This is a genomic window from Corynebacterium sp. 20-84 (assembly GCF_053479455.1).
Genome location: NZ_JBRBCB010000001.1, coordinates 1 through 56,628 on the forward strand (window position 1 = coordinate 1; position 56,628 = coordinate 56,628).

Genomic DNA, 56,628 nt, shown 5'->3' on the forward strand with positions numbered 1-56,628 from the left:
TGAGCCAGGATCAAACTCTCCACAAAAAATCAGTAAAAGAACTGAGCCGTGAAAAGCCCAAAACCCAACCAAAACAAACCACACCACACAACAAAGCGTGGCCTGGCAATCCAAAAATTACTAAACAAACCCAACAAAGGGTCCATCAAACATTGCTGCCCCTCCGACGAGGAGAAAAGACAACAACAAAAAATCCAATCAGCCATGCGACCAACCAGACGAACAACACCCCATCAATGGTTCAGGCATCATCCGACCAGCACACACCACAAAAAGGCATGAAACAGTCACACAAACCAACCAAACAAAATCATTGGCACACTATCGAGTTCTCACACAACACACGCACACCCAAACACACCCCACAACCAAGGAGGCCTGTTCAAAGCGGCTTGACCGACCCTACACACACCCACACAACAAACAAAATCGCCTGCCATGCGAATCAAATGAAAGGATCTACCAGCGATTGTTTTCCTACCGCCATCTCACCAGAATCACTATCCGGCGGGGCGTTGTCGGTCACGCTGACTCACATAAAGCTACACACACCCAACCAACAACACAAACCAGCAGGTCAAGCCGACTTTCTACGCCTTATCCTTGGCATGGTTAGGGTTGATCAATCCCATGAGATACCCGGCCTGAATCACAATGCCGACAGACGCGAGGATTCCCGCTGTCACCAGCGCAAAAATGACTCCGCCGTCGAGGAAGCTTTGAGTATCCGATGCGTCATTTGCGATGAAGAACATCATGTAGCCGGGCACCATGCCTAATTCCGTGCGCCAGATCTTTACCGCGGCACCGATGATGGCACTGGCAAGACCGCCGATACCGATGGTGATCACTGCGACCCAGGAGAATTCGGACGGAGAGACCAAGCCCGCCAAACCGATATACGTCGCGGCGGAGACCAGCGCAGCCGCCCATGACAACGCCAGCCAGCGCCGGCGCGGCACGCCGTAGCTTGCACCTGTTGTCGGACCGGGGATACCGAGCCCTTGCATACAGTAAACCGAGTACCAGACCATGATCGGTAGGCCACCGAAGAGCTGCCCGAAGGTGTCGTTGCCGATGAAGTCCGACAGATACAGGAAGATGCAGTGCGCAACGGCGACACCGAGTGCCCACAGCAGCTGCGGCTTGAAGATCAATTCGAATTCGAAGCTGCCACGACCGATGTGCGAATCTGCCTCCCGGTCGCTATCGACCGCATTGCCGGCCGTGTACTGCGAACCGAAGAGCAGTCCCGACACCAACGCCACGAGTGCACCCGCGATGCCAACCCAGTCCGGGCGCGCGAACAATGCGATGGTTGCGCTGAACAACACTGAGGGCACGACAGCCATCGCAGTCAATTTCATTGTGCGCGACTTCGGCATTCCGTACGCCGTGTACGCGGATTCCTCCAACGACAATGTCCCGATCATGAACACTGTCAGCATCATTGGGCCGAAGATGACAGCAGTAGGCGAATCACGAACGGCGTAAAGCAGCCCGAAAGCGATCGCCGCCAATATCGGGATCATCCAGATCAAGCGCGCCAGCGGCGCTGCGACGAATTGGTGGCGAAAATATCCAAGCAGACTCGTGTTCATCTAGGACACCTCCAGGTAGTGCTCGATGAGGTCGTCGAAAGTCGCGGCGCGTGCGTGGCGCGGGGCGTCGCTAATCGGTACAAGTTCCGGGCCCGCGACAGCGAATTCATCGGCATCCTCAGGGGCACATCGCTTGAGCACGATCCCATCGCGCCCCAGAATCACCGCATCATCCAGGACTTTTGCAGCGTCATCGATGTGGTGCGTGGCCATCACGATCGTGCGCCCGGAATCTGCCTGGGCCAGAAGATGCCGGTAGAACACCCCGGTGTTGTGGGTGTCGAGGCCGACATAGGGTTCGTCGAGAAGCAAAAGCTCCGTGCCCGAGGCGAGCCCGATGATGATGGCGACCATGGCGCGCTGGCCACGCGAGAGTTTGTCGTAGCGGGTGCTCAGGGCACCGCCCATGTCGAAGTCGGCGACGAGCTCGTCGGCAAACGCTTGATTCCAGGTGCGGTAGCGCAAGCGCGCACCTTTGATCACGTCTTTGCCGGACCACGTGCCCGGGTACGCGGTATCTACGCCGGTCAGGCACGTGTTATCCATGACGCGGGCATTGTCGAAGGGGCGCTGCCCGAAGACCTCTACTGTGCCCGCTTCGGGCTTGAGCTGACCGCCGATGATCTGCAGAAGGGTGGATTTACCCACGCCGTTGCGGCCGAGCAGACCGTGAATGCCTGGACCGAAGTCCAGGTCAACACCCTGCAGGACGTCTTTTTTGCCGAAGCTATGGGCCAGGCCCGATACGTGAATTGTCATTTGTACATTCCTCTGCTTTCTGCGACGCGGTCGATGAGATCGTGGAGTTCAGTGCGGGCATAACCAAGGCGCAAGGCTTCGTCGATAAGCGGTGCGGCGTACGCGCCCGCGAAATCCTCGCGGCGCTTGCCGATGATCCGTTCGCGCGCGCCCTCCGTAACGAACATGCCGATGCCGCGGCGCTTCTCCAGAACTCCCGCTTCGGCCAGCAATGTGAGCCCCTTACGTGCGGTAGCGGGATTAATGCTGTGAAATGCGGCGAGCTCATTTGTCGATGGGGCGCGATCCCCCGGCTCGAGTTCGCCTTCCATGATCTGGTCTTGAATTAGTCGTGCGATCTGAAGGAACAGCGGTTCTGTGTCATTACCCACCCTCAGCCTCACTTACGCTGGTTGGTTGGTTAGTTGCCTAACTAACCGTATAACCAATGGGACCGATCGTCAATATCGCACGCTGGGCTGGATATAACCTGTCTATGCACTGCCGATATCGCTGGTCAACGCGGAATCTCAGCGAGAGCGACACAAAACAGGCAGACTGGGGAGACAACAAACTTTAGTTAGATGAATAGATACGGATTTAGGAGCCATGCTTGAACGCACACTCGTCTTTGTTGACACGTCTTACCTGCTCGCGAGCTTTTATAACTCGTGGGAAACAGGAGCGCGATCGCAATTAGAAATCGACTTGCCTGAGGTGGTGAACAACCTCTCGGGCATGATCACTCAGCAACTAAACCAACCGATTCACCGTCAGTTCTGGTACGACGGCATCCCCGATTCTGGCCCGCACCGCTACCAACGCGCGCTGCGCACGTGCGACGGCGTCCAGCTGCGCACCGGCCAACTGATCGAGTGGGGCGAACGCCGCACGCAGAAGGGCGTGGACACCCGTCTCGTCGCCGACATTGTGGTCAACGCGATGCGCGGCCAGTGCACCGACTTCGTCCTGGTCAGCGGCGATGCCGACATGATTCCGGGCGTTGAGGAAGCCACTAACGCCGGCATTCGGGTCCATCTCTACGGGTTCGGTTGGGATTCCATGTCGTCGGCCCTGCGCCACGCATGCGATTCGACCACGATCCTCGACCCACGTGAGGATTTCGCCGAGGCTATGCAGCTGCAAGTCCTCGAAGGCCCACTCCCGCCGACGATCCGGGAGCGCCCGATGGATGACGCTGGCGAAGAAGATGACGAAGGCATGTGCAATGTGCCGCGCCCCGACGGCGAGCAGCCACTGTCCGAGTCAGCCGTCAGCGGCGAGGCCGAAGCGCTTATCGACGGCGCTGCTTCCCCGACCGACGCGCCCGACGAACAGTCTGCGGAGGCCGGAAAGCACCAAACCGACGACGCTCCTGAAGAGCCGGCCGGTAGCGCGGAACCCACGGCTGACGCTGACCTCGATGATGAGCCCGACGAATCGGAGACTGCCGAGCCATCAGCGACGAAACGTCCCGGACCGCCTTCACCTGCACAATTGGCAGCAGCCAGCCCACGGAATATGCCGAAGCCGTCGATGATGGCTCCGCGGCGCAAGCTGCGCTCGCGCTATGTGCCGCTTCCGGAAGAGGTGTGGACGTCGTCTGGGTTCCAGACCCCATTCGACGTGGGCCAGCAGTACGCTACCTGGTGGTATGACAATGCCGCCTCCTCCGAACAGCGCGATAAAGCGCACATGCTCTCGGGCGGCGGCCTGCCTCCGGAGATCGACCGCCCGCTACTGCAATTCGCCTGCGAGACTCTTCACGAGTACACGCTCAGCGAGCACCAGCGCGTCAACCTCCGCGATGGTTTCCACTCCGGGATCCGCGGAGTACTGATCAATATCCGCCGGACGACCCAGAGTTAAAACCCGGGGGCGACGAGCCCTAGGACTGCGGGGACTCCCCGTCGAAACGGTCGAGGCTCTCCTCGCTCGGCTCGCCGTCCTCCTCCTTCGCGGACTCCTGGTCGGCGCTTTCATCCGCACCGGTGGAGTTTGCCGCGCTGCCAGCGGTCAGTTCGCCGGCCTTTTCCTCGTCCATGGATGCGCGGATCTCGGCGAGCTTCGAGCTGGCAGCGACGTCTGTCTGACCGGACTCGATCTCAGCCATCACGCCGTCAACACCCGACTCGGCGAGCTCCTGCTGCCCCAGTGCGGTGGCGTAGCGGCGCTCGATCTTGTCGCGCACGCCGTCCAGCGTCGGCACCGAATCGTCCTCGCGGAACTGGCCGATGGTGTCCATCGTCTGGGCGGTGTGCTCCTGCATCTTCGCCTGATCAACCTGGGAACGCAGTCGGTTGACCTCGTTCATCTGCTCCTGCAGGCGCGCCTCCGACTGCTTCTGTTGCTGCTCGGCCTGAGCGGCAGCCTGCTCAGCGGCGGAGTACTGGGTGGACAGGTCCTGCAGCTCCTGCTCGACCGTCACCAGCTGCGCGGCAAGCGTCTCGGCGGTGGTGTTGAACTGCGATGCCTTGGTGGTATCGCCTTCAGCCGTCGCTTGGTCCGCCATCTTCAGCGCGGTGCGGGTCTTGTCCTGCAGCTCGTCCTGCTTTTCGCGCTTGCGGCTGATGGCCATTTCGAGCTGCTTCTTTGAACCGATGATCTCCGCCGCCTGACGGGTGATCGCGTTGTGCTGGTCCTTCGCCGCAGCTGCGGCCTGCTCAATCTGGACCTTCGGATCTGCGTTTTCGTCGATCTTCGAGTCGAACGACTGCATGAGGTACTTCCAGCCCTTGCTGAACGGGTTAGCCATGAAAGAGGGTCCTTTACTTCCGTAGATAATTCGTCGAGCTTTCGTTTCCCGAGTCTACGTGCCTTGCCCGGCGACCGCCCTGCCTCAGCCTGCCCCCAGGTCCGCTCCGCCCAGGCGGACCCGCAAATGTTAACCCCAGAACTTAGTTTCTCCTGGTGGACAAAAACCGCTCCGAAAAAGCGTCCTGGGAGAACTAAGGTTTGGGGTTCACATCTAGAAAAACAGCCGCAATCGGCCCGCTCCGAACAGACCGATCCCCCGGCACCACACTGTGAAAGGGGGCGCCGGGGGATCTGCCCAGAAAGCGACGCGTGTTTAGTTCTCGCCCTGCTGGTCGTTCTGCTGCGCGATGTCGCGGTGGACTTCATCCATATCGATGTTGCGGATCTGCTCGATGAGCTCCTCGAGCTCACCGGGGCGAAGCGCACCGACCTGCTCGCCGAGGTGGATGCCTTCGCGGAAGACGATCAGGGTCGGAATAGACACGACCTGCAGAGCTGCGGTCAGGCCCGGGTTGGCTTCGGTATCGAGCTTGGCGAAGGTGATGTCGGAGTGCTTTTCCGAGGCCTTCTCAAAGATCGGGGAGAAGGCCTTGCACGGCCCGCACCAGTCAGCCCATGCCTCCACGATGACAATGTCGTTGTTCTCGATGGTCTGGGTGAACGTGTCCTCGGTTACATTGACGGTACTCACTGTTCATCTCCTATCAGTGCTTTAGTAATCTCATTCGTAAGGAGTTCCCCGTTCATGCGGGGTCTATGTTGGTCCAACCCTATCAACGTCGGTTTCATTCCCTTGCTGGAATGAGCAGTAGTTTAAGGAGAGCACGTGACGAAGAACTACCGGTTCGAAGGCCCTACGGACGAGACCTCCGTAGCGAAGTTGAAGGACGAGGTGAGTCAGGTGCTGGGAACCCAGGGCGTGAAAATCGAGGTGGACGAAGGCATCCTGCGCGTCCGCGGCGAGAACTTCACAGATGAGGCGATCTCGCTCGCCGTCGAATACGCGGGCTTTTCGCTTATCGACGAATAAAAACCCGCACCCCCACCTAGCTCATAGGAAGGTGATGACTATGACAGATCAGACCGATTCCACTCAGTTCACCGTCGAGGGAATGACCTGCGCCCACTGTGAGGCGAGCGTGGTCGAAGAAATCAGCGAGATCGACGGTGTCACCAGCGTGACAGCGGACCACAAGTCCGGTTCCGTCACGGTCACTGGCGACGGTTTCACCCGCGAGCAAGTCGCTGCCGCCGTGGAAGAGGCTGGTTACTCGCTGGTCTAAATTTTTTGGCCGATTTTCCAACGGGTCCGTGTGTGTTTGTGAGGATTCCTGCCGATCAGGAATCTCCGGGCCCGTTTCGGTGTTTACGGGAGTAGTGGCTTTTTCAACTCTCGCATCTGCAGAAAGGATGACTGCACGGTGGGCACCCCGGCACGTTCCCAGCTCTTAGCACCAGATTCAACTCAGCTCGAGCACCTCGACCTGGGCGTGACGGGAATGACGTGCACCTCGTGCTCGTCGCGTGTGCAGCGGAAGTTGAACAAGGTCGATGGTGTACAGGCGAACGTGAATTTCTCCACCGAAACCGCGTCGGTGGACTTCGACCCCGGCAAGACTGACCGGGCCTCGCTGATCCAGGTGGTCCGCGACGCCGGTTACGATGCGTTCGCGATGTCGGCTACCGAGCCCGGCGCGGAAGAGACCTCCGGCAGCTCCGCAAACAGCGCCGATTCCATGAACAGCATCGACTTGGCCCGCGAGAACGAGGCCGCCGAGCTGAAGCGGACAGTGATCTGGTCGGCGCTGCTGGCCGTCCCGATCATGCTGGTCTCCATGATCCCGGCCCTCCAGTTCACCTATTGGCAGTGGGCGGTCTTTACCCTGACCACGCTGGTGTTTGTCGTGGCGGGCGCCCCCTTCCACCGCGCGACCTGGACGAACCTGCGCCACGGCGCAGTCACGATGGACACCTTGATCAGTCTGGGCACCACCGCCGCCTACCTCTGGTCGGTGTGGGCGCTTTTCCTCGGCAATGCCGGCGAGCCGGGCATCACAATGGAGATGCACATCTTCTCCCGGGCAGGCTCCGGGTCGCACGGGATGGACGAGATCTACCTCGAGACTGTCGCCGTGGTGATCACATTCCTACTGTTGGGTAGATGGTTCGAGGTCAAGGCAAAGGGCAGGTCCTCGGAAGCCCTGCGCGACCTGGCAACGATGGGCGCGAAAGACGCAGCTGTCATCCGCGACGGACAGGAAATCCGTGTTCCGGTTTCGCAGCTGGCTGAGGGCGACCAGTTCGTGGTGCGCCCGGGCGAGAAGATCGCCACGGACGGCACAGTGATCGCGGGTCACTCGGCGGTAGACAATTCGATGCTCACCGGCGAATCCGTCCCGGTGGAGGTCACTGAGGGTGACACCGTCACCGGCGCGACGGTGAACCAGACCGGCCGGCTCGTCGTCGAGGCGACCCGCGTCGGCGCGGAGACCACCCTGTCCCGCATGAGCGAGCTGGTGCGGCAGGCGCAGGCGGGGCAGGCGCCCGTCGAGAAGCTTGTGGACCGCATCTCGCGCGTCTTCGTCCCTGCCATCATCGTTATCGCACTGGTCACACTGACGGTGCACCTGCTGCTGGGGCACCCGTCCCCGCAGGCGTTCTCCGCGGCCGTGGCGGTGCTGATCATTGCGTGCCCGTGCGCGCTTGGGCTGGCCACACCGACGGCGATTCTCGTCGGCACCGGCCGCGGCGCGCAGATGGGCCTGTTGATCAAGGGCCCGGAGATCCTCGAATCGACTCGCCGCGTGGACACGATCGTGCTGGACAAGACCGGCACAGTCACTACCGGCGAGATGACGGTGTCCAACGTTGACCCGGCGGAGGGATTCACCGCCGACGAGCTACTCGCGCTCGCCGCAGCCGTCGAGTCCAGCTCCGAGCACCCCATCGCGCGGGCGATCGTCGCTGCGAGCGCCGACCTGCAGATTCCGGAAGCCACAGACTTCAGCAGCACACCAGGTCAGGGCGTAAGCGCGGTTATTAGCGGCTCCCCTGTCACCGTCTCGCGCGGCACCGGTGAGAGTGCCCGGGCACTGGAGAAGGACGGTGCCACCGCGGTGTCCGTGACAGTCGACGGCGCCGATGCCGGCGTGATCGCGGTGCGCGACACGGTTAAGGAATCCTCCGCTCAGGCGATCACGGAGCTGCGCGAACTTGGGCTCACCCCGCACTTGCTCACCGGCGATAATCCTGGTGCCGCCCAAGCAGCGGCCGAGGCTGTCGGAATCGACGCTGACAATGTGACGGCATCGGTGATGCCGGAGGAGAAGGTGGATGTCGTCGATAAGCTGCGCGCTGAAGGCAAGGTCGTAGCGATGGTCGGCGACGGCGTGAACGACGCTGCCGCCCTGGCCACCGCGGACTTGGGCCTGGCCATGGGATCGGGCACGGACGTCGCGATCGAGGCTGCCGACATCACCTTGATGGGCGACGACCTTCGGTCCGCCGCTGACGCGATCCGGCTCTCGCGCGCGACGCTGCGCACGATCAAGGGCAACTTGTTCTGGGCGTTCGCGTACAACGTGATCCTCGTGCCCGTCGCCGCGTTCGGAGTGCTCAATCCCATGCTGGCGGGCATCGCGATGGCGTTTTCCTCAGTATTCGTCGTCTCGAACTCGTTGCGGCTGAACCGCTTCTGAATAGATATACCCGAAAGACTTCGATGCGCTAACCAGCGGTGATTATGATTTCCGTGCATGAGTACTACTGCCCGCACGGACGCTCTCTCCCGTAACGATCGCCTTGACCGTCTTCCCGTGACTGCCAAGCACAAACGTCTCCTTGTCGGATCAGGCATTGGGTGGGCGCTCGATGCGATGGATGTCGGGCTCGTGTCCTTCATCATCGCTGCCCTGGCCGTGCACTGGGACCTGGACAAATCCACCACATCGTGGATCGCGTCGATCGGCTTCATCGGGATGGCCATCGGCGCTTCTTTAGGCGGGCTCCTCGCTGACAAGATCGGTCGCCGCCAAGTTTTCGCCGCGACACTGTTGCTCTACGGCCTGGCCACCGGCGCGTCAGCTCTGGCGTGGTCCGTGGGCGCTCTCATGGTCTTCCGCTTTCTCGTCGGTCTCGGACTCGGCGCGGAACTCCCCGTCGCTTCTACTTTGATCAGCGAGTTTTCTCCGCGCAAGGTTCGCGGACGCATGGTCGTCCTGCTGGAGGCATTCTGGGCGGTCGGGTGGATCATGGCCGCCGTGATCGGCACATTTGTCGTCTCCCAAGGCGACAACGGGTGGCGCTGGGGTTTCGCGCTCGGCGCAGTCCCCGCTCTTTATGCCATCTACGTGCGCCTCGGCCTGCCCGAATCGGTGCGGTACCTCGAATCAGTCGGCCGCCACGAAGAAGCTGAGGCCATCGTCCGCTCCTTCGAACAGGACGCTGACCCTGCTGCGATCGACCACTCCCCCGCCCCAGCTGCCAGTCCCGAGGACACGAGCGGCGGCATCTGGGGGCCGGCACTGCGCCGCCGGACCGCCGCATTTTGGGCCGTCTGGTTCGGCGTCTCTTTGTCGTACTACGGCGCGTTCATTTGGATTCCGTCCCTGCTGGTTGATCAAGGGTTCACGCTGGTGCGATCTTTCACGTTCACGCTGATCATCACCGTCGCGCAGTTGCCGGGCTACGCCGCGGCCGCCTGGCTAATTGAGGTATGGGGACGCCGCATCACTCTGTCTGCTTTTCTCGCTGGATCCGCACTCGCCGCGGTACTCTACGGCTTCGCCGCCGCGCCGTGGCAGATCATCGCGGCAGGCTGCCTGCTGTCATTTTTCAACCTCGGCGCCTGGGGCGCGCTGTATGCCATTGGCCCGGAGCTCTACCCCACCTCCGTCCGCGCAACCGGCACAGGCGCCGGCGCTGCTTTCGGTCGCATCGGCTCCATCATCGCGCCGCTCATCGTCCCGCCCGTTCTCGCGTTCGGCGGCCCGTCTGCGGTGTTCGGTATCTTCGCCGGCGCTTTCGCCCTTGCCTGCGTCGCCGCGTTCACGTTGCCGGAGCAGCGCGGGAAAGCATTGGGATAAAGCGCTAGCCCTGCATCGGCCCTAACCGCGGGCCATGTTGACGAAGCGCGAGTAATGCAGCTGGTGCGCAACCGCGATCGTGTCGATCGGACCTCCGCGGTGCTTCGCGATGATGATGTCCGCCTCACCTGCGCGCTCATTATCGCGGTCCTGCGAATCCGGACGGTACAGCAGCATGACGATGTCGGCGTCCTGCTCCAACGAACCCGACTCACGCAGGTCCGCCAACTGCGGGCGCTTATCGGTGCGGGCCTCCGGGCCACGGTTCAGCTGTGAGATCGCGATGACCGGGACCTCGAGCTCCTTCGCCAGCAGCTTGAGCTGACGAGAGAATTCCGAGACCTCCTGCTGACGGGATTCGACCTTGCGGCCGGAGCTCATCAGCTGCATGTAGTCGAGCACCACGAGGTCCAGCCCATGCTGCTGCTTCAGACGACGCGCCTTCGAGCGGATCTCCATCATGGTCAGATTGGGCGAGTCGTCGACGAAAATCGGCGCGGCCTGAATCTCGCGGAGACGCTGAGTGAGCTTCTCCCAGTCGGATTCTTCCATCTGGCCCGAGCGCATCGCCGCCAGCTTGATCTCCGTCTCAGCCGAAAGCAGACGCATGACGATCTCGGAAGCGCTCATCTCCAACGAGAAGATCACCGACGTCAGGCCGTTGTGGATCGAGCACGACCGCACGAAATCCATGGCCAGCGTCGACTTACCCACGCCCGGACGCGCTGCGACGATGATCATCTGCCCTGGGTGCAACCCATTAGTCAGGCGGTCCAGATCAATAAAGCCCGTGGGCACGCCGGCGGCGAGACCGCCGTCCTTCTCGTAGGCCGCCAACTCATCCACTGTCGGCTTGAGCAGGTCAGCCAGCGCGCGGTAGTCCTCCCCCGTCTTCTGCTGAGCAACGGCGAAGACCTCCTGCTGGGCACGGTCCACGAGATTTTCAATCTCCATACCCTCCGCACCGTCGTAACCGAGTTGAGCCACACGAGTACCGGCATCGACCAACTGGCGCAGGGTGGACTTCTCCCCCACAATGTCCGCGTAATACCGCGCGTTGGCCGAAGTGGGAACCTCGGAGATCAGCGTGTGCAGGTACGGGGCGCCACCGGCACGCTCCAGCTGATTCAGGCGGTCGAGGCGGCCGCTGACGATCAGCACGTCCACCTCGGAGCCCTGCGAGTACAAATCCAGGATGGCCTGGTAAATCAGCTGGTGCGCCGGGAAGTAGAAATCCTCCACCCGGAGGAGCTCAATGACGTCGATCACCGTGTTGGGGCTGAGCAGCATGGCGCCGAGCACGCCCTGTTCCGCCTTTCGGTCATGCGGGGGCTGGCGGTACTCGGTCAAATCATCGCGGTCCTGAGTGAAGCCTTTTCCACGGCCATAACGCGAAGATCCACTCGAGCGCCCAGAATCACCCCGGTAGTCCTCGGGCGGACCATCAGTCGGCTCCGGCGGCAGAGGAACCGCCTCATCGGCGAAGCTGTCGCCACCGGCCTGGTTGTCCTGCGCAGAATTTCCGCCGGCAGTACCGGCTGTCCCCGATGCCATATTTTCCCGCTCCTTCACGTTGTCAGCTCGTGTGAAATGTTACCCGCCGGGGTGAACCAGACCCTCCTCGCGCAACCCTTTGACCCCCATCGAAACCGAGTTATCCACAGCCCCCTGTGAATAATCAACGCAAATCGCACGATCCATTCCACACCCCACCACCAATGCCTGTGGATAACTTGTGGATAACTCCCCGCCCTATCCCCACCGGACACAAAACACCCATTACAGACCATTATTATTCACATCGGTCAAGTATCGTTAGCGGTGAATAACTTCACAACCAGCAGGTTTGACAAGCGCAAAATAACCCCTAATAAATGCCCGAACCGTTGCATATCAGGCGGCCGAGCGGCCATTGAACTGGAGTTTTCCACCGGTTATCCACAAGCACCTGTGCGCAACCGCAGGTCAGCGCGCAGACGACGGCGCCAACCCGAAAACCACACAAAAAGAGCGTGGGCCCCACTCCTCACAAGTGGGACCCACGCTCAAAGCTGTTGTCATTGGATCGCGTCAGACGCGATCGCCGTTAAGCGCGAAAACTAGGCGCTCACGACCTCGAAGTTCACCTTGCCCTCCACGTCATCGTGGAGTCGGACCTTGACCTGGTAGCCGCCAGTGCTGGTCACAAGACCCTTCGGCATGTTGATGCGGCGCTTGTCCAAGTTCGGACCGCCTGCTGCTGCAACGGCATCAGCGATGTCGGCCGGCTTGACCGAACCGAAGATCTTGCCGTTCTCAGCGGTGCGCACCTTGACGGTCACGCCCTGCAGCTGGTCGAGCTGGTCACGCAGCTCCTTCGCGTGATCCAGGTCGCGCACCTCGCGTTCCTGCTGGGTGCGCTTGATGTCCTCAATCTGCTTCTCTGCGCCACGGGTGGCCACGATAGCCAGGCCGCGCGGAAGCAGAAGGTTACGTCCGTAGCCGTCCTTGACCTCGACAATGTCGCCGGGTTCACCAAGGTTCTCAACGGCAGCGGTGAGGATCAGTTTCATAATCCTGACCTTTCCTTCTGAAAGTTGATGGTGTGTTTGTCGATGTGTTTTAGAACGGGGGCTCGTCGTCCATGCCGCCGAAACCGCCGGCAGGAGGTGCAGAGTTCCACGGGTCGTTTGCGGGCTGGCTGTTCTGCTGGCCGCCCTGGTTGGACGGGCCAGACTGGCCACCACCCTGGTTGCCTCCGCCACCGAATCCACCGGTGGACTGGCCGCCCTGGTTGCCGCCGAAGCCGCCACCAGATCGACCGGAGTTCCCGTCACGGGAGTTCCGGGTCACGTTGGCGCTGGCGTATTTCAGGGAGGGACCGACCTCGTCGGCCTCAACCTCGAATACCGTGCGGTTTTCACCTTCACGGTTCTGGTAGGAGCGCTGCTTCAGGCGGCCATTGACAATGACGCGCATGCCCTTCGACAGCGACTCCGCAACGTTTTCCGCGGCCTCACGCCACACGTTGCAGGTCAGGAACAAAGCTTCGCCGTCTTCCCACTGGCCGGAATCACGGTTGTACACGCGCGGGGTGGATGCGATGCGGAAATTCGCCACCGCAAGCCCCGTCGGGGTGAATCGCAGTTCCGGGTCAGCAACGAGGTTGCCTACGACAGTGATTGGGGTATCGCCTTGTGCCATCTTTTCGTCCTTACCTTTTCGACCTTTTGAACAGTGTGCTGTATCGACGTTTATTTGCCGTGTGCAAGCTAGTCTATAGCCCGCACCGAACACAGCCCGTGCGCTGGGGTTTTCACCTTCACGCGCCGTTCTAAAAGTTCAGCGCTTACTTGTTGTCGGTGCGCAGAACCTTGGTGCGGATGACAGTGTCGTTCAGGTTAAGACGACGGTCGAGCTCCTGGACGGTCTCGGACTCGCAGTCCAGGGTGACTACTGCGTAGACGCCCTCTTCCTTCTTGTCGATGGGGTATGCAAGACGGCGCTTGCCCCACACATCGACGTTCTCCACCGTGCCGTTATCCTTGCGGACAATCTCGAGGAATTTGTCCAGGGACGGGGCAACAGTGCGTTCATCCTGACTCGGGTCGAGAATGATCATTACTTCGTAGTGACGCACGGACCTCATCACCTCCTATGGTCGTTTCAATGGTTTCGGCCACCGCCCCTTATGGCGATGGCAGGAGGGTCGTTGCGTCAAGCAACCCGTCCAGCGTACCCCAGTGATCGACCATGGAGAAAATCACGCTTCTTCTGGTCGGCTAGTCGTCTCGGCCCACTTCGCGGACCAATCCGTCTGGGTCAATATCGATGTCGATCTCGCCGACCTCGATCTCCCAGTACCCGTCGTCGTCCCATTCAGTCTCAACGCCGGCGCCGTCTTTTTTCGCCTCGGCAAGCACGCGCTCCACGTCAGCTTCGGACACACCGTCCTCGGCCATCTCAGCCTCCGCTTCGCTCGTGTATCCCGTCACCGCGTCCGGTAGCTCACCCTGAGCGGATCCTGCGGCGGGAGCCTGATCATCGTTGTCGTCGGTTGTGTCGTCAGCCTGGTCGTCCCCATCGTCATCGGTCTTGTCATCATCCGTGACAGCGGTGGTCGTGGCCTCTTCGGCAACTGCGGTTTCACTCGGCGCCTGGTCGGTTGCGGTTTCCGCATCTTCATCAGAAGTGCTGCTGCAAGCGACCATGGAGAGGGAGAGAGCAGGTACGGCGATCAACGTCGTTAGTTTCTTAATGCTCATGATTCCCACCGTACGGATTCGCTGGAATCAATCCACGATCTCGGCGTATGCACTGGGCACCGCGTGAATATAGCCCACGGCTTAGTGTCCCGCGTTCGGGGCGGCGACAAACACGGCGAGAAAGACGGGGACGAAGGTCATGAAAATGAATGCGGCTAAGCCGAGGCCGACGGAAAGCGCGGCCGGCTTATTTTTCACGACTGTCCAGTAGCAGGCAGTGAAGAGACCGAATGCGATGAAGATGGAGCAGATTCCGAGGATTGTGGTCGCGGTGAGACCCATGTGCGTTTCGCCTCCTCCCAATCATCCGGGGTGGTCATCAGCGGATCGCAGCCGTAGTGCGCGTCGCGGACTTTGTCGCGGCGGCGGGCGTACATCTGCTGGACGACGAGCACCATGATGGCGATGATGAACGCATCGCGCGCAATCACGACGATATTGAGGACGCTGCCGGGCAGACCGAGGTTGTCGGTGCCCATCATGTGCCACATCAGGATCGGCCAGACCATCATGTCCACGGTCATCCAAGACAGCAGGAGGCGCCAGTGGGGGAGAGCGAGCACTGCGGGCACGACGAACCACAGGGAGTACTGGGGGCTCCACACCTTGTTGAACAGCAGGAAGAAGCCGACGATGAGGACCACCAGTTCAGCGATGCGCGGTTCCTGCGGGGCTTTCAACCCAGCGATCAGCACGAACAGGCAGCCGAGGAGGAAGAGCACGAGGGTCACCGCGTTCAGAATGACGGGCGCGCCCTCACCGGAGTCGAAACCGCCCCAGCCAGTCATGCGGGAGATCACGGCGTAGATCGTGGTCCATTCCCAGCCGCGGTCAGTATTGAGCCGCTGGAATTCGTGCCAGGAATCGTAATTGTGCAGCATGAGCGGCACATTCACCGCTAGCCACGTAGCCACGGCGCCGACCGTGAGCTTCACCCACGGCATGAGATCGCGGCGGCGCAGGAACACGACGAGGTACGCGCCGAGCAGGAAAATCGGCCACATTTTGAACGCAGCGCCCGCACCAATGAGAACGCCAGCCAGCCAGAAACGCTTATTGCGCGCGGCGAGCATCGCGCCGACCGCGAAGGCGATCGAAGGAATGTCCCAGTTGGTGAATGCATGCATGATGAGCAGGGGAGAGGCCACCACGAGGATCGTGTCCCAGATGCGGTTGCCGGCCAGCTCCGCGACCATGCGCGCAGTGGCCACCCAGATCACGGCCATCACGAAAGCTGTCAGGTAGAAGTACCAGCCAGCATCGGGCAAGAGCTTATCGACGACCGGGTACGTCGTCCTAGCGATCCACCCCATCAGCCCCTGGAACAGGCCGCCCAGAACCGGGTACTCCATATACCGGGTCAGGTCGCCTTCCACCCATGAGTAGTCGTAGACGAAGCCGGGCTGGTCGAGCCCGCGCCCGCCGTACAGGGGAACGATGTCGTTGTAGCAGAACGAGGTGTAGTGGCGGTTGCCGTCCCAGTTGAGCTGCATGGAGCCGTCGACAAGCTTGCCCCGCGCGCAATTGGATTTGAACAGGGCCCCGAGCGCGAGGAAGGTCCACGCGACAGCGATGATGGCTCGAAGGGGAGTCCACCAGCGGCCGCGGCCGATCTGAGCGAAGCGGCCCATCGGCCCGCCGAGCGCGCGCACCACGCCAGCCGCCACGGGCTCAGTGGTGCCCGGCTGGACGCGGTCGGCCGGGTCGGGCCACCGCACGCCGTTGTGCTGGGGCAGGTCCTGATTCGTGGTCACGCTATCCAACCAGGTCTTCGATCAAACCGCCGATGTCCACTTGCGGTTGCCGCTGAGCTGGCGGTGCTGGCGCGGGAGCCGGGGCCGGCGCTGGCGGTGCGGGAGCAGGAGCGGGAGCATCCGGAGCCGGTGCCGGTTCATTCGGGTTCTCGGCCTCCGGCGTCTCCGACGGAACTGCCCCGCCCGTGCCGTAATCGTAGGTCGGGGAGCTCGGTGTCGTGCTACCACCGTACTTGCCGCCCGAGTAGGGGTTGATGCCCCAGTTGATCGGCTTCGCCTGCGGGAACTGTTCGTAGTCCTGGCCTTCGAGGACGCCGTCGAGGACGCCCTTCCAAATCGCGCCCGGTGACATCGAACCGTACATATTGCCGCCCCACTGGTTGAAGATGGGGGAGGTGTTATCGGCGGTGCCCACCCACACAGCGACGGAGAGCTGCGGCGTGCCGCCGATCATCCAGGCATCCTTGTTATTTCCGGTGTCGCCCATCTGAGCGGTACCTGTCTTAGCGATGGACGGGCGCCCGCCAGCCAGCGTCTTATTCGACCAGCCGGCGATCGGCTGCATCGCCTCGACGACGTTGTCGGCGACCTGGCTGTTCACGCGGCGCTCCTTGTACTCCGGGTCGAATTCATAGAGCACCTCGCCGTCGGCGGAGGTGACGCGCTGGACGAAGTGCGGCGGGTGCCACACGCCGCGGTTGATCAGCGTGGCCACGCCGGTGGCCATGTCGAGGACACGGGACTGGTACTGGCCCAGGATGATGCCGTCGTACGGGGCCTCGCCGTTCTCGGTCAGCGTGTGCGGAATATTCGGCAGCTCGCGGGCGACGCCGAGGGCGTGGGCCATGTCGGCGGTGTCCATCGGGCCATCGTCCAGATCGGACTGCATGCGGATGAACGAGGTGTTGTAGGAGTTCTTCAGCGCCTCCGCCAAGGTGGTCACGCCGCCGTTGACGCCGGAGTCGTTGCCGATGGTGCGGTTGCCCACCGTCACCGGAGCCGAGTCGTAGTACGCCGACAGCGGGATGCCCTGCTGGAGGGCGGCCGCCAGACCGAAGATCTTGAAGACGGAACCAGTCTGCAGGCCGGCGTTGGCGTAGTCCCAGCCACTGGGGTCGTCGCCACCGTAGTAGCCCTTGATCGCGCCGGTGGCCGGGTCCATGGCCACGACACCGGTGCGCGCGTCCTCCTGCAGCAGCGAGAGCTGTTCCTCAGAAGTCTTGAGCACCTGGTCCTGCGTGCGCTGGTCGATGGTGGTGGTGATTTGCAGGCCGCGGTTGGTCACGTCGGCCTCGGTGATGCCCACCTGTTCCAGCTCTGCCATGACCTGGTTCTTGATCAGGCCGTTGGGGCCGGTGGCTTCGGTGTAGGCGGAGTAGGTCTGCGGGTCGCGCGTGTCCGGGAATTTCGCGCCGGCGCGTTCCTCAGGGGTGATCGAGCCCATGTCGACCATGCCGTCGAGCACGTAATTCCAGCGGTTCATGGAGTCCTGCTCGTTATTCCACGGATCGAGCTGGTTAGGCAGCTGAATGAGCCCTGCGAGCACGGCGCCTTCCTCGACGGTGAGCTCGGAGGCGGGCTTGCTGAAGTAGGCGTTGGCAGCCGCTTGAATGCCGTAGGCGTTGCGGCCGAAGTAGATGGTGTTGAGGTAGCCGGCGAGGATTTCTTCCTTCGACCAATGGCGGGTCATCTTGATCGAGTAGACCAGCTCATTGAACTTGCGCTTGTACGAGCGCTCGTTGCCCACGATGGTGTTCTTCACGTACTGCTGCGTGATCGTGGAACCGCCGCCGGCGGAAGCGTCGCCGGTGATCTGACCGAGCACAGCACGACCGAAACCGGTGAAGGAGAATCCGGAGTTCTCCCAGAAGTCGCGGTCCTCAGCGGCCAGGACGGCGTCCTGGACATGCTTTGGCACCTCGTCGAGCGGGATCTGCTCACGGTTGCCCTCGGCGGGAACGATGCGGGCCAGCTGCGTCGTGCCGTCGTTGGCGAAGATGGTCGACACCTGGGCCGTTTCAATCTCGCCCGGGTGCGGCAGGTCTGCCTGGGTGTATTTCACGCCGAAGATAGACAGCGGCACCGCCATGATGAGCACGAGCGCCAACACGAAAGCCGCGAGCCATTGGCCCTTGCGGCTCTTTTTCTTCTTTTTCTTTGCAGCACTCTTGCCAGACGAGGCCGACGCTTTTTTAGCCTTGTCTTCTGCCGACTTAGCGGATGCTTTCACGGTCGAGCCAGAACCCGACCCAGCACCAGCCTTCGTGGTTTTCTCGCTGCGCTTTGGCCCGGTACGGCCCTGCGTGCTCTTCTTCGCGGTGTCGCGGCGCGCTGCGTCCGACTTCTTCTTGCCGGAGTCGCTGCCGGACTCTTTATCTCGGTCTCGTGCCAATTGAAGTATCCTGCCTACTCGATTCCTCTACGACAGAGTACTTCCTTCGTCGCCGAATGACGGAACCGGAACGGCTTCGGCGGTGCTCAAAAGATGGTTCCAACGGCAATGCCCGCACACTTCGACGGTGTGGACGGTGAAGGGACCGCCGGTCTCGTCGATAAGCTCCGCGATTTCTGCTTCGCTGCGCGCGGACCCGGAACGGCGCCCTAGATTGTCTCCGTAGACCCACAAGACAGTGCGCATTGTTTTCTCGCAAATGGGGCAGGGCCGGTCAGAATCGACTCCGTGGTGCTCGCCGGCGGCGCGGAGGAGGAAATCCGCATCACAAAGTTCATCCCGGCTCTTCTTTCCTATGCGAAATTCACGCAGCGCAGAGCGCCTTTCCCATTCGTGGGAAACGATATGAACCAATTTGAACATTGCTACCAGCGTACTCTTCACGAGGCGGTTGATAGACCCACCCGATGGTTCGGTGCAAGAAAATGTGCTTCGGCTTCTTAATTTCGGTGTTGAGCACCTACACTAGGTGGCATGCCAATAAACCCTGTCGAGGACGCATACTCCGTCGCCAAAGAAATCCGTCCCTTCCTCACGAAGCTCTACGTCGCTTATTTCCGCATTACCGAGGCATCCGACATTACCGGCCCGCAGCTCTCCATCATGGAGCGTCTCATCGAGACCGGCCCGATGCGCATTAGCCAACTCGCACAAGAGGAGGGCATCCGCATGCCCACCGCCTCGAACACGCTGCACCAGCTGGAGCAGCGCGATCTCGTGCGCCGCGTCCGCGACGAGACGGACCGTCGCGGAGTGAAGGTGGAGATCACGGATAAGGGCATCAAGGAACACAACCGCGTCGCCGACGAGCGCACGCGCTACGTCGCCGAGATGATATCGACCCTCGACCCAGAGTCCTTGGAACAGCTCAAGGCAGCTACTCCGGCTCTCGCCGAGCTCGCGCGCACGTACAACACGGGCAACCTCCACTAGCGCGAACCCTTGCTCGCAGCAGGGGTGAATTGTCTGCACAGTGGGGGGACATATAAAGTTAAGGCGTTGTTGGTCTTACATTAACGCCTGCGCTACATGGACATTTACCCCCTCACTCCTGAGCTCCTCCCGCACCTCGGTGAGGAGCGTCCTTTGCGCATCCTCGTCGGCTGGGACCAGCCGGGGGAAGAGGCCATCGAATTCGCGGCCTGGCTCGCGCGCACCACGAAATGCACGATCCGCGTCATCAGCACTGCCCCGCGCCCGTGGTCGTCGCTGCGAGGCAAGAACAGCAAGAAATACAAGAAGTGGCGCAAGCACACTGAAGACAAGCGCGTCGGCGATATCCGGCACGCACTCAAACAGCAGGTTCCGCGCGAAGCCTGGGACGATCAGTGGGCAGTCTTCCGGGACGGAAGTCCCCGCCACGAGCTGATCTCCGCGGAAGCGAAGAGTTTCAAGGCCGATCTCATCTTGCTCGGCTCGAAGTCGAAGGCGAAGAAGGGCCGTTTCTTGGCCACGTCTACCGCGGACGCAATGATGCATTATTCGCCGATCTCGGTCGGTCTCGCACCGCGCGCTGTCAAACTCTCGAAAAAGGGCATTACCCGCGTCAATTACGCATTCCTCGACGAGCACAAGGACGCGTCTGCCCGCGGCATCAAGGTCGCGGCGTCGGTAGCCATGCTCCTCGACGTCGACCTGCGCATCATGGCATTCTCCCCGCGCCAGACATACAAGCACGAAGCGGAATTCACCGCGCACGCACCGCTTATCGACGAATGGAATGAATCCTCCCTCGCCCTGCTCGACCGCGCCCGCGACTGTGTCAGTGACACTGCCACACAGCTCGGCATTCCGGAGCCGAAGAATTTTGAGGTGGACACCTCCGTCAGCGCCGGCGACGGATGGAAAGCCGTGGTGAATTCCCAAAAGTGGAAGAAGGGCGACATTCTCTTCCTCGACTCCCAGCCCACCGAGCGGGCACGTGTGCTGACCAATCCGCGCACAGAGGACTTCCTCACCCACGCCCCCGTGCCCGTGGTCATTTTCCCGTGATTTTCTCGGGACTACACTGACGGGCATGTCCACCAGCACACCGCGACCTCACGAGAATCCGCACGCCGGTCTGCGCCGGGACACTCCAGAGCACCCGGAGAACGACCTTCACGGGGCAGCCGACTACTACAACAAGGTGCGGCCGGAACCGCGCGATTTCGACGAGCTCGCCGACCAACCGGACCCGGCCGAGTTGAACGAACGCAACCGTGCTTCCACGCGCCAGGCAATCGTCTTCGCCGTGGCCACAGTGCTGGGCACACTGCTCTTCGGCGGTGCGCTCGCCCTCGTGGCGCGCCTTGCCGGCGGCCCGCTGTGCGAAGCAGGGGAGGCGACGTGGCTGTGCAGTTCCGGCTGGCGCACCGCGTGGGCGGTTCTCTCCTCGATCCCGCCGGTCGTGGCCCTGCTGGCGTGCGCCGTGATCATGGTGCGCAAGCTCAACCGCTATGAGCGGTGGGTGCCGTGGATGGGCGTGTTCTGGATCCCGATCGTGCCCTTCACGATGGCGTGGCTGATCCTCACCGTCGGCATTCTCGCCCAAGACAGTGTCGGCTAAAACTCCCTAACTGCACGCCGGGCAGTACGGATTCTTCTCCCGGCACGTCTCGCAGCTGACGTACTGCTGCCTGCAATGCGGCTCATTCGCGCAGTTGTAGTGCTGGTTCGACGCTTCGCCGCAGTGTGCGCAGTGGCCGACTTGGACGAAATCCTCGTCGTCCTCTGGACCGAATTCGGTGTGCATGCGCTTATCGAAGACATACAGCGAGCCTTCCCACAGGCCCTGGTTACCGAATTTCTCGCCGTAGCGGACGATGCCGCCGTCGATCTGGTAGACCTCCTCGAAACCGCGGTTGATCATCAGCGAGGAGAGGATCTCGCAGCGAATGCCGCCGGTGCAGTAGGAAATGACCGGCTTATCTTTCATCCAGTCGTATTTTCCGGACTCGAGCTCCGCAATGAAATCGTGGGTGGTATTCACATCCGGCACGACGGCATTTTTGAATTTGCCGATCTCGGCTTCGTACGCGTTGCGCCCGTCAAAGAAGACCACGTCGTCGCGGGAGGCCGCCAACTCGTTGACCTGCTCCGGTGAGAGGTGGGTGCCGCCGCCGACGACGCCGCGGTCGTCGACACGCAATTCTTCCGGCGTGCCGAAGGAGACGATCTCGTCGCGCACCTTCACGCTGAGTTTCGGGAAGTCCTCTGCCCCGCCTTCGGACCACTTGAACTCGATGCCGCGGAAGTACTCTTTCGTTTTGCGCACGTAGGTCTTGCAGGCGTCCATGTCACCGCCGACGGTGCCGTTGATGCCGTCGGGGGAGATGATGATGCGGCCGTTGAGCCCCAGCCCCTCGCACAGGTCGCGCTGCCACAAACGGATCGCTTCGGGGTCCGGGATCGGGCGGAACTGGTAGTAGAGCAGGATTTTGCTGGGCATGATGCCCCAGTCTACCGCCGGTGGTACAGCGCCTTGCGCCAGTACTGCGGCTCCGTGGTGGCCAGCACACCCAGGTTGCGGAAAATTCCCTCGTCCACCGAACCCAGAATCGTGGTGATGTGCGCGTCGCAGCCGCGCAAGGACTGGAGCTGCTCCAGGGCGAGGCGAGCATTCTCGTCGGAATTCGCCGACGCGGACAGGGCGATGAGCACCTCGTCGGTGTGCAGGCGGGGGTTGCGCGAACCCAAGTAGCGGGTCTTCAGCGTCTGGATCGGCTCAATGGAATCGGGGGAGAGTAGGTGCACTTCATCGTCGATTCCCGCGAGCTTCTTCAAGGCGTTGAGCAGCACAGCCGCCGACGGCCCCAACAGGTCCGAGGTCTTGCCCGTGACGATCTCACCGTCGGGCAGCTCGAGCGCCGCACCCGGATTGCCCGTCTTTTCCGCCACAGCGAGCGCCGGGGCGACCACCGGACGGTCAGCGACGGAGATTCCCGCCTTGCGCATGACATTCGCCGCGCGGTCGGGGACCGCCGGATCGACATCGCCCCTGCGCGCATCCACTTGCGCAGCCAAGAAGCGCCGGATGATCTCCTGGTTCGCCGCGTACCGGCACGCCTCATCGTCGGAAATGCAGTGGCCGGCCATATTCACGCCCATGTCAGTGGGGGATTGGTACGGCTCAGTTCCCGTCGCCTCGCGCAACAGGGCCTTGAGCAACGGGAAGACCTCGATATCGCGGTTGTAGGACGAGACCTGCTCGCCATAAGCCGCCAGGTGGTATTGGTCGATGACATTGATATCGTCCAAATCCACCGTCGCCGCCTCGTACGCCAGGTTCACCGGGTGGGACAGCGGCAGGTTCCAGATCGGGAACGTCTCGAATTTGGCGTAGCCAGCTGCAATTCCACGCTGATTATCCAGGTAGACCTGGCTGAGACACGTCGCCAGCTTGCCGGAGCCCGGACCCGGCGCGGTCATCACCACGACATCGCGGGACGTCTCTACGTAGTCGTTGCGGCCAAAGCCGTCCTCGGAGACGATCCGCGAAATATCGTTCGGATATCCCGGAATGATGTGGTGCAGGCTCACTGTCACACCGAGGCGTTCCAGCTTGTCCCGGAATGCATCTGCCTGCTCAGTTCCGCTCTCGTACTGCGTGATCACCACATTGTCGACGAGGAATCCGCGTTCACGGAAGACGTCGATAAGCCTCAAAACCTCGTCTTCGTACGTGATGCCCAGATCCGCGCGGACTTTCTGCCGCACGAGGTCGCCCGCACCGACGCACACGATGATCTCGATCTCGTCCTTGATGCGCTCGAGCATCGCGATCTTATTGTCGGGCGTGAAGCCGGGCAGCACGCGGGAGGCATGGTGGTCGTCGAAAAGCTTGCCGCCCATCTCGAGGTAGAGCTTCCCGCCGATTGCTTTTCGACGCTCCGAGATGTGCTCCGACTGCATGTCGATGTATTTCTCGCGGTCGAAACCGATTTGGTACACCATCTTCCCGGCTATCTCCTTCGCGTAGATCCCTAGCGAGAATACGCTCGCAGGCCTGCATAGGTGAAGCGCACCACGCCCAAGCGGGCATGATGCGCTTCTACGTGCAGCGGTTCGTGCTGTTAAGCGATGCCGTTAGCTGCTTTGAACTCGCGGCGCTTCGCGTGCAGGATCGGCTCGGTGTAACCGGACGGGGACTCAGTGCCCTTGAGGATGAGGTCCTTTGCCGCCTGGAAGCCGATAGATGCGTCGTAATCCTTCGCCATCGGACGGTAGTTCGGGTCGCCGGCGTTCTGCTCGTCGACCTTGACTGCCATGCGCTCGAGCGAGTCGAGCACCTGCTCTTCGGTGACGACACCGTGCAGGATCCAGTTGGCCAGGATCTGGGAGGAAATGCGCAGCGTCGCGCGGTCCTCCATCAGGTCGACATCGTGGATGTCCGGCACCTTGGAGCAACCGACACCCTGCTCGACCCAGCGGACCACGTAGCCCAAGATCGACTGGCAGTTGTTGTCCAGCTCTTCCGCCTTTTCCTCGTCGGACCAGTTGTCGCCCGCGGTGTTGACCGGGACGGTGAGCAGGTCCTTCAAAGAATCTCGGCGGCCAGCTGCCCGCAGCTCGTCTTGCACCTCGTGGACATCCACCTGGTGGTAGTGCGTCACGTGCAGGGTCGCTCCGGTCGGGGAGGGGACCCATGCCGTGTTGGCGCCTTCGCGCGGCTGGCCGATCTTCTTCTCCAGCATCTTGGCCATGTGCTCGGTCTCAGCCCACATGCCCTTACCGATCTGGGCGCGACCCGGAAGGTCGTGCGCGAGACCTGCGTCGACATTGTGATTCTCGTAGGCCTGCTTCCACGGCGCAGTCTGCATGTCTGCCTTGCGCACCATCGGGCCGGCGTGCATAGAGGTGTGGATCTCGTCGCCCGTGCGGTCGAGGAAGCCGGTGTTGATGAACACGAGGCGATCGGCGGCCTCCATGATGCAAGCATCCAGGTTGACGGAGGTGCGGAGCTCCTCGTCCATGACACCGACCTTCACCGTGTTCTTCGGCAGGCCGAGGATCTCCTCGACGCGGTCGAAGATCTCGTTGGTGAATGCAACCTCGTCTGGGCCATGCTGCTTCGGCTTCACCACGTAGACAGAGCCAACGCGGGAGTTGCGGTGCGGATTGTCCTCGCGCAGCCCCGGGATGGCTGCTGCGACAGTGATCAGGCCGTCAAGCAAACCCTCCGGCACCTCCTCACCGTCGAGCAGGATCGCCGGGTTGGTCATCAGGTGACCGACATTGCGGCACAGCATCATGACGCGGCCGTGCAGGGCTTCCTCGGCACCGTCCTTGGTCGTGTACGTCAGGTCATCGACCTGGGTGCGCTCGAAGGACTTATCGCCCTTCTGCACAGTCTCGGAGATGTCGCCCTTATTCAGGCCGAACCAGGTGGCGTACGCGGCGGCCTTGTCCGTGCCGTCGACAGCCGCTGCGGAGTCCTCGAAGTCCATGATCGCGGAGACCGCAGACTCGAGCAGGACGTCAGCAACACCAGCGCGGTCGATCTTGCCCACCGGGTGCTCACGGTCGATCTGGATGATCAGGTGCAGGTTGTTGTTGCGCAGCACGATGCCGGACGGATCGTTCTTCTCACCCTGGTAACCGAGGTAAGCCTCCGGGTTCTTCAGCGCGACCTCATTGCCCTCGGCGGTGACCTTCAGGGCGCCGTCTTCGGTGACCTCGTAAGAGTCGACATCGGCGTGGGATGCGCCCTCGAGCGGGACAGCCTCATCGAGGAATGTGCGCGCCCACTCGATCACGCGCTCGCCGCGGACCGGGTTGTAGCCCTTGCCCGGCTCAGCGCCACCGTCGGTCGGGATGACATCGGTGCCGTACAGCGCGTCGTACAGCGAGCCGTAACGAGCATTCGCGGCGTTGATGGCGAAACGGGCGTTGGTGATGGGCACCACCAGCTGCGGGCCGGCGACGTTGGCGAATTCCTCGTCGACGTTCTCCGTGCGGATCGCGCCGTCCGTCGGCTGATCCACCAGGTAACCGATGGAACGCAGGTACTCCTCGTGCTGTGCCGGATCCGGCTGGCCCGGGTTGTTGCGGTAGTGCTCGTCCAGCTGCTGCTGCAGTTCGTCGCGGCGTGCGAGCAGCGCCTTGTTCTTCGGGGCCAGGTCCGCGAAGAACTTCGCAGCGTCGGCCCAGAACTTCTCGGCGTCGATGTTGATCTCCGGCAGAAGCTGCTCCGTCACAAAATCGTAGAGCGGGCGTTCGACCTGAAGACCAGCTGCTTCAACACGCTCGGTGCGGTCCTCAAATTGCGGCGTAGTCATCGAATGAGATCCTTTCAGCCAGTTGAAATGTTTGGCACAAGTCTAAAGGTGCCTTAGTGCGCCCGACACCACATTGACTCCGCGGTGTTAGGTGAGCATTGTCCTCAAGATTAAGTGATTGTTGTCACCGACGGTTAACTTTCTATTTCGATGACCCTATAACTACCCCCGAAATTGTGAATCCAGATGCCCGGCCATGTCCGCTCGGCTGGACGCATGGTTTTGAATTCAACCGATCATTCATGCAGCACTGAGTGCTTTTCCTTTTCGGTCCCCTGTCCCATTTGGGGGGATTTTCGCCATGCGTGAGGCTCATGTCCTCTAGTCAACTCACCCCCTCCAAAACCGGAACCGGGGGTTTCTGTTGACGTTTCACGTGGCGCTTGGGAATACTAAGCATGAACGCCACGAGCGTGTCTCACTTCACTTTTTGGAGTGAGAGCCTTCTATCACACACCCAATGAAAGGGGACAAGCACTATGACCACCACTGGACAGGCTCGTACTGCTCAGGAAATCCAGAAGGACTGGGACGAGAACCCCCGCTGGAAGGGCGTAACCCGCGACTACACCGCAGAGCAGGTTGCTGAGCTGCAGGGCAACGTCGTCGAGGAGCAGACCCTCGCACGTCGCGGCGCTGAGATCCTCTGGGACGGCATCACCAAGGGCGACGGTTCTTACATCCACGCTCTGGGCGCCCTGACCGGTAACCAGGCTGTGCAGCAGGTTCGCGCTGGCCTGAAGGCTGTCTACCTCTCCGGTTGGCAGGTCGCTGGTGACGCTAACCTTTCCGGCAACACCTACCCGGACCAGTCCCTGTACCCGGCCAACTCTGTGCCGAACGTTGTCCGTCGCATCAACAACGCTCTGACCCGCGCTGACCAGATCTCCCGCGTCGAGGGCGATGACTCCGTGGTCAACTGGCTCGTCCCGATCGTCGCTGACGGTGAGGCTGGCTTCGGTGGCGCTCTGAACGTCTACGAGCTGCAGCGTGCAATGATCCAGGCCGGTGCCGCTGGTACCCACTGGGAGGACCAGCTCGCTTCCGAGAAGAAGTGTGGCCACCTGGGTGGCAAGGTCCTCATCCCGACCCAGCAGCACATCCGTACCCTGTCCTCTGCCCGTCTGGCAGCTGACGTTCTCAACGTCCCGACCGTGGTCATCGGCCGTACCGATGCTGAGGCTGCAACCCTGCTGACCTCCGACGTCGACGAGCGCGACGCGAAGTTCCTGACCGGTGAGCGCTCCGCTGAGGGCTACTACTACGTCAAGAACGGCGTCGAGCCCTGCATCGACCGTGCGAAGTCCTACGCTCCGTACGCCGACCTGATCTGGATGGAGACCGGTACTCCGGACCTCGAGCTGGCTAAGAAGTTCGCCGAGGGTGTCCGCGAAGAGTTCCCGGACCAGCTCCTGGCCTACAACTGCTCCCCGTCCTTCAACTGGTCCTCCCACCTGGACGAGGAAGAGATCGCCAAGTTCCAGAAGGAGCTGGGCAAGATGGGCTTCGTGTTCCAGTTCATCACCCTGGCTGGCTTCCACGCCCTGAACTACTCCATGTTCGACCTGGCTCACGGCTACGCTCGCGAGGGCATGCCGGCATTCGTCGACCTGCAGAACCGCGAGTTCCAGGCTGCTTCCGAGCGCGGCTTCACCGCTGTGAAGCACCAGCGCGAGGTCGGCGCAGGCTACTTCGACCGCGTCGCCACCACCGTCGACCCGAACTCCTCCACCACCGCCCTGAAGGGCTCCACCGAGGAGGGCCAGTTCTAAGCACTAGCTTGAACTGATCAAACCCGCACTGTCACCGCGCAGTGCGGGTTTTTCGTCGCCTTAGGAGTGATATCGTGATATCAGACACCAGGGAGGCGATCATGGACATTTTGATCCGGGGCATTTCGGACACTGCCGTGAAACGTCTGGATTCTGAAGCTACCGAGCTTGGGCTGTCTAGGAACGAATACCTGCGTCGCAAGATCGAAGACGCTGTAGAGCCAGCTCCGCGTAGGAAGATCACCGCGGAAGATTGTGCCCGCACCGCCCGTGTCCACGCTGATCTCTCCGATGAAGAAATAATGCGCGCAGCGTGGCGCTAAACGGCCAGCCCGTCCAGCAAATAGGGGGCGAATTCGACTAACTCGCCCTAGTTCTAGTGCGTAAACTCGGAACTCGTCAACCACCGTAGAACCGAAAGAGCACCCTCATGGCCGACATTCAGTTCATCCCCACCGCCGACATCGCCGATATCCACGACACGGAGGTGCGCAGCTGCGATATCCAGTTCCGCAATTTCGGCGGCACCGTCGATTTCTGCGGCGAGATCCACACCATTTCCTGCTTCCAGGACAACGGCCTTGTGAAGAAGACGCTGAACTCACCGGGCGAGGGCAAGGTGCTCGTCGTCGACGGCCACGCCAGCATGCACACCGCGCTCATGGGCGACATGATCGCGGAAGCGGGCGTGAAGAACGGCTGGGCCGGCGTGATCATCAACGGCCCGATCCGCGATTCGGCCGAGGTGGCCAAGATGAATTTCGGCTGCAAGGCGCTGGGCTCCAACCCGCGCAAGTCCGCGAAGGACGGCGTGGGCAAGGAGAATATCGTGCTGCGTCTGGGCGGCATCGACTTCGTGCCGGGCGAGTACGTCTACGCCGATTCCGACGGTGTCGTCGTCTCCGCATCCCCGGTCGAGCCTAAGTAGAATCGGCTAAATGCCTGAAGGTCACGTTCTCCACCGCCTCGCCCGCACGCTCAACGCGGACTTCCGCTCGGGCCCGGTGGAGGTGACCAGTCCACAGGGGAGATTCGCAACAGAAGCATCGCTTATCGACGGCACGCGTCTCCTCGAAGCCTCCGCCCACGGCAAGCACCTGTTCATCTCCTTCGGGCACGAACAGGACGCACCCGAGCACACGATCTATATCCACCTCGGGCTGATCGGTTCTTTGCGCTTCGAGCCCGCCGCCGACGAGTGGGGCCAGATGCGGCTGCACATCTCCAACGGCGAGACAGCCGCCAACCTGCGCGGCCCGCAGAAATGCGAGCTGATGACGCCGGGGGAGGCGGCTGCGATCGTCGATAAGTCCGGCTTCGATCCGATCGTCGAGCTGGACCCGCCTGAGGCCCTGTGGGAACGCGTCCACCGTTCGAAGCGCACCATCGGTTCGATGCTGATGGACCAGAAGCTCTTTGCCGGCGTGGGCAATATCTACCGCGCGGAGGTGCTGTTCCGGCAGGGGATCGACCCCGCTCTGCCCGGCAATCAGCTCGACCGCGCGCAATTCGACGCGACCTGGACCGACCTGGCCGAGCTGATGGCTTACGGCGTCGACCACGGCCGCATTGACACAGTCCGCCCCGAGCACACACCCGAGGCGATGGACCGCCCACCCCGCAAGGACGATCACGGCGGCGAGGTCTATGTCTACCGCCGCGCTACCGACCCCTGCTATGTGTGCGGCGCCCCCATCGAGACGAGGGTGCTCGAGGGCCGCAAACTGTACTGGTGCCCCGAGTGCCAGTAGATCTGCGCCATAAATTAGCTATTGAGCTGCGTCACCACAGGTGATAGCGTAAACGATGTGAAGCTCACGGTCAGATTTGACGACGAAATCGTACGCGGCAGCCCGCAAACTTGCGGCTGAACGCGACATCAGTGTGGGCACTGCCATCAATGGACGTCAACGAGGATCCGCGCGCCAATGACGCCGTGTTTGCTGAACTGTGGCGTGAAGCGTTGCCAGCAGAGGCGAGCTCCGCGCGATGTGTCTTGTCGCTCTGCAACTCGGTCGTCTGGAGCCGTCAATGGTGGACAGACGCGGACGGCACCGAACATCAGGAGCGTGTGAAGCCCGCGCTTCGGAGCGCTGCGAGCAAGGCTCGGTGGCGTGAATCGGGGCCCGGCAAGGGGGCGTGGATTCTGTTGCAGGGTGAGTTTGACGGCCACAGCATGACCTTTACACGCGAGCATTCGACGCGTGCGTACTGGGGCGATCATCCCGGAGCGCCGTTCGAGCCGCCGGCGTCGGCTGCAGATATCCGGCCGAGCGACGACACGTGGCGCGATGAAATGAAGGGCGGATGGTATCCGCGAGACGAGCAGCACTGGCCTGACTGGCTGCCGCGTGAGAGTTCGACGGTGCATCCGAAGCTCAACACCGAGGCGCCATTGACGGGGCGACTTGCTGAACTCGCGAAGTCCGAGCCGTGGTCAGCCTGGATTCCCGAACTCGATCGTCGGTTGGCTGAGTGGGTGGAGCGTCGTCCCGAGGTCGTCAAGGAACTCGTCGAGGACGGGCCGGACGGCCACGCCCGCCAAGCAATTCTTGAGAACATTCCGATCGAGTTTGCCGAGTGGGCGCAGCCTGACGGAAACGACGCACTCGCTCAAGAAGCCGATGGCGTCCTCAATGAACTCATCGATGTTCGTCTCAGCGGGGTGACGCTCTAGTCCCGCTCCGTCGTGGGGAGTTCTCCCCAATGACAGCGCGGGCGGGCGCCCCTACGGTTATTGCGGAAGAAGGGACTCCGCATGGCCTCGCTCGAGCTGGCCTGAAACAGCCCCCAAAGCGTGACGAATTTGTGCAGGTCACCTACCCAATGGGAATGAAAGTGGACTGCACAAACATCGGCGAAGTCCTTGACATCCTGGACCGCGAGGAAAACGCACAGTGATCCTGGGAGAATCCACTGGACTCACCGAACAACGCCTAGCGTCGCCCGCCTAACCCTCGGTGACATGACCGTCGCTGACCTCGATGACGCGGTCGCCGTGCTCGATCAGCTCGGTCTCGTGGGTGACGATGAGGCAGGCCGGGCCGAGTTCCTCGGTGACGTTGCGCAGCAGCGTGATGATCTCCTGGGAACGGTTGGTGTCCAGGGCGGCGGTGGGCTCGTCGGCAAGCAGGAGGCTCGGCTCGCCCATCAGAGCGCGGGCGATACCGACGCGCTGGCGCTGGCCGCCGGAAAGCTGCTGCATGCGGCGGTCGCCCAAGCCCTCGAGTCCGACGAGTGCGAGCAGGTCGTCCGCATGGGACTTCTTGGCGCGCAGTTCCTTTCCGCGAACGCCACGGATGTGCTCGGTGACCAGCAGCTGGTCGCGCACGGTCAGCGAGGCGATGAGGTTCGGCTGTTGAAAGACCATGCCGATGTGGTTGAGGCGGATCTCGTCGCTGATCGGCTGACCAGCGACCGTGACGGTGCCGGAGTCTGGGGTGAGCAAGCCGGCGGCCGCGGACAGCAAGGTGGACTTGCCGGAGCCGGACTGACCGACGACGAAGGTGACGGTGCACGGGTCAGCCTGCAGAGTGGCGTTATCCAGTGCGGTGATGCGGCCGTCGCCGTCCGGGAAGGTGACGGTGACATCCTGCATCGCCAGCGCCGGAGCTGCGCTGCTGGTGGACTGGGTCGTGGTGCGGTTCTTGGTTGCGGTCGTCATTTAAGCTGCACCTCCAAGTGCAAGTTGCGGGTCAACGCGGGAGATCGAACGGGTGGCCAGTGCGGCGCCGCCCATGCCGAGGATCCAGATGGCCAGAGCCGGAAGGATCACGCTGGCGGGGTTCAGGACGAACGGTGCGACCTGGGAAGCCAGCAGGCCCAGGCCGGCAGCAGCGGCGGTGCCGATCAGGGCGCCGAGCGCGAGAATGAGCGCGGCCTGACCGATGCTGTCCTTGAGCAGGTAGCCGTTGGATGCGCCGATGGCCTTGAGAATGGACAGGTCACGGGTGCGCTGCGCGGTCCACACGCTCAGGAAGGCGACGGTGACCAGCGCGGAGATGAGGTAGAGGAAGCCCTGGATCATCTTCAGGGAGCCCTGCTCAGAGGAGTAGGCGGGAAGAGCCTGGAAGGAGTCCTTCAGGGAGACGGAACCCTCCGGTGCGGTGTCTTCGTTATCGGAAAGCTCGACCGTGCCCACTGCCTCGGTGTGCATGGCGGCCTGCCAAGTCTCGGTCGGAACCCACAGGACAGGGGAGTGGGCGAAGTACAGATCTTCGGCCTGCTCGCTCACCGTGACGGGGGCGCCGCCGACGATGATGGACTCGCCGTCGAAAAGCTCGAGCCCCTCGGACGCGATTGCGTGATCCTCCAAGACCTGGCCGCCGGGCAGCTCGGTGCCGGACGGCAGACCCAGGACGGCGACAGAATCTTCCGAGCCGTCGTCGCGGGACATCAACGTCTGGCCGGTGCCCAGCGGGATGGTTCCCTCATCGGCTTTCGCGATGCGGGAGGTGGTGTAGGACTGGTTATCGGCGTCGTCGAACGTCACGGCGGCGGGGTCGAGGGCCTCGAGAGCAGAAGTGTTCTGCTTGCCCAGGCCGGCGGTGAGGCCGGTGAGCATGACCACGAGGAACGTCACAAGAGCGACCACGCCGGCGATCAGACCGAAGCGCCCTTTGGCATTCAGTAAATCTCTCAGTGCAACAAACATGACTCAATTCTGACGTCTGTGCAGGTCATCCCACATCGGGTGAGCGGGTGATTTAGCAGTCAACCGATCGGTTGATTCGCGATATACGGTGAGTAACTGTGAAGACCACCAATAATGTCCTCGCTTTCCTCCGCGTGAGCCTGCACGTGCTGGTCGCGGTGCTGCTCGTCGTGGGCCTTATCGGCGTTCGGCACTCGCGGGTCCCGGCGCTGACCATCTGCCTGGTAGCGCTCTTTTCGGCGCTGTATCTGGCGGGAACGGTCATGCACCATCGCGGACGGAATATCCGCACGGGTGCCGGTGCGGCGTGGCTGGCCGTCATCGCCGCGTTGTGGGTGGCGTTGGTGTGGGCCTCACCGGACTTCGCGTGGCTGGAGTTCCCGCTGGTCATGCTCGCCTGCTACCTCTTGCCCGCACCGGTCGGAATCGCCGCGTCGCTCGCAGCGGGGGCGTTCACTGTGGCGGTCATGGCGCCGGAGACAGGCATCGGGGGCATCATCGGCCCGACGATCGGCACGCTCGTCGCCGTGGTGGCCAGCTTCGCGTACCAGGCGCTGCGCGCGGAGGCGGAGCACTACAAGCTCATCGCCGCGCGGCTCGAGGCCACGCAGATGGAGCTCGCCGAAAGCCAGTACCAAGCCGGCGCGCTCCAGGAGCGCACGCGCCTGGCCCGCGAGGTCCACGACACGATGGCGCAGGGCTTGAGCAGCATTGTTCTTTTCGGCCGGGTCGCCACCGGGCACCTCGAGTCCGGGGACCCGGCGCGCAAGGACAAGGCGGAAGAGATCCTCGGCACGATCGTGGAGACCGCCAGCGAGAATTTGTCGGAGGCCCGGCGTTTCGTCGCCGCGAACTCACCTGAAGCGGCCCCGCTGAGCGAGCGACTGGAGGCGGTCGCGGCGTCGGCACGCAATCGGCAAAAGGCGATCGAGTCCCCGCTTGACCTCACCCTCGTCGCACCCGGCGCGGACCAGATCACGGGCGAGCCCGCGGATGTCGTGGAACGCGTCGTGCGCGAAGGCGTGAGCAATATCGTCCGCCATTCGCATGCCGGCAAGGCGGTGGTCACTGTGGAGAAACTCGGTAATGTCGCCACCGTGGATGTGTTCGACGACGGCGAGGGGGTCAAGCGCCCCGAGGGTCACGGCCTGACCGGCCTGCGAGCCCGCGTCGCCGAGGTCGGGGGCACGCTCGAATTGGAAAGCTCGCCGCGCGGCACCGTGCTCGCGGCACGAATCCCACTGGAGGGCTAATGGTCCGCATCATGCTTATCGACGACCACCCCGTCGTCCGCGCCGGCCTTACCGCCGTGCTGGAGAGCGACGGTCAGATCGATGTCGTCGCCCAGGGCTCCGACGGCACCGCCATTGACGATCTTCCCGCTGACGTCGATGTGGTCGTCACCGATATCCAAATGCCGACCATGACCGGCATCGAAGTGGCTCAAAAACTGCAGGCCGCCGGCGGCCCGCCCGTACTAATCCTGACCACATACGACACCCAGGCCGATGTCGTCGGTGCGATGGAGGCCGGAGCGCTGGGCTACGTGCTCAAAGACGCACCGGAAGAGAATCTCCGCGCCGCGGTGCTCGCCGCCGCGAAGGGGGAGCGAACCTTGTCTCCGCAGGTGGCGAATGTGCTGGCCGAACGCCTCACCCGCCCCGATGTGGCGTTGAGCGCCCGCGAGATCGAGATCCTCGAAGCCCTGGCCACCGGAGCGTCCAACCGGGACATCGCCACGCAGCTGTTCATCTCCGCCGCGACGGTGAAGACGCACCTGGTGCACATCTACAGCAAGCTCGGCGTGGACAACCGCACCGCCGCCATCGCCGCGGCACGTCAGAAGCGCATCATTCAGTAGCTCACAGCTTGTCCCGCTACCGTGGGCAGCATGGTTTACGCGTACACAGCCGAACAAATCCGCGCAGCCGAAAAACCCCTGCTGGACGAGCAGGTCAGCACCGATGAGCTAATGAAATCCGCAGCTCACGCTGTTTTCGAAGCCGCCGAGGCGATGCTCGCCTGGCCCGACCCCTTGGCGGATCTCCGCCGAAACCGGAAGACACTCCTGTTGGTGGGCAAAGGTGGAAACGGCGGTGATGCGCTCTACGCCGGTGCGGAGCTCGCCCTGGCCGGCCACACCGTCGATGCGTGGCTGGCGTGGGGAAGCGCCCACGAACCGGCACTGGAAGCCTTCCGCAACGCCGGCGGCACGGTGCTCACAGAATTGCCCGACGGCGTGCGCGAATACCGCTTCGCTATTGACGGTCTCACCGGTCTTGGGGGCGCCGGCAGCCTCGACGAGCAGACCGGCCAGGTCATCCAGGGACTCGCTGACTGGTACGCACACGTGCTCGCCGTCGACGTGCCTTCCGGCATCGACGCAGACACGGGCGAAACAGGCGAGTTCCACGTCATCGCCGATGCCACCGTCACTTTCGGCGGCTGGCGAGTCGCCCACGGCTTGGCCCCCGAATGCGGCATCCAGCTGCTCGCTGACCCGCACCTCGCCGACGGCCAGTCCATCAGCGATAACCTCTCGCCCTTCGACGCAGCCGCAATGCTCCACCGCGCAGTTCCGGGCGACCACCAGTGGCCGGACAGCCTCACACCGCTGACCGCGACCAATGTGCCCAGCATGGAGCCGCGCTTCCACGATGACAAATACAGCGGTGGTGTCGTGGGCATCCGCGCAGGCAGCGACACATATCCCGGCGCAGCAATCCTCACCGCCGCCGGCGCCGTTCATGCCTCCCCGTCGATGGTCCGCTACGCCGGGCCCCAGGCGGATGAGGTAGTCCGGGCGCTACCGGAGGTCGTCGTCACGCAAAAGCTCGAAGATGCCGGCCGCGTCCAAGCGTGGGTCTTCGGCCCCGGCACGGGCACCGACAGCACGGCGCGCAGCGAGCTCGCGTACTTGCTCGGGCGCGAGGAGCCATTGCTTATCGACGCCGACGGCCTCACCCTGATCTCCCTCGACCCCGAATTGCGCGAACTCCTCCGCGGCCGCGCCGCCCAGACCGTGCTGACCCCTCACGACGGCGAATTCGTCCGTCTGCGCAACGCGGAAGGAATCTCTCCCGCAGACCGCTTAGCCGAGACCCGCGCCCTGGCCGAATCCCTGAACTGCATCGTGCTGCGCAAGGGGCGCTCCACGATCATCTCCAACCCCCGCCATGAATCCACGGACTCCGTCATCGATGCCGGAACCTCGTGGGCGGCGACTCCCGGCTCCGGCGACGTGCTCTCCGGGATCACCGGCGCACACCTTGCTCATGCGGCTGCACGCTGGGGAAACGATGCCTTCCTGTTGGATACTCAGCCCGTTGTCATTCACGCTGTAGCTAGCGCTCTTGCCGCGCAGACCGAATTCGGCAAGGCACCGGCCCGCGCCTTAGCCATCGCGCAAGCCGTGCCTGCCGCGACGGCGAAGCTGCACCAGTTCAGCGGTCTGCCGGCAGCTTCCACACAGCGGTAAGCAGAGCGAAGACCCCGATCACGCCCGGTCCCACAATGGCCAGGTACCACGGCCACCGCCCGAAAAGCTGCAGCGGAGACCAGCCGCGCGGGTGGTCGGCGACAAACATGTAGTTGCCGCCGGTGAACTTATTCATCGTCGCCGCAAACGCACCCCAGGCGAGCGTCACACCCGTGATCATGCGCCAGTCCTTCCAGCTCGGACGGTAGCCCAGCCCGAAGGTCAGCACGACCGGCACGACGCTGGCCGCCATGTGGAAGTACCAGTACGCGACCTCCTGCAGCACTTTATTGTCCTGCACGAATGCCATGTCCGGGAAGAACAGCGCCATTGGGTTGAGGAAGAGGCCCCAGTAGTAGCTGATCGCCGTCGCCGTCGGATTGCCCGTTCCGAGCGCGAGCGGCGTAATCAGACGCAGCGCATCAGTGACGTGGAACGGTGCCGTCTCATCCCACACCAGACGCTTCGGGTTGAGCACCCACAGGAAATATGCCACCGAGATGATCCCCATGATCGCGCCCGCAACCTTGCGCGACGCTTTGATCACGGAACCCGGCAGCTCCTTGACCGCCACGACGAGGATCCCGCACAGCATGATGAAGAAGACCATGAGAACGAGGTGTTTCTGGTCGTACTGCGTGATCGTCGGGTAGGTCTGGCCCGTGTGCTTCGACGTCCATGGGGCGGGTTGGTAGGGCATCGTCTCTCCGTATTTCTGCTAATCCTTAAATGTTTTACCACCCAAGTGGGACATTTGAATAGAAAACGTTTAGCGTGACACGGTGTGACTACCACCCCGAAAGCAGCATTCCCGTACCTGCCGCTGTCCGCAATGGGCTTTGCGGCGTTCGTGTACGTGACATTTGAAATGTTCGCCGTCGGTCTGATCACCCCGATGGCTCGAGACCTCGGTGTGAGTGAGGGCCAGGTGGGCTTGCTCATGACGGTATACGCCTCCATCGTCGCGGTGGTCACGATCCCCCTGATGGAGGTCACCCGGCGGTTGGACCGCAAGCCGGTGTTCATAGCCACGCTGATTTTTCTGCTCGGCGGCATCGTGCTGCAGGCGACCGCTTCAACCTATTGGGTGCTGGTGATCGGCCGTGTTTGTGCCGCGTTGACCCACGGGCTGTTCTGGTCCTTGGTCAACCCAATGGCTGCACGTCTCGCTCCCGCGGGCATGACCGGCAAGGGCGTCGCCGTCGTCTCGTTGGGCTCGACGATGGCGCTCGTGGTTGGCTCGCCGTTGACAACGATGCTCGGCGGCGCTTTCGGCTGGCGTATCGCCACGTGGATTCTCGGGGCTTTTGTCGTGCTCGCATTCACGCTGTTGTTCTTCTACCTGCCTTCCATGCCCGCGATTCCGCCCGCCGGTAAGCCAGAAGGGGAGCAGAAGCGCTCAGCCCTACCGGCGCTGGTGGTCTATTTGGCGCTAGTCATTACGGCATTGTTCTGCACCTACACCTATCTGGGACTGTTTTTGCAGCACACCGCTGGAATGCAATTGGTCGCTGTCGGTTTGGCCGCCTACGGCCTGTTCGGCATCGTCGGTGTGATCTCCGCGGGCCGTCGCGCGGACCGGCGCATGATCCGCATGAATATCGTCGGCACTGGCTTGATTGTTCTTGCTGGCCTCATTGGCGCGCTCGCTCTGGCAGTCAGCAGCGGCTCCTATGTTGCTGGCTTCATTCTCGCTGTTCTCGTCGTCGCTTCTCTCGGCCTGGCCGGTGGCGGTCTTCCCACCGTGGCCACGACCGTCTTCCTCTTCGCAGGCAATGCCAACCAGAACCGCGCATCGTCGATCTATGTGGTGACATTCCAGGTCGGCATTGCCAGCGGCTCCGCCCTCGGCTCACTGCCTGTGGATGCCGGTTTCCTCCCGGGCACCCTCCTCGTCACCGCCGTGCTGGGTGCGCTCGCTTCCGCTGAGCTGAGCCTGCGCGCCCGCCCGCTCCTGCGTTAGCTCATGTAGCCTTTGGCTCATGACCACCCCGCAGGAACGTCGCCCCGGCGCGGCCGACGTTGATGTCCGCCCGCTCCCCATCGAACCGCACACCGGCCCGGGTGCATGGCATTCCATCGGCACTCTTCCCGCTGACGGTGCCACCGCCATCACATGGGAGTTCTCCGATAGCGAGAATGCGGGAGTGCTTTATCACGGGGCAGAGAACACCGAGCGACGCAGCGTTCTGCTAAGCCTTGACTCTGGCGATAATGGAGAGACTCAAGCTTCCAAGCAGGAGATTCCGGACTCGTTCACCCTCACCGGCTTCAATACTTCCGACGCCGGCGAGGCCCGCGTTTTCGCCGGATCCCTCTTCGGGCAAACGGGCCCGGTTGATCTCGGTGCTGATGTCATCGCCGCCGAATTGCGCATCCTCCCCCACGAGGAATTCGTCTTCGTCGTCAATCAGGACTACGCGCACGCGGTCTTGAACATCACCGGGGACGTGTACCTCGAAGATATTTCCTTGGCACCTGAGACTGTTGGTTTCACCCAGAAAGGCGTGAAGACTCTCCACATCATCAACGCCGGCGATGAACCGGCCTTGGCGGTCCTCCTCGGCGGCATTGTCGACTGAAGTAGACATCGTCCACTGTTTTCACCCCGCAATCGGTTTCATGGGGCCGTAAGCTGACAACCATGATCCTCACGCTGCTCATGTCTCTCGAAGGATCACGCCCGGAAATCTCGCGGCTGATCAATGTCGAAGACGACGTCCATCTCGGGGAATTCGCCCCCGTCATCGACGCCGCCTTCGGCTTTTCCGGCATGGCTACGCATCTCTACATGGGCACCAGCGATGGGGAACCGGTTCTGTATTCACCGAATCCGAGCGACGGCGAGCTCGATGAAGCCGATGTCACGCTCGGCGACATGGACTCAGTCACGTACGTCTACGACACATCCGCGAACTGGAATATCAAGCTCGAGATCCTCGGCATCACGGACGTTGACACTCCTTCGCCCATGCTTATCGACGTCCAGGGGCCCGATGTCATCGAGCCGTGCGGCGGCCCAGAACTCATGACGGCCTTTCACACCGAAGCTCGCCGTCTGTCCGCTGGTCTGAGCCCCGACATCAAGGTCTCCCCGCTGCTGTTGAGCTTCATGCCGGTAATGAGCCCCGAGCGCCTCATCCAGCGCCTTTCCCAAGCGGACCACACGACTGTTGCGGAACGCATCGCTTTCACCGCGGAGAGTCTCTTTCTCGATGCCACGGATGATTTCTCTGACCCTCCTAGTGCACCGGAGATGTCGAACGAATTTGATTCCTTCATGGATGAGCGCCCTGACCTGCAGCAGATCCTGTCGCTCGACCCGAATCCCGAGCGCAATCCGACACTGATCGCTGCACTTTCCGAGTTTTTCTCCGACCGCACCCCGGAAATATTGGAGGACACTCTCTACCCGTTCACCCGCATCGTCGCGAATATCCGGACGTTCATCTACCACTGCGAAGAACCCGTGCGCCTCACGGCCCGCGGCAAGTTGCGCTCACCAGACGTGCGCTCGCTTTCCGACGCCTTGAGCCTCAATGTCGCCCCCGGCAACCACCGCGAAGAAGCCGTTCCCGCCCTCGGTGCCCTGCGGACATTCCTGCAGTTCGCCGAGCTACTCGACACCAATGACGGCATGCTCGAGGCGAATGAGGATGCTCTTGACTTAGCCACAAGCCCTGAAGCGGTGCTTTATATGTTCGAGGAAGAGTTCTACCGCTTCTGCGCCATGAAGCATGATGACGACGGTGAACAGGTCCTCACGTGGGCTGCGAATAAGGCCGGCTTGGGCATCCCGCCTGTCTTTCTCACCCCACCGAAAGACCCGTCTTTCACGGTGAATTTGCTCATTGCGCTCGGCATTTACGAGCCCGCATCCACCGCCACTGACCCGGTGCTCACCGAGCCCGGCAGGGGAGTGCTCTCCATCCTTTTGGACTTGGACTAACCCGCCACCACGAGGTACAAGCCCAGTCCGCCGAGCACTGCCATTCCTAAAGTAATTCCGAACACGCCGAAAACGTTCGCATCGACCTGCTCGTCGTTGATCCCTTGAGCTTCCGCTCTGTACCCTGCGCGATTGCGCCCGATGATCAGTAGAGAGAGCACCGCCAGCAATCCGATCGCTCCGAACACCAAAGCAGAATAATTATCCGACCAGCGCAGCAGCGTCAGCGAGCACACCATCATCGCTAGCGCCGTGCGCGTCCAGGCGAGCGCCGTCCTTTCCGGCTGCAGTCCGGCGTCCGCGACGGGAATATTGGTCGTCCCCATCTCTCATGTCACCCCCGCCCTTTAGAGTCTAGAAGAATGCGATCAGGACGATGACGCTAGCCAATCCGATGCCCAACCCCAGCACCGGGACGATCGCCGGGGCCGGTAGCGGACGCTCATGACGTAGCGAGCGTTCAATACGAATCCACCGAACTGCCGCACCGAGCGCAATGGCCATACCCACGAGAATCAGAGTGATGGCCGCGACTCCACGCCATGCTTCATCGAAATCGGGAAAAGCGAAAGCCTCGAGCGCGATTCCTCCCGCGAGAAAAGCGAGCGCCGTGCGCGTCCACGCCAGAAATGTCCGCTCATTAGCGAGGGTGAACCGCGGGTCGGGCTCTGTTCCGGTAGGGAACACAGTGCGGGTAAACCAGCCACGTTCGCTCATAGCCCACAGTCTAGAGATGCCCTAGAGCTCCTTCACCTTGCTCGGATCCCCAAGACTGTCACCAGCGAGAACGAGGCCGATGAACACCGCTACGGCAATGAACGTGAGCCCAACCCACACGCGATGGAATTTCGGCCCGCACCACCGGGCAATCGTCGCTCCCACGAACGCGCCGAGGGTGTTCATGATGAAGTCATCCACATCGGTGTAGCCGAGCTGTGCGAAGAACTGCGTTGCTTCGATCGCCAGACTGAATGCTCCACCGATGATCGTCGCCCACTTCACCCGATCGGTAATCACATACAGCAGCAACCCGATCGGAATGAAGAACGCGAGATTTCCGCCATACCCGAACAATGGGGCGAACCATGAAGATGCGGTGAAGACCTCATGGAAGGGGATGAATGAGTGGCCGACGAAGGGCTGCTTCGCCGGGTCCCACAAATAGCCGATGCGGAAGAACTGCTTCAGCATCGTCAGTGAGACGATCACTCCTGAATAGGCGAGTAGCGCACCGACGGCCGCACCTCGGGTCACGCGCTGCTTCGCCCGCATTCTTTTATTTCACCACCAGGTTCACCATGCGGCCGGGCACCACGATGGTCTTGACCAGGTTCTTTCCTTCGATCAAACCTGCCACGCGCTCGTCGGCAAGCGCGATGCTTTCGATCTCGTCCTTCGCTGCCTCCGCCGGAACATCGACGCGCGCCCGCACCTTCCCGTTGATCTGCACAGGGATCTCGACGGTGTCGTCGACAAGCAAGCTCTCATCGAAGGTCGGAAACGGCTCGAACGTGATCGTGCCCCCGTGGCCGAGTCGTGCCCACAGCTCTTCCGCAATGTGCGGGGCGACGGGGGAGACCATCTGCACGAGCGGTTCGACTGTTTCACGTGAAACATTGCCGCCGTTCTTCTGCTCGCGCGCCTTCGTCAGATAGTTGACGTACTCAATGAGTTTGGCGACCACCGTGTTATCGCGGAGGTGCTCGTAATCGTCGCGCACGCCCGCGATTGTGCGGTGGAGCTGCTTCGCATCCTCGTCACTCATCGGCTCATCGCTGACGGTGACTTCGCTGGTCTCCTCGTTGACGATCAAGCGCCACAAGCGCTGCAGGAAGCGATGCGCACCCACGACATCCTTCGTGGCCCACGGACGCGAGGTATCCAACGGACCCATCGACATCTCGTACACGCGCAGCGTATCGGCGCCGAACTCCTGCGCGATGTCATCCGGAGCTACGGCATTCTTCAGGGACTTGCCCATCTTGCCGTACTCCTGCTTGACCTCTTTACCGTTGTGGAAGAACTTCCCGTCCTTCTCCTCGACCTCGGCAGCCGGGACGTACACGCCACGGGAATCCGTGTAGGCATAAGCCTGGATATACCCCTGGTTGTAGAGGCGTCGGTACGGCTCCTTCGAGCTCACAAAGCCCAGGTCGAAGAGCACCTTGTGCCAGAAGCGCGCGTACAGCAGGTGCAGCACAGCGTGCTCGACACCACCGACATAAAGGTCGACACCGCCCGGGTCATTCGCGCCGTGCTTCTCCGGCTGCGGGCCGGTCCAGTACCGCTCATTTTCAATATCGCAGAATTTCTCCGCATTCGTCGGGTCGATGTAGCGCAGCTGGTACCAGGACGAACCCGCCCACTGCGGCATCACGTTCGTGTCACGGGCGTACTGCTTCTCGCCGTCGCCCAGATCGAGAGTCACATTCACCCACTCCGTGGCCTTCGCCAGCGGGGGAGAGGGCTCCGAATCCGCGTCATCCGGATCGAAGGAGACCGGGTTGTAGTCCTCCACATCCGGCAGCTCGACCGGCAGCATCGACTCCGGCAGCGCGTGGGCAACGCCGTTTTCGTCGTAGACGATCGGGAACGGCTCGCCCCAATAACGCTGACGCGCGAACAGCCAATCGCGGAGCTTGTACTGAATCCGCTCCTCACCAGCACCTTCGGCAACCAGCCACGCAATGGCTTTCTCGATCGACTCGTCTTTGCCCAGTCCGTTCAGGTCCAGACCGCGGTCATTCGCGGAGTTGATGTGCGGGCCGTCCTCCGTGAACGCCGCCTCATCGAGATTGCCGCCATCCAGCACCGGCACGATCGGCAGCCCGAAGACATTCGCGAATTCATAATCGCGCTCGTCGTGCGCCGGCACCGCCATGATCGCGCCAGTGCCGTAACCAGTCAAAACATAATCCGCGATGAAGACGGGCACCTGCTTGCCGTTCACCGGATTCGTGGCATATGCACCCAAGAAAACACCGGTCTTCTCCTTGTTCTCCTGGCGCTCAACATCAGATTTCGCCGCGATCGCGCGCTTATATGCGTCCACAGCAGCCTGCGGCGTCGCTTCGCCATAGGTCCATCGCTTATCGACGTCCGCCGGGTAGGCATCCGCCACCAGCTTCTCCACCAGCTCGTGCTCCGGCGCGAGCACCATGTATGTGGCGCCGAACAGGGTGTCCGGTCGCGTGGTGAACACGTCAATCGGACCGGCATCCGACTGGAAGGACACCTCCGCACCGCGGGACCGGCCGATCCAGTTGCGCTGCATAGCCTTGACCTTGTCGGGCCAATCCAGCACCTCGAGGTCATCCAACAAGCGGTCCGAGTACGCGGTGATGCGCATCATCCACTGGCGCAGACGCTTACGGAACACGGGGTAGTTGCCGCGCTCAGAACGGCCCTCGGCGGTGACCTCCTCGTTGGCCAGCACCGTGCCCAGGCCTGGGCACCAGTTGACCATGGAGTCGGAGAGGTAGACGAGGCGGAACTCGTCGATAGCCTTCTGCTGCTCCGCCGGATCGAGCTCGGCGTACACACGGCCGTCCTTAGTGGTGCGCTTTCCGGCCTCGAGCTCGTCGATAAGCTCCGCAATCGGACGTGCCTTTTGCTGCTCCTCATCGAACCAGGAATTGAAGATCTGCAGGAAGATCCACTGCGTCCAGCGGTAGAACTCCGGGTCGGTCGTCGCGACCGAGCGTCGGCGGTCGTGCCCGAGCCCCAATGCGTCGAGCTGGCGAGTCATATTCTCGATATTCGCCATCGTCGTCGCCCGGGGGTGCGTGCCCGTCTGGATGGCGTACTGCTCAGCCGGCAGCCCGAAGGCGTCGTAGCCGAGCGTGTGCAGAACATTCTTGCCCAGCATTCGGTTGTAGCGCGCAAAGACATCCGTGGCGATGTAGCCCAGCGGGTGTCCCACATGCAGACCTGCCCCGGAGGGGTAGGGGAACATGTCCTGGACGTTGAGCTTGTCCGCTGGCAGCTCCTTCGCATCTGAATCAGACGCTAGAGGGCCGACGGGGTTCGGGGCGTTGAACGTCCCGTTATCGATCCAGTACTTCTGCCATTTCTGTTCAATCTCGTTGGCAATGCCCGCCGAGTAGCGGAACGCCGGTCCAGTAGCGCTAGTCATGGTTAGCCAGTGTAGTAGTTGCCCTGACCGTGTTCCGCAGGACCATTTCCTGAAATGACCCACGACACGTTCTGCCCAGCAGTATGATGTCGGACACACTCGCTTTCGTTTTGCTCTACTAACTAAAGGTGGGTCATGCAGGTACCGGTACGCGGTAGAAAAACCATTGTTCTCAGCTTCTTATTGTCTTTAGGGGTGGTAGCCACCGGCTGCTCGGCACCCGCGGAACGCACGGAAATCATCCGTCTCGCAGACAGCTACTCTCCAAAACACCCCTTCTCTGTCCACGGCACCGCGATCTTCATGGACGCCATGGAACAGGAAGGCCTTGAATTCGAATATTTCCCAGCAGGGCAGATGGGCAATGCCCGCGATTTAGCGAATATGGTCCGCACCAATGTCGTTGATGTCGCCCCAGCTAGTGCTGCATATTTGGAAGATCAGTTTCCCTTGACCAGTGTGTCTGATCTCCCCGGCACAACCAATAACGCCTGTGTCGCTGCCCGGGCGCTGATGAAACTGCTGCAACCCGGCGGCCTGCTCTACGAGGAAGAGTACGGCCCCCGCGGCATGCGGCCATTGTGGGTCAATATCGTCCCGAATTACGAAATCATGACCACGGACAAAGAGATCCGCGTGCCAGCGGATGTCGAAGGCCTGCTCCTGCGTTCCTCCGGCGGCTCTCTCGACGTGACCACAACACAGCTCGGTGCAGCTGCTGTGAGTATGCCGGCGAGCGACATTTACGAAGCCCTCACACGCAAGACTGTCGACGGTCTCACGTTCTCTCTTTTGAGCGCCGCTTCCTATGACCTCGGCACCGTGGCGAAGCACAGCACTGAAGGCCTCAACCTCGGCGCTGTCGGCATTCCTTTCGTCATCTCCGAGGAGAAATGGCAGCAATTCAGCCCTGAAGTGCAGGAGAAACTCCTGGCTGCGGGCAATGACGCGAACGAGTCTCTCTGCCAGAACGTCGTGAATTCCCGCGATGAGTTCAAGGCGAGCCTCGAGGAGGGAGGAATGACTTTCCATCCTCTCACCCCTGAAGAGACCGCCCAGTGGGACGAGCTTTTGACCGACATCAAGACCACATGGGCCGAGTCCTTGGATGACGCAGGAAAGCCAGGAACGGAAGTGCTTGAAGCCTACGAAGAAGAACTCGCTAAGCAGGAAGGAGCGCTTTCATGAGCACCGTGATCACTCGAAACCAGCCGCCCGTCATCCGGGCCATCCGCAAAGGCATTGTCCGCGCCTCCGTCTGGATCGCCTCCATTTGCACAGCGATCGCCGCCCTCGTCATGACTTTAGAGGCAGCCCTGCGGTACATCTCCGGCAATCCGCTGGGCTGGAATATCTCTCTCATCGAGTCTTTCCTGCTTCCCGCTATCGTCTTCCTCGGTTTGCCGTGGGCGTACCACGAGGGAGCTCATGTGCGTGCGGAACTGGTCTACGACCGTCTCGGGCCACGCTTAAGGAAATTCTGCCGCGGCCTGTCCGACACGGTGATGGTCCTCGGCTCCGTCTTTCTCATTTGCGCAGGTGTTGCCGCCGCATACTACTTCTTTCAGATCGGCGCGAAACCGCCACCGTTGTCCTCAGCAGTTCCGATTCCGACCTGGATCACGTACAGCCTCATGCCCGTGGGCGTCGCGGCTTCCCTCGTGGTGGCATTGATTGATGTCGTCTTCGGCACCGATCCCGACAGCGAGCCCCATGTGGATCGTGTGGCAGTGCCTTCCGACGCGAATGAGGTGATTTAAAAGTGTTGGCTCTCGCAATCACTGTCCTTCTTCTCGGTCTAATCCTGCTGCGCGTTCCCATCACATTCGCGATCATTTTCAGCGGCCTCGTCGGCTTGATCATCCATGGGGGATGGGAGCTTACCTTTGGGGCAGTGCAAACTCTCCCGCAGTCCGCGATCTCCAAAAACGCCCTCGCCGCCATTCCACTGTTCATCCTGATGGCCCAGTTCGTACTGAAGAGCGGGTACCTCAAAGATCTCTTCGACGCCGCCCAGGTAATCATCGGACGCATCCGCGGCGGTACCGCATTCGCAGCTATCGGAGCCGGTGCCATCTTCGCGAGCGTGTCCGGTTCCTCCACCGCCTCTGCGGCCACACTGGCCCACACCTCCGCGCAGCAACTCATCGACCAGGGTTACAGCGCACGCCTGTCTTCAGGCGCAGTGGCGGCAGCCGGCACTCTCGCCGCAATGATTCCCCCGAGCGTGTTGCTTGTCTTCTACGCCATCACCGCCGACCTTCCCGTCGGTCAAACCCTCGTTGCTGGTTTCGTGCCTGGCACGCTCGTCGCTGTGGCCCTGTGCCTTGCTGTCGTGGTGACGATGCTGATGCAGAATAAATCGGCACCTCCCGGCATACGGAGCACCTTCCCGGAGAAAATCAGCGCCAGTCTGCACGTCCTGCCGCTCTTCTTTCTCTTCCTCCTCGTCATCGGCCTTGTGTTCTTCGGCATCACCACCGCGACTGAGGCAGCCGGCGTCGGCGCCGTCGGCGCATTCCTCCTCATGGGTGTCCGCCGGCAGATCAACTGGAAGAACGTCTCCGATTCCTTCAAGGAGGCGCTGTCATCCACCACGATGATCCTCTCGATCATCTTTGCCGCTCACATATTCAGCCACTTCATCATCGAAACCCGAACGACCAACAAGATCGTCGATACGCTTTCCGGTCTTCCCGTCGCCCCGTTGGTTGTCGTCGGCTTCATTGCCATCGGTTACCTGATCCTCGGATTCTTCATGGACCAGATGGCCATCATCGCCCTGACGGTCCCCGTCACCCTCCCGGTCGTTACGGCGCTCGGTTTCGATCCCATCTGGTTCGGCGTCGTGGTGATCCTCATGGCGGAGATCGGTTTGATCACTCCGCCGCTCGGGCTCAACGTCTTCGTCGTCGCCCGCTCGGTACGCATTCGGGTTGAAGAAGTATTCGTAGGTGCCGCACCTTTCGCTCTCGCGATCCTCCTCGTCGCCACCCTGCTCTTCTTCGTGCCCGACATGGTCATGTTCCTGCCCAACTTCATGGCGAGTAGCTAACTCACTGTTTCACGTGAAACGCTCCAGCTGGAGTGGTTCACTCAATATTGGGCGCAATCAATTGGTTCAGATATCCACAAACAGCAAACAGCCGCGGACCGTAACTGGCACCGCGGTTGTTTCACGTGAAACACGTGATGGGGGAGGAAGCGAGATTTAGCCGTCGAGCCACTCCACGATCTCGTCGAGCCGGTTCAGATCAACGCGGTCGATTCCTTCGCCGAAGGTGTCGATCAGCATCTGCTCATTCGCCGACGGTTCGTCCTTCTCCCTGAACTTGTCGATGCGGGACTCGAGGATGGCGTAGTGCTCAGGCTCGAGTTCGGAGTAATTGATACGACCGGGAAGGTACACGCGCTTCACCTGGTCGGCCAGGTCGCCGAGGATATTGCCTGCCTGATCGAGTTCCGCATTGACGCCATCGAGTGCCATGCCGACTGCCGCGAGGCACACTTTGCGGTTCTCAACGACCTCCGCGCCCAGCTCATTCAAGAATTTCGCGCCGCGGATGAAAGAGCCGTGGACGGGGGAGAAGACGACGATGGGGTCATTGGAGGAGGCGTCGATAAGCTCTGCACTCTGCTCGTCGATTTCGTGGGCCTCGACTCCAAGCCGCTCCGCGAGTGCGTCGGCGTACTGCTTGTTGGATCCGTAGAGGGTGGCATAGAAGATGTTGGTGCTCATGCCTCTACGCTACCCCGATCCCCGCCGGAGACTATGTGTTGTTGCCCACCCACTCGGCAACAGGTGCGAGGTTGTTGAAGTCGACTCGGTCCACATCCTGGCCGAACGTGTCGACCATCATTTTCTCGTTCTCGCCCTTCGCGCCCGTTATTTTGAGTCCCCATACAACGCTTTTCATCATGCCCCGGTGCTTGCGGCTCAACTCGGAATAGTTCAGTCGCCCGGGCAGGTAGAAACGGTCAATGTATCCCGCGCGATCGCCCAGGAGCTTGCCGACCGGATCCTGGTCGTATGCGACGTGCTCGAGGGTCATGCCGACGGTGGCGAGAGCAATGGGGCGGCTTGTCACCACGGCATCGGGAAGCTTCTTGATGAGCTTCACTCCCGGGTGGGTCGGCCCGTGAATGGGGGAGAGGATGATAACGGGGTCGGCACTTGAGCCGTCGATAAGCGATGCACTGTTGTCGCCGATCTCTTGCGCGCTCACGCCGAAGCGTGCGGCGAGTGCGTCAGCATACTGCTTCGTCGAGCCGTAGTAGCTGGCATAAAGAACCGAGACCATGACTCAATTCTAGTCCGAAACTAGAACGACGAGGAGCTTCCCGCAGCGGAGAAGCCGGAGGAGGCAACGCCGGCGGATGTTCCGCTGCTCGAGGTCTGCGATTGGTGGGTCTCCACATTGCTCGTGTGCCAGTCGTTCATGACCACGAACGGGACGTAGCCGTAGTAGTTGTACCCGCTGTCGTAAATAGCGGGCTTGCGCAGTGGCTCGTATTCCTTGACGTCGGAGAATTCGCGCTTCTTCACTTGGTCCAGAAGCAGGCGGTAGTCACCGAGGATGCGCACGAAGTCTTCGACGAACGTGGGGGATCCCGGATTGTGGTCGAGCTGGTCGATACGGTGGCCGAGCTGCTCGAGGTCGCGCTTCAGCTGCCCATCTTTGACCGTCTGCTTGGCGATGATGACGTCCTCGCGGAGATCGGTGAGCGCTGTGCGACGAGACGCGGCATCGCCCTGCTCGATCTCGAAGAGGCGGTTGATATTGTCCTCGGCATTGGAGACGTGCTCGACAGACTCGGCTGCCTTGCGGAGTTTCTTGTGGTTGCGCAGCGCCTCCTTGTCGTCGTCGATCTTGATATCGCCAATGCCGCCGGCACCGCTGACCGCCTCGTGATAACCGAAGAAGGTGTCGCGCACCTCGCCCCACTGCTTGCGCAGCTCCGCATCGGCGAATGCCGAGGAGACGGAATTGGCGCGAATATCGATCTCGTTGAGACGCCCGGCAAGCGATGCGTACTCCGTCGTCACCGCGTTGTAATCCTTGCGCGCCTGGGCGATCTTCTTGCGGCGGCTGTTCGAGATACCGAACCCGGTCACTGCACCAGCGGTGCCCAAGCCCAAGCCACCGAACCCGAGACCGAACATCGCGTCACCCCGCGAGCTTTTGGCATCCTCCACCGAATAGTTGGCAGCGGCTTCGGTGTCCAGTGCGGTTTTCGCAGCCGCAAAGAGGCCAGCAGGAATATTGTTGTCGCTGACGCCCGGTTTCATGGCGTCGAGTACCAGGTAATCACGCTGACCGTGGTCGACCTTCAGCTGCGCGGCCACATCATCGCCGTAATATCCGAAAGCTCGACGCGGGTCGAGTCCCACACCGATGATCATGGTGCCGTCGGCAAAACGGTTGTCCTCGTTTTCCGCGTTGCCGATCATCTCTGGGTACGTATCGCGGACGTATTCCTCAACGGTGTCGAGAATATTCTCGTGGTTGGTGGCGAAGACCATGTAGTGGAGATCCTTGACCACGGCTGGGGTGTCGAGGCGCTCGGCATCCTTGATCATGCGCTCCTCATCCTCAGCAGAGAGCACATCGTCCGGATCGTCAATAGTCACCTGCGGGGCGACACCCTGCTCGACGGCGACCTCGTCCGCCTCAGGGATGTCAGTGGTGGCGTACCCCGCAGCTGCTCCACCGGCCGCCAATGCAGCCGCAATGCCGATAGTTGCCATGATCTGCTTGCCGTTCATGGCCACATGATAGCGCCGCCATGGAAGCACGTGGGGCAAGGGAAAGAGCATAAAGAACAGCCCATGTTTCACGTGAAACATGGGCTCGCGGGGGAGAGGGGGAGGAAGACTAGGCCACGGTGGCGTCGTCAAGCTCCTTGCTCTCGCCCCCGTTATGGCCTTCGATCTTGCCGGACGCGAAGCGGTTGAGCACCAGCGCGATGGCGCCGTCGCCCGTCACGTTGGCTGCGGTGCCGAAGGAGTCGACGACGATGTAAGCGGCGATCATGAGCGCGACCATCTCGTCGTTGAAGCCGAGCATGGATGAGAGCAAGCCGGTCGCGGCCATGATGGCGCCGCCAGGGACACCAGGCGCGGCGATCATCATGATGCCCAGCAGCAAAATGAAGCCGAGGTAGAGACTCCACGGGACATCGAGGCCGCCCATGTAAATGACCGCAAAGGCGTACAGGCCGATCTTCATCATGGAACCGGACAGGTGGATCGTCGCGCAGAGCGGAACCACGAAGCCGGCGACATTCTCGTCGACCTTATTGTTCAGCGTGGAACGCAGCGTGACCGGAATGGACGCGGCAGACGAGGACGTGCCCAGAGCGGTGAAGTAGGCCGGCAGCATATTGCGCAGGGCCGTGAACGGGTTGACACCCGCGACCGCACCGGCGATGAGGTACTGGATAACGAGCAGGACGATCGTCATGACCACGGAGAGCAAAAGCACCTTGCCGAATGCGGCCATCGTGGAGCCCATGTTCTCGTTCATGCCCAGGTTCAGGAAGATGCCGAAGATGAACAGCGGCAGCAGCGGAATCACGAACGATGTGACCACCTTCATGATGGCGCCCTCGAGCTCCGTGGCCACTTTGTACATGGTGTCAGATTTGACCGCCGTCATTGCCAAGCCGATGCAGAACGCGAGCACCAGTGCAGTCATCACTTCGAATGGAGCCGGGATCTCAACCTCGAAGAAGGGGGAGAGGCCCCCGGCGTCGACATCGTCGACATCGGTGACGAGCGTCTGGTCGCCGAGCAGCCACGGGTACAGAAACGCGGACAGACCCCAGGCGATCACACCGGAGATCACGGTCGAGCTGTAGGCGATGCCTGCGGTGATTCCCAGCCACTTGCCCGCGCCGCGACCGAGACCCGCAATCGCGGGAGTGATCAGCGCGAAAATAAGGACCGGGACGAAGAAGCCCAGGAAATTGGCGAAGAGCCCATTGAATGTGATGAAGATGCGGGCGAGCCACTCTGGAAAGAAGAAGCTGCAGCTGATGCCGAGCACGATGGCCACGACGATCCAGAACAACAGCGACCTCGTGATCGACTTGGTGTTCATGTTTTACCCTTTGCTCGGAGAGCCTGGCCCTGACGACCAGACGTAGGTACGGGAAATGAATAAGGCGGCACTGCACCTTATTAATTACTATTCTTCACGACACCTTCTCCCAGAGGAAATCCGCTGTTTCCCCTGGACCCCTGTTGTCTGCCTGGGAGCATGCGGAAAGTAGAATTGAGAATTATGACTGGCGTGGTTATCGGTGTTGTTTTCATTGTCTTTGCGCTCGCACTCCTCATCCCGGGTCTGCTTGCTGCGCTGGGGCGTTTGCCCGGCAATAACGTGATCGGACTCCACGTGCCGGAGGTGCGCAAGGACGAAGAGATTTGGGTCCAGGCGCACAAGGTCGTCGGCCCGTATTTGATTCTCGGCGGACTGGCCCTCGCATTCGGCGCCGCATTTGCATTCATCGCCGAAGGATGGCTGTGGGCAGGTCCGATCGTTCTCGCGCTCATTGCCATCGCCGCCATCGCCGCAGCGGGCAACCAGGGGGCACATGCGGCGCGAGTCTTCAGCCAGGCCAAGGAAGGCGAAGCGGAGGCCGATTCCGAACCGGCACCGCAAGTCGATCTCGGAGCTCTCCGAAACGCCGCCCGGCGGGCGGACGACAGGTAGTCTCTCATTTCAGAAAGGAGGCCAGCCGTGAGCGAGTTCCGCGCGCAGGTCACGCACCGCGAGGTGCGCTACCACGCCGATGCGTCGAGCCTGTTCGCCAGCATCGGCGGAACGGATATGACGGATGTGGTGCTGCTGGAAAGCGCCGACATCACCACGAAATCCGGTCTGCAGTCAGTCGCGGTGCTCGGCGCCTCGCTGCGTGTCACGTGCAACGGCCCTTCCGTCACGGTCGACGTGCTCAGCCCCGACGGGGAGGCCATCGCCGACCGTCTCCACGACCAGCTGGCCGAGTACGCGACGGGCGAGCGCACGTTCAGCTTCCCGCGACCGGACGCAGCCGACGAACGCGACCGACTCACCGCCCCGAGTTCAGCGGACGTTCTGCGCGCGCTCACCTTCGACGCCGGCTACACCGACACCGAGCACGCGACGTTGCCCATGCTCGTGGGCGGTTTCGCATTCGACTACCTCGCCACATTCGAGGAGCTCCCGGAGGTCCGGGACAGCACGAATACCTACCCCGACTACCAGTTCATTCTCGCGGACATCGTCCTCACGATCGACCACCGCGCGAGCACTGCACGGCTGACAGGAGTGGACGGGGGCAGGGGAGACGTCGATAAGCGAATGCGCACTTTCGCCGCGCTTATCGACGACGCCGAGCACCCCGCGCCCCGCCCTTCCCCCGCGCAAGGAGCTTTGCGCGTTGAGGCGAGCGTGGACGATGCCGAGTTCCGCCGCGACGTGGACAAGCTGAAAGACAATATCTATAACGGCGATATTTATCAGGTGGTTCCTGCGCGCGCGTTCACTGCGGATTGTCCCGATGCTTTCGCCGCGTACCAGTGTTTGCGCGAGACGAACCCGTCGCCGTACATGTTCTACGTGCGTGGACTCGACCGCAACGGGGAGCCGTACGAACTGTTCGGCGCATCGCCCGAGTCGAATCTGAAATTCGATGCCGCATCCCGCGAGGTTCAGCTTTACCCGATCGCCGGAACCCGCCCGCGCGGCGAGACCCATGAGCTAGATACCCGCATGGAGCTCGAGCTGCGCACCGACGCGAAAGAGATCGCGGAACACACCATGCTCGTCGATCTCGCCCGCAATGACCTCGCCCGCGTCGCCGTGCCCGGCACCCGGCAAGTCCGCGATCTACTGCAGGTCGACCGTTATTCGCGCGTCATGCACCTCGTTTCCCGCGTGACCGCGACACTCGCCGACGATCTCGATGCCCTCGATGCGTATCGCGCCTCGATGAATATGGGCACCCTGACCGGCGCACCGAAGCTACGCGCCACGGAATTGCTCCGCGAGCTTGAGGGAGTCCGTCGCGGTTCCTACGGCGGCGCGGTCGGGTATCTGCGTGGCGACGGCGAATTCGACACCTGCATTGTGATCCGTTCCGCCTATGTCCACGGCGGGGTGGCCACCGTTCAAGCCGGTGCCGGAGTTGTGCGCGATTCCGTCCCCCAATCCGAGGCCGACGAGACTCTCCACAAGGCCTACGCCGTACTCAACGCCATTGCGATGGCATCCGGCCAAGACGTGGAGGTGAACCGATGACCGCGCGCATCGTCCTACTGGATAACCGTGATTCCTTCGTCTACAACCTCGTCGACGCGCTGTCTACGCTGCCCGACGTCGAATTCACCGTCTTCCGCAACACCGTCACCGTCGACCGCATCCTCGCCGCGGAACCCGACATCATCATCCTCTCGCCCGGCCCCGGTTATCCCGCCGACGCTGGCTGCATGATGGAACTCATCGAGCGCATTCACGGCGAGATCCCAATCCTCGGCATTTGCCTCGGCTACCAGGCCCTCATCGAGCATTTCGGCGGCCGCGTTTCACCGTGCGGACCAGTCCACGGAATTAGCGAAGCCATGCAACTCACGGAAGAGGGCATTGGGCATCCGCTTTTCGACGGCCTCACCACCGACTCCGGCCCCCAATACCGCGACACTCCCGGACGCCTCGTCCCAGTGGCTCGCTACCACTCCCTCGGAACCGTTGATGTGCCCCAGGGACTCGTTGCTCTCGCACGTGTGCCCGCCAAGATCGGCGACGTAGTCATGGCTGCCGAAAGCACCGACGGCATGTCTATCGGCCTTCAATTCCATCCGGAATCGATTCTCACGCCTCAAGGACCGGTGATTTTGCAACGGTGCGTGGACCAACTATTGGCCCACTCCAAGAAAGGTGATTTCAATGGCTAGCAGTTCTTCACTCGATACGCTCCGCGCATTCCTCGACAACAAAACGCCGACTCTCGAGGAGGCGACTGAAGCATTCGTTCCGCTGACCGTAGGCGATTACGACGATGTCCACATCGCCGCACTACTCGCCACAGTGCGCACCCGCGGCGAGACATTCGCGGATATTGCAGGCGCCGCGAAGGCTTTCCTGGCCGCTGGCCGACCTTTCCCGATCACCGGCGAGGGGCTCATGGACACCGCCGGAACGGGCGGCGACGGCAAGAACACTATCAACATCACCACCGCCGCCTCCCTCGTCGCCGCCGCTGGGGGAGTGAAGATGATCAAGTGCGGAAACCGCTCCGTATCCTCCAAGTCTGGGTCTGCCGACGTGCTCGAGGCACTGAATATCCCGCTCGACTTGGATCCCGAGCGCGCCGTCCGCCAATTCGAGGCATCCAATTTCACGTTCCTCTTCGCCCCCGCGTACAACCCGGCCATCGCTCACGTGCAGCCCGTGCGCAAATCCTTGGGTATCCCTACTTTGTTCAACACCCTCGGTCCGCTGCTCTCGCCCGGTCGCCCGGAGTACCAGATTATGGGCATCGCCAACCCCGCTCTCGGACAGACCATCGCTGAGACCATGCGCGAACTGGGACGCGGCCGCGCCATGATCGTCCACGGCGCCGGAACCGACGAGCTCGCCGTCCACGGCGATACCCTCGTGTGGGAGCTCGACCGTGAGGGAAATATCGAGCACTACACCATCACTCCCGAAGACATGGGTCTTCCCACCTATTCGCTTGAAGAGCTCGAAGGCGGCGACGGCAAGGAGAATGCCACGGCCATCCGCGCCATTTTCGACAACACCGCCCCCGATGCGCACCGCGATGCAGTTGCCGCGACCGCCGGCGCCATTTTCTACCTCTACGGCACCGACCCCACGATTGCCGACGGCGTCGCACGCGCCCAAAAATTGCTTATCGACGGCTCCGTCGCCCAGTGGCTCTCCACCCACGAAGGAGCTGATTACAGTGGCTAATAAACATGCCTCTGACCAGCGCTTATCCGATACAGCTCCGCCTGCCGGCTTACCGACAGTCCTTGGGGACATAGTCACCGCACGAAAACGTCACATTGACGAAATTAAGGCTCGCATCTCCCATGTGGACCCGGCAAGCCTGCCGCGCTCCGAGCGCTCCCTCTACGATTCGCTGGCACGGCCCGGAACTCGCTTCATCATGGAATGCAAGTCCTCATCGCCGTCGCTCGGCATGATTCGCGAGCACTACGAACCGGGGGAGATCGCTTCCATCTACTCTCGCTATGCCGCCGGCATTTCCGTTCTCTGCGAACCGGAGCGATTCGGGGGAGACTACGACCACCTAGCCACCGTCGCCGCGACCACCCATCTTCCCGTTCTGTGCAAGGACTTCATTGTTGACCCGGTCCAGATTCACTCCGCCCGCTATTTCGGCGCCGACGCGATCCTCCTCATGCTCAGCGTCCTCGGTGACGATGAGTATGCTTCCCTTTCTGCCGAAGCTGACCGACTCGGCCTCGACGTTCTCACTGAGGTGATCGACGAAGATGAGGCAGCCCGCGCGACCAAGCTCGGCGCAAAGATCTTCGGAATCAATCACCGAAACCTGCACGACCTGACAATCGACCTCGAACGCTCTGCCCGGCTCGCACCACTCGCTCCCGAAGGTGCCCTGATTGTTTCCGAATCGGGCATTCGGGATGTCGAAACCGTCCGGCGACTCGGCGGTCACTCCGATGGCTTCCTCGTTGGGTCCCACCTCACAGGCACACCAGATATCGACTGGGCAGCACGCATGCTTGTCTACGGCCCAAATAAGGTCTGCGGCCTGACTTCTCACACCGCCGCACAGACTGCCCGTGCCGCCGGCGCAGTGTATGGCGGGCTCATCTTCGAGGAAAACAGCCCGCGCAATGTTTCACGTGAAACAGCGAAAAACATCATTGCTCACGAGCCCGGGCTCCACTACGTCTCCGTCAGCCGTCGCACCGACGGCTGGGACGAGCTGGTATTTCCAGGGATTCGCGCCGTGCAAATCCACTCGCCGTACCAAGGCTCGCTCGACGCCGAGCGTGACCTGATCGCGAAGATCCGCGACAGCGTCCGTGCCCTCGACCCGGATATTGAGATCTGGCGCGCAGTATCAATGTCAGATCCCGACGGGCCGGCGGTGGCAAAGGGTCTGGCAGGGGACGTCGATAAGCTCGTTCTCGATGCGAAGGACGGCGGATCCGGGACTGGATTCGATTGGTCCACGATTCCCGATGACGTACGGGGCCGCTCCCTCCTCGCCGGGGGATTGGGGCCGGAAAATGTCGACGAGGCCCTTAACGTTGGATGCCTCGGCCTCGACCTCAACTCGGGCGTCGAATATCCCGCGGGCGCAGGCACCTGGGCTGGCGCGAAAGACGCCGGCGCACTGCGCGTAACCTTCGACCGGATCCGCAATTTCCATTACTGATTAACGCTCAATAAAGACTTCCAACTACCAAGGACTCTTCATGACTGACTCCACAGACACACGCAACGGGGGACGCACGATTCTGCCGGCGTATTTCGGTGAATTCGGCGGACAGTTCGTCGCCGAATCGCTGCTCCCGGCGCTCGACCAACTTGAAAAAGCATTCGTCGACGCCTGGAATGACGAGCAGTTCATGGACGAGTACCGCGCTTTGCTCCGCGACTATCTCGGCCGCCCGACTCCGCTCACCGAAGCGAAGAACCTGACCAAGGGTAACGATTTCGCGCGTATCTTCCTCAAGCGCGAGGACCTCGTTCACGGCGGTGCC

At 61.8% G+C, this 56,628-nt stretch carries 55 protein-coding genes (1 of these 55 only partly in view); 28 read left to right on the forward strand and 27 right to left on the reverse strand.

The genetic code is table 11. The features are described from left to right. Positions 1-590 precede the first annotated feature (590 nt). From ACUY2Y_RS00005 to ACUY2Y_RS00015, 3 genes are read right to left on the reverse strand one after another with little or no spacing between them, the layout of a single operon-like run. A complete protein-coding gene (locus tag ACUY2Y_RS00005; RefSeq protein ID WP_448324283.1) occupies positions 591-1,601 on the reverse strand; it encodes a hypothetical protein in 1,011 nt (336 codons plus the stop codon). Then, a complete protein-coding gene (locus ACUY2Y_RS00010; RefSeq protein WP_448324285.1) occupies positions 1,602-2,360 on the reverse strand; it encodes an ATP-binding cassette domain-containing protein in 759 nt (252 codons plus the stop codon). Beyond that, complete coding sequence (locus ACUY2Y_RS00015; protein ID WP_448324287.1) at positions 2,357-2,731, reverse strand: GntR family transcriptional regulator; 375 nt, start codon at positions 2,729-2,731, stop codon at positions 2,357-2,359. Before ACUY2Y_RS00015 ends, ACUY2Y_RS00010 begins: the two co-directional genes overlap by 4 nt. Before the next feature lie 217 nt (positions 2,732-2,948). On the opposite strand from ACUY2Y_RS00015, the gene ACUY2Y_RS00020 reads away from it, so the two are divergent. Then, on the forward strand, positions 2,949-4,208 hold the full coding sequence (locus tag ACUY2Y_RS00020) for an NYN domain-containing protein (protein WP_448324289.1): 1,260 nt from the start codon (positions 2,949-2,951) through the stop codon (positions 4,206-4,208). Positions 4,209-4,227: 19 nt separating this feature from the next. Here the strand turns inward: ACUY2Y_RS00020 and ACUY2Y_RS00025 are convergent, their stop codons facing one another. Both ACUY2Y_RS00025 and trxA read right to left on the reverse strand, forming a co-directional pair. Further along, complete coding sequence (locus ACUY2Y_RS00025; protein WP_448324290.1) at positions 4,228-5,094, reverse strand: PspA/IM30 family protein; 867 nt, start codon at positions 5,092-5,094, stop codon at positions 4,228-4,230. A 315-nt stretch (positions 5,095-5,409) separates the two neighbouring features. Then, complete coding sequence (gene trxA, locus ACUY2Y_RS00030; protein ID WP_448324291.1) at positions 5,410-5,787, reverse strand: thioredoxin; 378 nt, start codon at positions 5,785-5,787, stop codon at positions 5,410-5,412. Between the two features lie 135 nt (positions 5,788-5,922). Here trxA and ACUY2Y_RS00035 point away from each other — a divergent pair, with 135 nt between their 5' ends. The 4 genes from ACUY2Y_RS00035 to ACUY2Y_RS00050 all read left to right on the forward strand — a co-directional run bounded on the left by ACUY2Y_RS00035 (position 5,923) and on the right by ACUY2Y_RS00050 (position 10,180). After that, positions 5,923-6,126: a transporter gene (locus ACUY2Y_RS00035; protein WP_259901807.1), complete on the forward strand. Its 204-nt coding sequence runs from the start codon at positions 5,923-5,925 to the stop codon at positions 6,124-6,126. 40 nt (positions 6,127-6,166) lie between these two features. Then, entirely contained in the window at positions 6,167-6,379 is a 213-nt protein-coding gene (locus ACUY2Y_RS00040) for a heavy-metal-associated domain-containing protein (protein WP_259901805.1), read from the forward strand. 216 nt (positions 6,380-6,595) lie between these two features. Continuing rightward, complete coding sequence (locus tag ACUY2Y_RS00045) at positions 6,596-8,794, forward strand: heavy metal translocating P-type ATPase (RefSeq protein ID WP_448324492.1); 2,199 nt, start codon at positions 6,596-6,598, stop codon at positions 8,792-8,794. A gap of 57 nt (positions 8,795-8,851) precedes the next feature. Next, positions 8,852-10,180: an MFS transporter gene (locus tag ACUY2Y_RS00050; RefSeq protein WP_448324292.1), complete on the forward strand. Its 1,329-nt coding sequence runs from the start codon at positions 8,852-8,854 to the stop codon at positions 10,178-10,180. Positions 10,181-10,201: 21 nt separating this feature from the next. Here ACUY2Y_RS00050 and dnaB read toward each other — a convergent pair whose 3' ends face one another. The 8 genes from dnaB to ACUY2Y_RS00090 form a co-directional block, all read right to left on the reverse strand. Then, a complete protein-coding gene (gene dnaB, locus ACUY2Y_RS00055; RefSeq protein WP_246875204.1) occupies positions 10,202-11,734 on the reverse strand; it encodes a replicative DNA helicase in 1,533 nt (510 codons plus the stop codon). A 545-nt stretch (positions 11,735-12,279) separates the two neighbouring features. Next, positions 12,280-12,732 carry a 50S ribosomal protein L9 gene (rplI, locus tag ACUY2Y_RS00060; protein ID WP_210576055.1) on the reverse strand — a complete coding sequence of 151 codons (453 nt, stop codon included), beginning with the start codon at positions 12,730-12,732 and terminating at the stop codon, positions 12,280-12,282. Between the two features lie 49 nt (positions 12,733-12,781). Next, complete coding sequence (locus ACUY2Y_RS00065) at positions 12,782-13,363, reverse strand: single-stranded DNA-binding protein (RefSeq protein ID WP_448324293.1); 582 nt, start codon at positions 13,361-13,363, stop codon at positions 12,782-12,784. Between the two features lie 145 nt (positions 13,364-13,508). Continuing rightward, positions 13,509-13,799, reverse strand: a complete 291-nt coding sequence (gene rpsF, locus ACUY2Y_RS00070) for a 30S ribosomal protein S6 (protein ID WP_210576076.1) — start codon at positions 13,797-13,799, stop codon at positions 13,509-13,511. Between the two features lie 142 nt (positions 13,800-13,941). After that, complete coding sequence (locus tag ACUY2Y_RS00075) at positions 13,942-14,424, reverse strand: hypothetical protein (RefSeq protein ID WP_448324294.1); 483 nt, start codon at positions 14,422-14,424, stop codon at positions 13,942-13,944. Positions 14,425-14,618: 194 nt separating this feature from the next. After that, the gene (locus ACUY2Y_RS00080) at positions 14,619-16,055 is read right to left on the reverse strand and encodes a glycosyltransferase family 87 protein (RefSeq protein WP_448324493.1); all 1,437 of its coding nucleotides are present in this window, start codon (positions 16,053-16,055) and stop codon (positions 14,619-14,621) included. Positions 16,056-16,179: 124 nt separating this feature from the next. Further along, entirely contained in the window at positions 16,180-18,267 is a 2,088-nt protein-coding gene (locus ACUY2Y_RS00085; RefSeq protein ID WP_448324494.1) for a transglycosylase domain-containing protein, read from the reverse strand. Positions 18,268-18,597: 330 nt separating this feature from the next. Continuing rightward, positions 18,598-18,993 (reverse strand): DUF5318 family protein, encoded by a 396-nt coding sequence (locus ACUY2Y_RS00090; RefSeq protein WP_210573720.1) that lies wholly within the window; start codon positions 18,991-18,993, stop codon positions 18,598-18,600. A gap of 111 nt (positions 18,994-19,104) precedes the next feature. On the opposite strand from ACUY2Y_RS00090, the gene ACUY2Y_RS00095 reads away from it, so the two are divergent. From ACUY2Y_RS00095 to ACUY2Y_RS00105, 3 genes are all read left to right on the forward strand, one after another. Continuing rightward, positions 19,105-19,563, forward strand: coding sequence for a MarR family winged helix-turn-helix transcriptional regulator (locus tag ACUY2Y_RS00095; protein WP_448324295.1), 459 nt, complete (start codon positions 19,105-19,107; stop codon positions 19,561-19,563). 96 nt (positions 19,564-19,659) lie between these two features. Further along, positions 19,660-20,622: a universal stress protein gene (locus ACUY2Y_RS00100; RefSeq protein WP_448324296.1), complete on the forward strand. Its 963-nt coding sequence runs from the start codon at positions 19,660-19,662 to the stop codon at positions 20,620-20,622. Positions 20,623-20,647: 25 nt separating this feature from the next. Continuing rightward, positions 20,648-21,178: a hypothetical protein gene (locus ACUY2Y_RS00105; protein WP_448324297.1), complete on the forward strand. Its 531-nt coding sequence runs from the start codon at positions 20,648-20,650 to the stop codon at positions 21,176-21,178. Between the two features lie 6 nt (positions 21,179-21,184). On the opposite strand, the gene trhO is transcribed toward ACUY2Y_RS00105, so the two are convergent. From trhO to ACUY2Y_RS00120, 3 genes are all read right to left on the reverse strand, one after another. Next, on the reverse strand, positions 21,185-22,060 hold the full coding sequence (gene trhO / locus ACUY2Y_RS00110; RefSeq protein ID WP_448324298.1) for an oxygen-dependent tRNA uridine(34) hydroxylase TrhO: 876 nt from the start codon (positions 22,058-22,060) through the stop codon (positions 21,185-21,187). Between the two features lie 11 nt (positions 22,061-22,071). Further along, positions 22,072-23,565, reverse strand: a complete 1,494-nt coding sequence (locus ACUY2Y_RS00115) for a DUF1846 domain-containing protein (RefSeq protein WP_448324299.1) — start codon at positions 23,563-23,565, stop codon at positions 22,072-22,074. Positions 23,566-23,684: 119 nt separating this feature from the next. Continuing rightward, positions 23,685-25,889: a malate synthase G gene (locus tag ACUY2Y_RS00120; protein WP_448324300.1), complete on the reverse strand. Its 2,205-nt coding sequence runs from the start codon at positions 25,887-25,889 to the stop codon at positions 23,685-23,687. A gap of 479 nt (positions 25,890-26,368) precedes the next feature. On the opposite strand from ACUY2Y_RS00120, the gene aceA reads away from it, so the two are divergent. From aceA to ACUY2Y_RS00145, 5 genes are all read left to right on the forward strand, one after another. Continuing rightward, a complete protein-coding gene (gene aceA / locus ACUY2Y_RS00125; RefSeq protein WP_448324301.1) occupies positions 26,369-27,661 on the forward strand; it encodes an isocitrate lyase in 1,293 nt (430 codons plus the stop codon). A 74-nt stretch (positions 27,662-27,735) separates the two neighbouring features. Further along, the gene (gene vapB, locus ACUY2Y_RS00130) at positions 27,736-27,984 is read left to right on the forward strand and encodes a type II toxin-antitoxin system VapB family antitoxin (RefSeq protein WP_448324302.1); all 249 of its coding nucleotides are present in this window, start codon (positions 27,736-27,738) and stop codon (positions 27,982-27,984) included. 107 nt (positions 27,985-28,091) lie between these two features. After that, positions 28,092-28,589 (forward strand): ribonuclease E activity regulator RraA, encoded by a 498-nt coding sequence (gene rraA, locus ACUY2Y_RS00135; RefSeq protein WP_259901781.1) that lies wholly within the window; start codon positions 28,092-28,094, stop codon positions 28,587-28,589. Positions 28,590-28,599: 10 nt separating this feature from the next. Next, positions 28,600-29,412: an Fpg/Nei family DNA glycosylase gene (locus ACUY2Y_RS00140; protein WP_448324303.1), complete on the forward strand. Its 813-nt coding sequence runs from the start codon at positions 28,600-28,602 to the stop codon at positions 29,410-29,412. A gap of 149 nt (positions 29,413-29,561) precedes the next feature. Beyond that, complete coding sequence (locus tag ACUY2Y_RS00145; RefSeq protein WP_210573701.1) at positions 29,562-30,338, forward strand: hypothetical protein; 777 nt, start codon at positions 29,562-29,564, stop codon at positions 30,336-30,338. Between the two features lie 273 nt (positions 30,339-30,611). Here the strand turns inward: ACUY2Y_RS00145 and ACUY2Y_RS00150 are convergent, their stop codons facing one another. Together ACUY2Y_RS00150 and ACUY2Y_RS00155 are read right to left on the reverse strand one after the other, a co-directional pair. Continuing rightward, positions 30,612-31,325 carry an ABC transporter ATP-binding protein gene (locus ACUY2Y_RS00150; protein ID WP_448324304.1) on the reverse strand — a complete coding sequence of 238 codons (714 nt, stop codon included), beginning with the start codon at positions 31,323-31,325 and terminating at the stop codon, positions 30,612-30,614. After that, positions 31,326-32,315, reverse strand: a complete 990-nt coding sequence (locus ACUY2Y_RS00155; protein ID WP_448324305.1) for an FtsX-like permease family protein — start codon at positions 32,313-32,315, stop codon at positions 31,326-31,328. Between the two features lie 98 nt (positions 32,316-32,413). Between ACUY2Y_RS00155 and ACUY2Y_RS00160 the strand changes: the two genes are divergently transcribed. The 3 genes from ACUY2Y_RS00160 to ACUY2Y_RS00170 are packed head-to-tail and all read left to right on the forward strand — an operon-like array spanning position 32,414 to position 35,793. Beyond that, complete coding sequence (locus ACUY2Y_RS00160; RefSeq protein WP_448324306.1) at positions 32,414-33,568, forward strand: sensor histidine kinase; 1,155 nt, start codon at positions 32,414-32,416, stop codon at positions 33,566-33,568. Further along, a complete protein-coding gene (locus ACUY2Y_RS00165; protein WP_448324307.1) occupies positions 33,568-34,176 on the forward strand; it encodes a response regulator in 609 nt (202 codons plus the stop codon). Before ACUY2Y_RS00160 ends, ACUY2Y_RS00165 begins: the two co-directional genes overlap by 1 nt. 30 nt (positions 34,177-34,206) lie before the next feature. Continuing rightward, positions 34,207-35,793, forward strand: coding sequence for a bifunctional ADP-dependent NAD(P)H-hydrate dehydratase/NAD(P)H-hydrate epimerase (locus tag ACUY2Y_RS00170; RefSeq protein ID WP_448324308.1), 1,587 nt, complete (start codon positions 34,207-34,209; stop codon positions 35,791-35,793). On the opposite strand, the gene ACUY2Y_RS00175 is transcribed toward ACUY2Y_RS00170, so the two are convergent. Further along, positions 35,759-36,493, reverse strand: a complete 735-nt coding sequence (locus ACUY2Y_RS00175; protein ID WP_448324309.1) for a TMEM164-related integral membrane acyltransferase — start codon at positions 36,491-36,493, stop codon at positions 35,759-35,761. The genes ACUY2Y_RS00170 and ACUY2Y_RS00175 overlap by 35 nt on opposite strands. 132 nt (positions 36,494-36,625) lie before the next feature. Here ACUY2Y_RS00175 and ACUY2Y_RS00180 point away from each other — a divergent pair, with 132 nt between their 5' ends. The 3 genes from ACUY2Y_RS00180 to ACUY2Y_RS00190 all read left to right on the forward strand — a co-directional run bounded on the left by ACUY2Y_RS00180 (position 36,626) and on the right by ACUY2Y_RS00190 (position 39,742). Next, positions 36,626-37,756 carry an MFS transporter gene (locus ACUY2Y_RS00180; protein WP_448324495.1) on the forward strand — a complete coding sequence of 377 codons (1,131 nt, stop codon included), beginning with the start codon at positions 36,626-36,628 and terminating at the stop codon, positions 37,754-37,756. 19 nt (positions 37,757-37,775) lie between these two features. After that, positions 37,776-38,375, forward strand: a complete 600-nt coding sequence (locus ACUY2Y_RS00185) for a hypothetical protein (protein ID WP_448324310.1) — start codon at positions 37,776-37,778, stop codon at positions 38,373-38,375. 62 nt (positions 38,376-38,437) lie between these two features. Then, positions 38,438-39,742 (forward strand): IS1096 element passenger TnpR family protein, encoded by a 1,305-nt coding sequence (locus ACUY2Y_RS00190; RefSeq protein WP_448324311.1) that lies wholly within the window; start codon positions 38,438-38,440, stop codon positions 39,740-39,742. Here ACUY2Y_RS00190 and ACUY2Y_RS00195 read toward each other — a convergent pair. The 4 genes from ACUY2Y_RS00195 to leuS are packed head-to-tail and all read right to left on the reverse strand — an operon-like array spanning position 39,739 to position 43,877. Further along, positions 39,739-40,068: a DUF202 domain-containing protein gene (locus tag ACUY2Y_RS00195; protein ID WP_448324312.1), complete on the reverse strand. Its 330-nt coding sequence runs from the start codon at positions 40,066-40,068 to the stop codon at positions 39,739-39,741. The two genes, ACUY2Y_RS00190 and ACUY2Y_RS00195, sit on opposite strands and share 4 nt — an antisense overlap. 28 nt (positions 40,069-40,096) lie before the next feature. Beyond that, a complete protein-coding gene (locus ACUY2Y_RS00200; protein ID WP_448324313.1) occupies positions 40,097-40,459 on the reverse strand; it encodes a YidH family protein in 363 nt (120 codons plus the stop codon). A 21-nt stretch (positions 40,460-40,480) separates the two neighbouring features. After that, positions 40,481-40,996: a VanZ family protein gene (locus ACUY2Y_RS00205; protein ID WP_349236956.1), complete on the reverse strand. Its 516-nt coding sequence runs from the start codon at positions 40,994-40,996 to the stop codon at positions 40,481-40,483. Positions 40,997-41,018: 22 nt separating this feature from the next. Continuing rightward, positions 41,019-43,877, reverse strand: a complete 2,859-nt coding sequence (leuS, locus tag ACUY2Y_RS00210) for a leucine--tRNA ligase (RefSeq protein ID WP_448324314.1) — start codon at positions 43,875-43,877, stop codon at positions 41,019-41,021. A 135-nt stretch (positions 43,878-44,012) separates the two neighbouring features. Between leuS and ACUY2Y_RS00215 the strand changes: the two genes are divergently transcribed. Genes ACUY2Y_RS00215 through ACUY2Y_RS00225 form a run of 3 tightly spaced genes read left to right on the forward strand, consistent with a single transcriptional unit; the run spans position 44,013 to position 46,932 of the window. Beyond that, complete coding sequence (locus ACUY2Y_RS00215) at positions 44,013-45,065, forward strand: TRAP transporter substrate-binding protein (RefSeq protein WP_448324315.1); 1,053 nt, start codon at positions 44,013-44,015, stop codon at positions 45,063-45,065. Next, positions 45,062-45,637, forward strand: coding sequence for a TRAP transporter small permease (locus ACUY2Y_RS00220; protein ID WP_448324316.1), 576 nt, complete (start codon positions 45,062-45,064; stop codon positions 45,635-45,637). Before ACUY2Y_RS00215 ends, ACUY2Y_RS00220 begins: the two co-directional genes overlap by 4 nt. A gap of 2 nt (positions 45,638-45,639) precedes the next feature. Then, positions 45,640-46,932, forward strand: coding sequence for a TRAP transporter large permease (locus ACUY2Y_RS00225; protein ID WP_448324317.1), 1,293 nt, complete (start codon positions 45,640-45,642; stop codon positions 46,930-46,932). A gap of 156 nt (positions 46,933-47,088) precedes the next feature. On the opposite strand, the gene ACUY2Y_RS00230 is transcribed toward ACUY2Y_RS00225, so the two are convergent. The 4 genes from ACUY2Y_RS00230 to ACUY2Y_RS00245 all read right to left on the reverse strand — a co-directional run bounded on the left by ACUY2Y_RS00230 (position 47,089) and on the right by ACUY2Y_RS00245 (position 50,980). Beyond that, on the reverse strand, positions 47,089-47,616 hold the full coding sequence (locus ACUY2Y_RS00230; protein WP_448324318.1) for a flavodoxin domain-containing protein: 528 nt from the start codon (positions 47,614-47,616) through the stop codon (positions 47,089-47,091). A gap of 31 nt (positions 47,617-47,647) precedes the next feature. Beyond that, complete coding sequence (locus tag ACUY2Y_RS00235) at positions 47,648-48,178, reverse strand: flavodoxin domain-containing protein (protein WP_448324319.1); 531 nt, start codon at positions 48,176-48,178, stop codon at positions 47,648-47,650. A gap of 20 nt (positions 48,179-48,198) precedes the next feature. Then, a complete protein-coding gene (locus tag ACUY2Y_RS00240; RefSeq protein ID WP_448324320.1) occupies positions 48,199-49,644 on the reverse strand; it encodes a DUF5129 domain-containing protein in 1,446 nt (481 codons plus the stop codon). 109 nt (positions 49,645-49,753) lie between these two features. Further along, positions 49,754-50,980, reverse strand: coding sequence for a dicarboxylate/amino acid:cation symporter (locus ACUY2Y_RS00245; protein ID WP_448324321.1), 1,227 nt, complete (start codon positions 50,978-50,980; stop codon positions 49,754-49,756). A gap of 183 nt (positions 50,981-51,163) precedes the next feature. Between ACUY2Y_RS00245 and ACUY2Y_RS00250 the strand changes: the two genes are divergently transcribed. The 6 genes in view from ACUY2Y_RS00250 to trpB are tightly spaced (at most 40 nt apart) and all read left to right on the forward strand, a layout consistent with a single transcriptional unit that may run on beyond the window. Continuing rightward, complete coding sequence (locus ACUY2Y_RS00250) at positions 51,164-51,595, forward strand: SdpI family protein (RefSeq protein ID WP_448324322.1); 432 nt, start codon at positions 51,164-51,166, stop codon at positions 51,593-51,595. A gap of 27 nt (positions 51,596-51,622) precedes the next feature. Next, positions 51,623-53,164, forward strand: a complete 1,542-nt coding sequence (locus ACUY2Y_RS00255; protein WP_448324323.1) for an anthranilate synthase component 1 — start codon at positions 51,623-51,625, stop codon at positions 53,162-53,164. Continuing rightward, the gene (locus ACUY2Y_RS00260) at positions 53,161-53,817 is read left to right on the forward strand and encodes an anthranilate synthase component II (protein ID WP_448324324.1); all 657 of its coding nucleotides are present in this window, start codon (positions 53,161-53,163) and stop codon (positions 53,815-53,817) included. The genes ACUY2Y_RS00255 and ACUY2Y_RS00260 overlap by 4 nt, the downstream gene beginning before the upstream one ends. Further along, positions 53,810-54,838: an anthranilate phosphoribosyltransferase gene (gene trpD, locus ACUY2Y_RS00265; RefSeq protein WP_448324325.1), complete on the forward strand. Its 1,029-nt coding sequence runs from the start codon at positions 53,810-53,812 to the stop codon at positions 54,836-54,838. Before ACUY2Y_RS00260 ends, trpD begins: the two co-directional genes overlap by 8 nt. Next, on the forward strand, positions 54,831-56,300 hold the full coding sequence (trpCF, locus tag ACUY2Y_RS00270; protein WP_448324326.1) for a bifunctional indole-3-glycerol-phosphate synthase TrpC/phosphoribosylanthranilate isomerase TrpF: 1,470 nt from the start codon (positions 54,831-54,833) through the stop codon (positions 56,298-56,300). Before trpD ends, trpCF begins: the two co-directional genes overlap by 8 nt. A 40-nt stretch (positions 56,301-56,340) precedes the next feature. Beyond that, on the forward strand, positions 56,341-56,628 hold the start of the coding sequence (gene trpB, locus ACUY2Y_RS00275; RefSeq protein ID WP_448324327.1) for a tryptophan synthase subunit beta. Its footprint extends 969 nt past the window's final position; 288 of the gene's 1,257 nt are visible here — the first part of the coding sequence; it begins with the start codon at positions 56,341-56,343; the stop codon falls past the right edge of the window.

Excerpts from the sequence above, each read along its gene's own strand:
- ACUY2Y_RS00005 (WP_448324283.1), bottom strand. The coding sequence starts at position 1,601 with ATGAACACGAGTCTGCTTGGATATTTTCGCCACCAATTCGTCGCAGCG.
- ACUY2Y_RS00010 (WP_448324285.1), bottom strand. The coding sequence starts at position 2,360 with ATGACAATTCACGTATCGGGCCTGGCCCATAGCTTCGGCAAAAAAGAC.
- ACUY2Y_RS00020 (WP_448324289.1), top strand. The coding sequence starts at position 2,949 with ATGCTTGAACGCACACTCGTCTTTGTTGACACGTCTTACCTGCTCGCG.
- ACUY2Y_RS00025 (WP_448324290.1), bottom strand. The coding sequence starts at position 5,094 with ATGGCTAACCCGTTCAGCAAGGGCTGGAAGTACCTCATGCAGTCGTTC.
- ACUY2Y_RS00040 (WP_259901805.1), top strand. The coding sequence starts at position 6,167 with ATGACAGATCAGACCGATTCCACTCAGTTCACCGTCGAGGGAATGACC.
- ACUY2Y_RS00045 (WP_448324492.1), top strand. The coding sequence starts at position 6,596 with ATGACGTGCACCTCGTGCTCGTCGCGTGTGCAGCGGAAGTTGAACAAG.
- ACUY2Y_RS00050 (WP_448324292.1), top strand. The coding sequence starts at position 8,852 with ATGAGTACTACTGCCCGCACGGACGCTCTCTCCCGTAACGATCGCCTT.
- dnaB (WP_246875204.1), bottom strand. The coding sequence starts at position 11,734 with ATGGCATCGGGGACAGCCGGTACTGCCGGCGGAAATTCTGCGCAGGAC.
- rplI (WP_210576055.1), bottom strand. The coding sequence starts at position 12,732 with ATGAAACTGATCCTCACCGCTGCCGTTGAGAACCTTGGTGAACCCGGC.
- ACUY2Y_RS00065 (WP_448324293.1), bottom strand. The coding sequence starts at position 13,363 with ATGGCACAAGGCGATACCCCAATCACTGTCGTAGGCAACCTCGTTGCT.
- ACUY2Y_RS00075 (WP_448324294.1), bottom strand. The coding sequence starts at position 14,424 with ATGAGCATTAAGAAACTAACGACGTTGATCGCCGTACCTGCTCTCTCC.
- ACUY2Y_RS00080 (WP_448324493.1), bottom strand. The coding sequence starts at position 16,055 with ATGGGCCGCTTCGCTCAGATCGGCCGCGGCCGCTGGTGGACTCCCCTT.
- ACUY2Y_RS00085 (WP_448324494.1), bottom strand. The coding sequence starts at position 18,267 with ATGGCGGTGCCGCTGTCTATCTTCGGCGTGAAATACACCCAGGCAGAC.
- ACUY2Y_RS00090 (WP_210573720.1), bottom strand. The coding sequence starts at position 18,993 with ATGTTCAAATTGGTTCATATCGTTTCCCACGAATGGGAAAGGCGCTCT.
- ACUY2Y_RS00095 (WP_448324295.1), top strand. The coding sequence starts at position 19,105 with ATGCCAATAAACCCTGTCGAGGACGCATACTCCGTCGCCAAAGAAATC.
- ACUY2Y_RS00100 (WP_448324296.1), top strand. The coding sequence starts at position 19,660 with ATGGACATTTACCCCCTCACTCCTGAGCTCCTCCCGCACCTCGGTGAG.
- ACUY2Y_RS00105 (WP_448324297.1), top strand. The coding sequence starts at position 20,648 with ATGTCCACCAGCACACCGCGACCTCACGAGAATCCGCACGCCGGTCTG.
- trhO (WP_448324298.1), bottom strand. The coding sequence starts at position 22,060 with ATGCCCAGCAAAATCCTGCTCTACTACCAGTTCCGCCCGATCCCGGAC.
- ACUY2Y_RS00115 (WP_448324299.1), bottom strand. The coding sequence starts at position 23,565 with ATGGTGTACCAAATCGGTTTCGACCGCGAGAAATACATCGACATGCAG.
- ACUY2Y_RS00120 (WP_448324300.1), bottom strand. The coding sequence starts at position 25,889 with ATGACTACGCCGCAATTTGAGGACCGCACCGAGCGTGTTGAAGCAGCT.
- aceA (WP_448324301.1), top strand. The coding sequence starts at position 26,369 with ATGACCACCACTGGACAGGCTCGTACTGCTCAGGAAATCCAGAAGGAC.
- rraA (WP_259901781.1), top strand. The coding sequence starts at position 28,092 with ATGGCCGACATTCAGTTCATCCCCACCGCCGACATCGCCGATATCCAC.
- ACUY2Y_RS00140 (WP_448324303.1), top strand. The coding sequence starts at position 28,600 with ATGCCTGAAGGTCACGTTCTCCACCGCCTCGCCCGCACGCTCAACGCG.
- ACUY2Y_RS00145 (WP_210573701.1), top strand. The coding sequence starts at position 29,562 with ATGGACGTCAACGAGGATCCGCGCGCCAATGACGCCGTGTTTGCTGAA.
- ACUY2Y_RS00150 (WP_448324304.1), bottom strand. The coding sequence starts at position 31,325 with ATGACGACCGCAACCAAGAACCGCACCACGACCCAGTCCACCAGCAGC.
- ACUY2Y_RS00155 (WP_448324305.1), bottom strand. The coding sequence starts at position 32,315 with ATGTTTGTTGCACTGAGAGATTTACTGAATGCCAAAGGGCGCTTCGGT.
- ACUY2Y_RS00165 (WP_448324307.1), top strand. The coding sequence starts at position 33,568 with ATGGTCCGCATCATGCTTATCGACGACCACCCCGTCGTCCGCGCCGGC.
- ACUY2Y_RS00170 (WP_448324308.1), top strand. The coding sequence starts at position 34,207 with ATGGTTTACGCGTACACAGCCGAACAAATCCGCGCAGCCGAAAAACCC.
- ACUY2Y_RS00175 (WP_448324309.1), bottom strand. The coding sequence starts at position 36,493 with ATGCCCTACCAACCCGCCCCATGGACGTCGAAGCACACGGGCCAGACC.
- ACUY2Y_RS00180 (WP_448324495.1), top strand. The coding sequence starts at position 36,626 with ATGGGCTTTGCGGCGTTCGTGTACGTGACATTTGAAATGTTCGCCGTC.
- ACUY2Y_RS00185 (WP_448324310.1), top strand. The coding sequence starts at position 37,776 with ATGACCACCCCGCAGGAACGTCGCCCCGGCGCGGCCGACGTTGATGTC.
- ACUY2Y_RS00190 (WP_448324311.1), top strand. The coding sequence starts at position 38,438 with ATGATCCTCACGCTGCTCATGTCTCTCGAAGGATCACGCCCGGAAATC.
- ACUY2Y_RS00195 (WP_448324312.1), bottom strand. The coding sequence starts at position 40,068 with ATGGGGACGACCAATATTCCCGTCGCGGACGCCGGACTGCAGCCGGAA.
- ACUY2Y_RS00200 (WP_448324313.1), bottom strand. The coding sequence starts at position 40,459 with ATGAGCGAACGTGGCTGGTTTACCCGCACTGTGTTCCCTACCGGAACA.
- leuS (WP_448324314.1), bottom strand. The coding sequence starts at position 43,877 with ATGACTAGCGCTACTGGACCGGCGTTCCGCTACTCGGCGGGCATTGCC.
- ACUY2Y_RS00215 (WP_448324315.1), top strand. The coding sequence starts at position 44,013 with ATGCAGGTACCGGTACGCGGTAGAAAAACCATTGTTCTCAGCTTCTTA.
- ACUY2Y_RS00220 (WP_448324316.1), top strand. The coding sequence starts at position 45,062 with ATGAGCACCGTGATCACTCGAAACCAGCCGCCCGTCATCCGGGCCATC.
- ACUY2Y_RS00230 (WP_448324318.1), bottom strand. The coding sequence starts at position 47,616 with ATGAGCACCAACATCTTCTATGCCACCCTCTACGGATCCAACAAGCAG.
- ACUY2Y_RS00235 (WP_448324319.1), bottom strand. The coding sequence starts at position 48,178 with ATGGTCTCGGTTCTTTATGCCAGCTACTACGGCTCGACGAAGCAGTAT.
- ACUY2Y_RS00240 (WP_448324320.1), bottom strand. The coding sequence starts at position 49,644 with ATGAACGGCAAGCAGATCATGGCAACTATCGGCATTGCGGCTGCATTG.
- ACUY2Y_RS00245 (WP_448324321.1), bottom strand. The coding sequence starts at position 50,980 with ATGAACACCAAGTCGATCACGAGGTCGCTGTTGTTCTGGATCGTCGTG.
- ACUY2Y_RS00250 (WP_448324322.1), top strand. The coding sequence starts at position 51,164 with ATGACTGGCGTGGTTATCGGTGTTGTTTTCATTGTCTTTGCGCTCGCA.
- ACUY2Y_RS00260 (WP_448324324.1), top strand. The coding sequence starts at position 53,161 with ATGACCGCGCGCATCGTCCTACTGGATAACCGTGATTCCTTCGTCTAC.
- trpD (WP_448324325.1), top strand. The coding sequence starts at position 53,810 with ATGGCTAGCAGTTCTTCACTCGATACGCTCCGCGCATTCCTCGACAAC.